45 protein-coding genes and 4 tRNA genes are annotated in these 51,466 nt (G+C 61.6%); 18 read left to right on the top strand and 31 right to left on the bottom strand.

What is annotated here, in order from left to right; genetic code table 11:
- Positions 1 to 81 precede the first annotated feature (81 nt).
- Positions 82 to 1,533: a cardiolipin synthase gene (gene cls / locus JP75_RS09175; RefSeq protein ID WP_244446280.1), complete on the top strand. Its 1,452-nt coding sequence runs from the start codon at positions 82 to 84 to the stop codon at positions 1,531 to 1,533.
- Here the strand turns inward: cls and JP75_RS09170 are convergent.
- The 5 genes from JP75_RS09170 to JP75_RS09150 all read right to left on the bottom strand — a co-directional run bounded on the left by JP75_RS09170 (position 1,530) and on the right by JP75_RS09150 (position 6,984).
- Positions 1,530 to 2,561: an amino acid ABC transporter substrate-binding protein gene (locus JP75_RS09170; protein ID WP_035081825.1), complete on the bottom strand. Its 1,032-nt coding sequence runs from the start codon at positions 2,559 to 2,561 to the stop codon at positions 1,530 to 1,532. The genes cls and JP75_RS09170 overlap by 4 nt on opposite strands.
- A 161-nt stretch (positions 2,562 to 2,722) precedes the next feature.
- Complete coding sequence (locus tag JP75_RS09165) at positions 2,723 to 3,523, bottom strand: amino acid ABC transporter ATP-binding protein (protein WP_035081823.1); 801 nt, start codon at positions 3,521 to 3,523, stop codon at positions 2,723 to 2,725.
- Positions 3,524 to 3,527: 4 nt separating this feature from the next.
- Entirely contained in the window at positions 3,528 to 4,655 is a 1,128-nt protein-coding gene (locus tag JP75_RS09160; protein ID WP_035081821.1) for an amino acid ABC transporter permease, read from the bottom strand.
- Positions 4,656 to 4,664: 9 nt separating this feature from the next.
- Positions 4,665 to 5,855 (bottom strand): amino acid ABC transporter permease, encoded by a 1,191-nt coding sequence (locus JP75_RS09155; RefSeq protein ID WP_035081817.1) that lies wholly within the window; start codon positions 5,853 to 5,855, stop codon positions 4,665 to 4,667.
- Positions 5,856 to 5,967: 112 nt separating this feature from the next.
- Positions 5,968 to 6,984: an amino acid ABC transporter substrate-binding protein gene (locus JP75_RS09150; RefSeq protein ID WP_035081814.1), complete on the bottom strand. Its 1,017-nt coding sequence runs from the start codon at positions 6,982 to 6,984 to the stop codon at positions 5,968 to 5,970.
- Between the two features lie 226 nt (positions 6,985 to 7,210).
- On the opposite strand from JP75_RS09150, the gene metC reads away from it, so the two are divergent.
- On the top strand, positions 7,211 to 8,386 hold the full coding sequence (metC, locus tag JP75_RS09145; protein ID WP_035081811.1) for a cystathionine beta-lyase: 1,176 nt from the start codon (positions 7,211 to 7,213) through the stop codon (positions 8,384 to 8,386).
- Here the strand turns inward: metC and JP75_RS25240 are convergent.
- On the bottom strand, positions 8,368 to 9,111 hold the full coding sequence (locus tag JP75_RS25240; RefSeq protein ID WP_051960525.1) for a phosphatase PAP2 family protein: 744 nt from the start codon (positions 9,109 to 9,111) through the stop codon (positions 8,368 to 8,370). The two genes, metC and JP75_RS25240, sit on opposite strands and share 19 nt — an antisense overlap.
- Positions 9,112 to 9,214: 103 nt before the next feature.
- Here JP75_RS25240 and JP75_RS09135 point away from each other — a divergent pair.
- The 3 genes from JP75_RS09135 to JP75_RS09125 all read left to right on the top strand — a co-directional run bounded on the left by JP75_RS09135 (position 9,215) and on the right by JP75_RS09125 (position 10,613).
- Positions 9,215 to 9,291 (top strand) — tRNA-Pro (locus tag JP75_RS09135).
- A gap of 28 nt (positions 9,292 to 9,319) precedes the next feature.
- On the top strand, positions 9,320 to 9,625 hold the full coding sequence (locus JP75_RS09130; RefSeq protein WP_035081809.1) for an ETC complex I subunit: 306 nt from the start codon (positions 9,320 to 9,322) through the stop codon (positions 9,623 to 9,625).
- 121 nt (positions 9,626 to 9,746) lie between these two features.
- Positions 9,747 to 10,613 carry a TraB/GumN family protein gene (locus tag JP75_RS09125; RefSeq protein WP_035081806.1) on the top strand — a complete coding sequence of 289 codons (867 nt, stop codon included), beginning with the start codon at positions 9,747 to 9,749 and terminating at the stop codon, positions 10,611 to 10,613.
- A gap of 35 nt (positions 10,614 to 10,648) precedes the next feature.
- Here JP75_RS09125 and JP75_RS09120 read toward each other — a convergent pair whose 3' ends face one another.
- From JP75_RS09120 to JP75_RS09085, 8 genes are all read right to left on the bottom strand, one after another.
- Entirely contained in the window at positions 10,649 to 11,800 is a 1,152-nt protein-coding gene (locus tag JP75_RS09120) for a Gfo/Idh/MocA family protein (RefSeq protein WP_035081803.1), read from the bottom strand.
- Positions 11,801 to 11,880: 80 nt separating this feature from the next.
- Entirely contained in the window at positions 11,881 to 12,939 is a 1,059-nt protein-coding gene (locus tag JP75_RS09115; RefSeq protein ID WP_035081800.1) for a sugar phosphate isomerase/epimerase family protein, read from the bottom strand.
- Positions 12,940 to 13,227: 288 nt separating this feature from the next.
- Positions 13,228 to 14,370, bottom strand: coding sequence for a Gfo/Idh/MocA family protein (locus JP75_RS09110; protein WP_035081797.1), 1,143 nt, complete (start codon positions 14,368 to 14,370; stop codon positions 13,228 to 13,230).
- A gap of 6 nt (positions 14,371 to 14,376) precedes the next feature.
- Positions 14,377 to 15,126, bottom strand: coding sequence for a sugar phosphate isomerase/epimerase family protein (locus JP75_RS09105; RefSeq protein ID WP_035081795.1), 750 nt, complete (start codon positions 15,124 to 15,126; stop codon positions 14,377 to 14,379).
- Between the two features lie 178 nt (positions 15,127 to 15,304).
- On the bottom strand, positions 15,305 to 16,387 hold the full coding sequence (locus tag JP75_RS09100; protein WP_035081792.1) for an ABC transporter ATP-binding protein: 1,083 nt from the start codon (positions 16,385 to 16,387) through the stop codon (positions 15,305 to 15,307).
- 4 nt (positions 16,388 to 16,391) lie between these two features.
- Entirely contained in the window at positions 16,392 to 17,306 is a 915-nt protein-coding gene (locus tag JP75_RS09095) for a carbohydrate ABC transporter permease (protein ID WP_051960534.1), read from the bottom strand.
- Between the two features lie 14 nt (positions 17,307 to 17,320).
- Positions 17,321 to 18,262, bottom strand: a complete 942-nt coding sequence (locus JP75_RS09090; protein ID WP_084587563.1) for a carbohydrate ABC transporter permease — start codon at positions 18,260 to 18,262, stop codon at positions 17,321 to 17,323.
- A 94-nt stretch (positions 18,263 to 18,356) separates the two neighbouring features.
- On the bottom strand, positions 18,357 to 19,598 hold the full coding sequence (locus JP75_RS09085; RefSeq protein WP_035081786.1) for an ABC transporter substrate-binding protein: 1,242 nt from the start codon (positions 19,596 to 19,598) through the stop codon (positions 18,357 to 18,359).
- A gap of 234 nt (positions 19,599 to 19,832) precedes the next feature.
- Between JP75_RS09085 and JP75_RS09080 the strand changes: the two genes are divergently transcribed.
- The 4 genes from JP75_RS09080 (at position 19,833) to JP75_RS09065 (ending at position 22,510) form a co-directional block, all read left to right on the top strand.
- Entirely contained in the window at positions 19,833 to 20,900 is a 1,068-nt protein-coding gene (locus JP75_RS09080) for a LacI family DNA-binding transcriptional regulator (RefSeq protein ID WP_051960524.1), read from the top strand.
- Positions 20,901 to 20,950: 50 nt separating this feature from the next.
- Positions 20,951 to 21,027, top strand: a tRNA-Arg gene (locus tag JP75_RS09075).
- A gap of 194 nt (positions 21,028 to 21,221) precedes the next feature.
- The gene (locus JP75_RS09070; protein WP_035081782.1) at positions 21,222 to 21,548 is read left to right on the top strand and encodes a hypothetical protein; all 327 of its coding nucleotides are present in this window, start codon (positions 21,222 to 21,224) and stop codon (positions 21,546 to 21,548) included.
- A 176-nt stretch (positions 21,549 to 21,724) separates the two neighbouring features.
- Positions 21,725 to 22,510 carry an HAD hydrolase-like protein gene (locus JP75_RS09065; protein ID WP_051960523.1) on the top strand — a complete coding sequence of 262 codons (786 nt, stop codon included), beginning with the start codon at positions 21,725 to 21,727 and terminating at the stop codon, positions 22,508 to 22,510.
- A gap of 150 nt (positions 22,511 to 22,660) precedes the next feature.
- Here the strand turns inward: JP75_RS09065 and JP75_RS25235 are convergent, their stop codons facing one another.
- On the bottom strand, positions 22,661 to 23,125 hold the full coding sequence (locus tag JP75_RS25235; RefSeq protein WP_051960522.1) for an ArsR/SmtB family transcription factor: 465 nt from the start codon (positions 23,123 to 23,125) through the stop codon (positions 22,661 to 22,663).
- Between the two features lie 160 nt (positions 23,126 to 23,285).
- Here JP75_RS25235 and trhA point away from each other — a divergent pair, with 160 nt between their 5' ends.
- Positions 23,286 to 23,975 carry a PAQR family membrane homeostasis protein TrhA gene (gene trhA, locus JP75_RS09055; protein ID WP_035081780.1) on the top strand — a complete coding sequence of 230 codons (690 nt, stop codon included), beginning with the start codon at positions 23,286 to 23,288 and terminating at the stop codon, positions 23,973 to 23,975.
- 3 nt (positions 23,976 to 23,978) lie between these two features.
- On the opposite strand, the gene JP75_RS09050 is transcribed toward trhA, so the two are convergent.
- Together JP75_RS09050 and JP75_RS09045 are read right to left on the bottom strand one after the other, a co-directional pair.
- Positions 23,979 to 24,437 (bottom strand): DUF192 domain-containing protein, encoded by a 459-nt coding sequence (locus JP75_RS09050; protein ID WP_035081775.1) that lies wholly within the window; start codon positions 24,435 to 24,437, stop codon positions 23,979 to 23,981.
- A gap of 45 nt (positions 24,438 to 24,482) precedes the next feature.
- Positions 24,483 to 25,106, bottom strand: a complete 624-nt coding sequence (locus JP75_RS09045; RefSeq protein ID WP_084587561.1) for a cold-shock protein — start codon at positions 25,104 to 25,106, stop codon at positions 24,483 to 24,485.
- A 187-nt stretch (positions 25,107 to 25,293) separates the two neighbouring features.
- On the opposite strand from JP75_RS09045, the gene JP75_RS09040 reads away from it, so the two are divergent.
- The 6 genes from JP75_RS09040 to JP75_RS09020 all read left to right on the top strand — a co-directional run bounded on the left by JP75_RS09040 (position 25,294) and on the right by JP75_RS09020 (position 27,419).
- Entirely contained in the window at positions 25,294 to 25,710 is a 417-nt protein-coding gene (locus tag JP75_RS09040; protein WP_035081773.1) for a VOC family protein, read from the top strand.
- Between the two features lie 270 nt (positions 25,711 to 25,980).
- Positions 25,981 to 26,457 (top strand): YcbK family protein, encoded by a 477-nt coding sequence (locus tag JP75_RS09035; protein WP_035081771.1) that lies wholly within the window; start codon positions 25,981 to 25,983, stop codon positions 26,455 to 26,457.
- A 91-nt stretch (positions 26,458 to 26,548) separates the two neighbouring features.
- Positions 26,549 to 26,623 (top strand) — tRNA-Glu (locus tag JP75_RS09030).
- A gap of 58 nt (positions 26,624 to 26,681) precedes the next feature.
- Positions 26,682 to 26,756, top strand: a tRNA-Glu gene (locus tag JP75_RS09025).
- Between the two features lie 133 nt (positions 26,757 to 26,889).
- Positions 26,890 to 27,066 carry a hypothetical protein gene (locus tag JP75_RS26525; protein WP_160194662.1) on the top strand — a complete coding sequence of 59 codons (177 nt, stop codon included), beginning with the start codon at positions 26,890 to 26,892 and terminating at the stop codon, positions 27,064 to 27,066.
- Between the two features lie 53 nt (positions 27,067 to 27,119).
- Complete coding sequence (locus tag JP75_RS09020) at positions 27,120 to 27,419, top strand: hypothetical protein (RefSeq protein ID WP_035081768.1); 300 nt, start codon at positions 27,120 to 27,122, stop codon at positions 27,417 to 27,419.
- A 21-nt stretch (positions 27,420 to 27,440) separates the two neighbouring features.
- On the opposite strand, the gene JP75_RS09015 is transcribed toward JP75_RS09020, so the two are convergent.
- The 7 genes from JP75_RS09015 to JP75_RS27205 all read right to left on the bottom strand — a co-directional run bounded on the left by JP75_RS09015 (position 27,441) and on the right by JP75_RS27205 (position 41,925).
- Positions 27,441 to 28,109, bottom strand: a complete 669-nt coding sequence (locus JP75_RS09015) for a response regulator (RefSeq protein ID WP_035081766.1) — start codon at positions 28,107 to 28,109, stop codon at positions 27,441 to 27,443.
- Positions 28,109 to 29,458 (bottom strand): HlyD family type I secretion periplasmic adaptor subunit, encoded by a 1,350-nt coding sequence (locus JP75_RS09010; protein WP_035081763.1) that lies wholly within the window; start codon positions 29,456 to 29,458, stop codon positions 28,109 to 28,111. Before JP75_RS09010 ends, JP75_RS09015 begins: the two co-directional genes overlap by 1 nt.
- 23 nt (positions 29,459 to 29,481) lie before the next feature.
- Positions 29,482 to 30,183 (bottom strand): calcium-binding protein, encoded by a 702-nt coding sequence (locus tag JP75_RS27345; protein WP_425277273.1) that lies wholly within the window; start codon positions 30,181 to 30,183, stop codon positions 29,482 to 29,484.
- Complete coding sequence (locus tag JP75_RS26515; RefSeq protein WP_035081756.1) at positions 30,075 to 31,064, bottom strand: cadherin-like domain-containing protein; 990 nt, start codon at positions 31,062 to 31,064, stop codon at positions 30,075 to 30,077. The genes JP75_RS27345 and JP75_RS26515 overlap by 109 nt, the downstream gene beginning before the upstream one ends.
- Positions 31,061 to 32,803 carry a type I secretion system permease/ATPase gene (locus JP75_RS08990; RefSeq protein ID WP_425277272.1) on the bottom strand — a complete coding sequence of 581 codons (1,743 nt, stop codon included), beginning with the start codon at positions 32,801 to 32,803 and terminating at the stop codon, positions 31,061 to 31,063. Before JP75_RS08990 ends, JP75_RS26515 begins: the two co-directional genes overlap by 4 nt.
- 99 nt (positions 32,804 to 32,902) lie before the next feature.
- Positions 32,903 to 33,742 (bottom strand): calcium-binding protein, encoded by an 840-nt coding sequence (locus tag JP75_RS08985; RefSeq protein WP_035081753.1) that lies wholly within the window; start codon positions 33,740 to 33,742, stop codon positions 32,903 to 32,905.
- Positions 33,694 to 41,925: a peroxidase family protein gene (locus JP75_RS27205; protein WP_051960519.1), complete on the bottom strand. Its 8,232-nt coding sequence runs from the start codon at positions 41,923 to 41,925 to the stop codon at positions 33,694 to 33,696. Before JP75_RS27205 ends, JP75_RS08985 begins: the two co-directional genes overlap by 49 nt.
- A 365-nt stretch (positions 41,926 to 42,290) precedes the next feature.
- Here JP75_RS27205 and JP75_RS08975 point away from each other — a divergent pair, with 365 nt between their 5' ends.
- The gene (locus JP75_RS08975) at positions 42,291 to 43,670 is read left to right on the top strand and encodes a sensor histidine kinase (RefSeq protein ID WP_035081751.1); all 1,380 of its coding nucleotides are present in this window, start codon (positions 42,291 to 42,293) and stop codon (positions 43,668 to 43,670) included.
- Entirely contained in the window at positions 43,663 to 44,319 is a 657-nt protein-coding gene (locus tag JP75_RS08970; protein ID WP_035081749.1) for a response regulator, read from the top strand. Before JP75_RS08975 ends, JP75_RS08970 begins: the two co-directional genes overlap by 8 nt.
- A 1-nt stretch (position 44,320) precedes the next feature.
- Here the strand turns inward: JP75_RS08970 and JP75_RS08965 are convergent, their stop codons facing one another.
- The 7 genes from JP75_RS08965 to JP75_RS25230 form a co-directional block, all read right to left on the bottom strand.
- Positions 44,321 to 45,310, bottom strand: coding sequence for a GlxA family transcriptional regulator (locus tag JP75_RS08965; protein ID WP_035081747.1), 990 nt, complete (start codon positions 45,308 to 45,310; stop codon positions 44,321 to 44,323).
- Positions 45,307 to 45,870: a cysteine hydrolase family protein gene (locus JP75_RS08960; protein WP_035081745.1), complete on the bottom strand. Its 564-nt coding sequence runs from the start codon at positions 45,868 to 45,870 to the stop codon at positions 45,307 to 45,309. The genes JP75_RS08965 and JP75_RS08960 overlap by 4 nt, the downstream gene beginning before the upstream one ends.
- A gap of 107 nt (positions 45,871 to 45,977) precedes the next feature.
- On the bottom strand, positions 45,978 to 47,234 hold the full coding sequence (dinB, locus tag JP75_RS08955; RefSeq protein ID WP_035081742.1) for a DNA polymerase IV: 1,257 nt from the start codon (positions 47,232 to 47,234) through the stop codon (positions 45,978 to 45,980).
- Positions 47,235 to 47,472: 238 nt separating this feature from the next.
- The gene (locus JP75_RS08950) at positions 47,473 to 48,285 is read right to left on the bottom strand and encodes an ABC transporter ATP-binding protein (RefSeq protein WP_051960518.1); all 813 of its coding nucleotides are present in this window, start codon (positions 48,283 to 48,285) and stop codon (positions 47,473 to 47,475) included.
- 11 nt (positions 48,286 to 48,296) lie between these two features.
- Complete coding sequence (locus JP75_RS08945) at positions 48,297 to 49,346, bottom strand: FecCD family ABC transporter permease (protein ID WP_051960517.1); 1,050 nt, start codon at positions 49,344 to 49,346, stop codon at positions 48,297 to 48,299.
- Positions 49,346 to 50,377 (bottom strand): FecCD family ABC transporter permease, encoded by a 1,032-nt coding sequence (locus JP75_RS08940; RefSeq protein WP_035081737.1) that lies wholly within the window; start codon positions 50,375 to 50,377, stop codon positions 49,346 to 49,348. The genes JP75_RS08945 and JP75_RS08940 overlap by 1 nt, the downstream gene beginning before the upstream one ends.
- A complete protein-coding gene (locus tag JP75_RS25230; RefSeq protein WP_051960516.1) occupies positions 50,377 to 51,330 on the bottom strand; it encodes an ABC transporter substrate-binding protein in 954 nt (317 codons plus the stop codon). The genes JP75_RS08940 and JP75_RS25230 overlap by 1 nt, the downstream gene beginning before the upstream one ends.
- Positions 51,331 to 51,466: the final 136 nt, after the last annotated feature.

The raw sequence follows: 51,466 nt of genomic DNA, 5'->3' as shown, positions 1-51,466 counted from the left end.
TGAGGGTCGGACAACTAGACGCGGGATTGTCGAACGGCCATCGGCTGATACAGTGCCCTCTCACTAGGTGAGAGGATCACCGTGTTCGGCATTGACGATATCCTAAGGGCCATAGTCGCTGATCTGCATCTGGTCGCGGCGATCATGGCGGCGATCTATTTGTTGGCGTTTGTTTGCGCGGTGCGGGAGATATTCAATTCCCGGACATCGCAGGGCTCGATCGCCTGGCTGATTTCGCTGGCGCTGCTGCCGTTCCCGACTGCCTTTCTCTATATGATTTTCGGCTGGAAGTTCTTCGACGACTACGCCACCGACCGGATCAAGAATGGCCGCGCAGACCGGCCGCTCCGCGCCAAGGATCTGGCACTGATCGACCGGGAAACGGATGCGAAATGGCCTGTTCAGGTGCAGGTTTCCGAGCTGCCGTTTCTCAAGGGCAATGACGTCGAGCTGCTGATAGACGGAACCGCAACATTCGACTCCATCTTTGCCGGTATAGAAGCGGCAGAGCACTATCTGCTGGTGCAGTTCTACATCATTCGCGACGACAAGCTTGGTCAACAATTGGCTGAACGGCTGATTGCCAAGGCGAGGGCCGGTGTCGAAGTTCGACTGCTCTATGACGACATCGGCAGCACCGGCATGCCCAAGCGGTTTCGGGCGCAGATGCGCGAGGCCGGGGTGAAGGTTGCAGGCTTCAACCAGCGCCACAAGTTCCTGCGGGTCTATGGACCGACGCGGATCAACTACCGCAATCATCGCAAGATCGTGGTGGCCGATGGCAAGCATGCCTGGGTCGGCGGGCACAATGTGGGCGTCGAATATCTCGGCGAGAATGCAAAATTCGGGCGCTGGCGCGATACGCATGTGCGCGTTTCGGGGCCCGCTGCGCTCGGCTGTGCGCTGCTGTTCCGCGAGGATTGGGAATGGGCGACCGGTGAGCGCCTGCCTGCAACGCCCCCCAAGGAGCTTGATACGCCGGGCGATCAATCCGTGCTGGTCATGGGCAGCGGCCCTGCTGACAAGCTCGAGGAATGCGCCATTGCCTATGTCGATCTGATCGGGCGGGCACGAAAGCGGCTGTGGATCGTCAGCCCTTATTTCGTGCCGGATACCGATATCAGGACAGCGCTTTTTGCTGCGCGGCTGCGCGGAGTGGATGTGCGGATCATGTTGCCGGACAATCCGGACCATGCGCTGGTGTGGCTGGCGAGCATGGCCCATGCCGATGCCATGGTGGAACACGATATCTCGGTCTATCGCTATACCGATGGCTTCCTGCACCAGAAGGTGGTGCTGATGGACGACGACATCGCCACGGTGGGCAGCGTCAATTTCGACAACCGGTCCTTTGCCATCAATTTCGAGATCACGCTTTGGTTCACCGATGATCGGACCCTGGCAGCGGTCGAGGCCATGTTGGACGAGGATTTCAAATCCTGCCGGCAGGTCAGCCTGGCGGAGGTTTCGACGCGGCCGGTGACGCTCTACTTCATGACCCAGGCGGCGCGCCTGCTTTCGCCGCTGCTTTAGCGGATCGGCGGGGCGTAGAGCAGGCCACCATTGCTCCAGAGGGCGTTCTGGCCACGCAACATCGCGGCGCCGGTCTGTGGGCCGAAATGGCGGTCGTAGAGTTCGCCATAGTTGCCGACGGCGCGGATGGCGTCGGTCATGAAGCTGGCGCGCAGGCCGAGAGAGGTACCGAAGTCGCCTTCGACGCCGAGCAGGCGGCGGACATCGGCCGAGCGGGCGGCGGTCAGGGAGTCGATGTTAAGGCTCGTGACGCCCACTTCTTCGGCGGTGATCAGGGCAAAAATGGTCCAGCGAACAATCTCGAACCACTGATCGTCGCCGCCGGGAACGACGGGGCCCAGCGTTTCCTTGGAGATGCGCTCGGGCAGGATGCGGTGTTGCGACGGGTCCGTGAGTTCGCGGCGGATGGCCTGCAACTGGCGGCCCGAGGCGGAGATGACATCGCACATGCCGGCACGATAGGCGACGATGAGATCGGCGATGTCTTCGTAAACGACGTCGGTATAGCTGGTCTGATTGGAGAAGAAGAAGTCATCGAGGGCTTCGACGGCGTCCGATGTGTCGACGACGCAGACGCTCACATTGTTCAGCTCATAGGCCGAGACGACGCTGAGGGACTGGGGGACGAGAAACCCCTGCCCGTCAAAGAAGCTGGGGGTCACGTAGCGCGCGCCATAACGGAGATCGCGGCCGGCGGTCCAGGCGCCATTGCGCATGAGGACGTCCACTGCCCCCGTCTGCAGCGGCGCGAAACGGGCTTCGCCGCGGAAAGCGCGGAATTCGATGAGGTCGGGATTGCCGAAAACGGCAGCGGCCAGCGCCCGGCAGAGGTCTACGTCAAAGCCGGACCAGCGGCCATTGGCGTCCTGCTGGGCGAAGCCGGCCAGGGGATTGCTGGAGCCGCAAACGAGGAAGCCACGCTCGCGCACCGCATCAAGCGTCTGCGCGCTGACGGCGGTCACGGCAAGCGAAAGGGCGCAGGCAAGGCCCGCCGCCAGCGGCAGCAATCGCTTGAAAACTGAGGTCAATCCGCGGCTTCCCTTTGTGCCACCGCATATTGGCAGGGCAAGGCGTCGGGTCAAGGCGGCGATTGCTGCGAGGCGAGCAATTCCACCGGACAATGAGAGCGGTTGCCAAATCTCAGGCAGCTCTCCTCCCGCGAAGGGAGAAGAGCCGGTGTGTCAGATCTTTAATGCAGGATCTGGCTGAGGAACAGTTTTGTGCGTTCGTGCTGCGGGTTGGAGAAGAACTCTTCGGGTTCGTTCTGCTCGATGATCTGGCCCTGATCCATGAAGATGACGCGATTGGCCACCTGACGGGCGAAGCCCATTTCGTGGGTGACGCAAATCATCGTCATGCCTTCTTCTGCAAGGCTGATCATCACTTCGAGCACTTCCTTGACCATTTCGGGATCGAGCGCCGAGGTCGGCTCGTCGAAGAGCATGATCCGGGGCTGCATGCAGAGCGAACGCGCAATGGCGACGCGCTGCTGCTGACCGCCCGAGAGCTGACCAGGGAATTTATTGGCCTGCTCGGGGATTTTCACGCGCTCGAGATAGTGCATGGCGGTCGCCTCGGCCTCGGCCTTGGGAATGCCGCGCACCCAGATCGGGGCGAGGGTCAGGTTTTGCAAAATGGTCAGGTGCGGGAAGAGATTGAAGTGCTGGAACACCATGCCGACTTCGCGGCGCACTTCGTCGATGCGCTTGAGGTCGGCCGTGAGTTCCGTACCATTGACGATGATCTGGCCTTCCTGATGCTCTTCCAGGCGATTGATGCAGCGGATGAGCGTCGACTTGCCTGAGCCCGAGGGGCCGGCAATGACGATACGCTCGCCCTTCATCACACGCAGGTTGATGTCGCGCAGCACGTGAAAATCGCCATACCACTTGTGCATGTTGACGACGTCGATGGCGACTTCGGTCTTGGATACCTGCATCTGGCTGGTGTCGATTTCCCGTTCGACAGTCGTTTCGGAGACTTGGGACATTGAGCTACCTCTTGTAGCCAGTGTTAAGACGTCGCTCCATGTACATGGAGTAGCGAGACATGCCGAAGCAGAACACCCAGAAGACCATGGCGGCGAAGATATAGCCGGTGGTCGCGGTGTTGGCGGATTGCCATTCGAGCGCGGTGTCGTTCTTGGTCTTTACCGCTTCGAGCAGATCCTTCATGCCGACAATGTAGACGAGGGATGTATCCTTGAACAACGAGATGAAGTTGTTCACGATACCCGGGATCACGTGCTTGAGCGCCTGTGGCAGGATGATAAACCACATGCGTTTCCAATATCCCAGCCCCAAGGCTGATGCCGCTTCGTATTGGCCGCGGGGAATGGCCTGGAGGCCACCGCGGACCACTTCGGCCATGTAGGCCGAGGTGAAGAGCGTCACACCCACGATCGCGCGGAGGAACTTATCCACCGTCATGCCCTGCGGCATGAAGAGCGGCAGCATGATCGAGGCCATGAACAGAATGGTGATCAGCGGCACGGCGCGGATGAGTTCGATGAACCCGACGCAAACGGTCTTGATGATCGGCAGTTGCGACTGTCGGCCAAGCGCCAGGATGACACCCAGCGGGAAGGACAGCGTTATGCCGATCACCGAAATGATCAGCGTGACTAGAAGGCCGCCCCACTTTTCGGTCGGGATGACCTTGAGACCGAACACGCCGCCGGCGAGCAGGAAGTAGCTAAGGATCGGATAGACCACGATGAAGAGGACGGCATTTGTCCGCTTGAACGGGGCTTTTGGGATCAGGAGCGGCACCAGCAGGATGGCGCCCAGCGCAAAGACGATGTTCGGGCGCCATTGCTCGGGGATGTCGTAGAAGCCGTAAATGAAGAATTCCATTTCGGCCGCGATATAGGCCCAGCAGGCGCCGGCATTTTCCATGCGGCACTGTTCCACGGTGCCATTCGGCCCCACGGCATTGCCGAAGAAGAAGCCGTATAGCGGTGGGATAATCCAGGCGAGGAACAGAAGACCAAGTATGGTCAGCACCGTATCCAGCGGCGTCGCGAAGAGATTTTTCTGGGCCCAGGCGATTGCGCCCGTGGTGCGCACGGGAGCCGGTCGGGCGGTTACGAGTTCAGAGCGGACGAATCCAATATCGGTCATCAGATCCTCCTACCGTTCCACCAGCTTCACGCGGGCGTTGTACCAATTCATGATCGCCGAGGTGAGCAGGGAGAAGCAGAGATAGACCAACATGGTAATGGCGATACATTCGATCGCGCGGCCGGTCTGGTTGAGGGCGGTGCCCGCAAAGACGTTCACAAGCTCGGGGTAGCCAATGGCGGCGCCAAGCGAGGAATTCTTTGTCAGGTTGAGATATTGGCTCGTTAGCGGGGGAATGATGACCCGCATGGCCTGGGGAACGATGACGAGGCGAAGCCGGTCATTTTCCTTGAGGCCAAGCGACTGCGCCGCTTCGGTCTGTCCGCGATTGACCGACTGTATGCCGCCACGCACCGTCTCGGCGATAAAGGCCGCCGTATAGATGGTGAGGCCGAAGGCCAGCGCGACGAATTCGGGCGGCAGGGCGAGGCCACCCTTGAAGTTGAAGCGCTCGAGAACAGGCGGTTCAAAGGTAACGCTGGCGCCGCTGACGACGAAGAAGAGCCCGGTCACACCGAACAGGATCGCCAGCGAGGTCAGAAAGACCGGAAACCGCTGGCCGGTGGCCTCAAGGCGCTTCTTGGCCCAATGGCGAAGCGCCACGACGCCGAGAATGGCCAGGGCGAGACCAATCCAGACGAAGCCGAACTGCTCGTCGGGTATGGGCCTTGGTACGAAAATGCCACGCTGATTGATGAAGGAATCGAGCGGCAGGGCTATCGATTCCCTGACTGCCGGCATCGCCTTGAGCACGGCGAAGTACCAGAAGAACAATTGCAGCAGCAGCGGGATGTTGCGGATGATTTCGACATAGACGGTCGCAAGCCGCGAGACGATGAAGTTGCTGCTGAGGCGGGCGATGCCGATGGTGAAGCCCAGAACCGTGGCGCAGACGATGCCGATAAAGGCAACGAGCAGCGTGTTGAGCAGGCCGACGAGGAAGGCTTCCCAATAGTAGGAGCCGCGCGACCACGGCAGGAGCGAGAAGCTGATGTCGAAGCCGGCCGTCTTCCAGAGGAAATCGAAGCCGGTCGTCTTGTTTTGCGCCGCGAGATTGGCGGCGGTGTTGCCCACGATCCAAACGATGAAGCCGACGAGTATGACGGCAACGACGATCTGGTAGATGATCCCTCGGATCACCGGATCATTGAAAAAGCTGACGCGGGGGGCAGCGTCGTGCCCCATTTCGCGAGTGGTCATATGATGCTGTCCCTTGGCCGCAAATAACCGCTATGCGCCCTTTTGAGGCGCCATAGGTGACAGAACAAAGAGACCGGCGCCCACTTTGGGGCGCCGGCACAATTCGTTCAGATTAGCGGATCGGCGGGGCGTACTGGATGCCGCCGTCTTTCCAAAGGGCATTCAGGCCGCGTTCGAGCCCAATCGGGGTCGCGGGGCCAACGTTGCGATCATAGGATTCGGCATAGTTACCGACATGCTTGATGATCTGGTAGGCCCAGTCCTTGGTCACGCCGAGCGGGGTGCCGAAGTCGCCTTCAACGCCGAGGAGGCGCTTGATGGCCGGGTTATCGGAGCCGAGCATTTCGTCGACATTGGCCGAGGTCACGCCGAGTTCTTCGGCTTCGAGCAGCGCGAAATAGGTCCAGCGAGCGAGGTTGAACCACTGGGTGTCGCCAGCGCGAACCACAGGGCCAAGCGGCTCCTTGGAGATGATTTCGGGCAGGATGATGTGGTCATCCGGATTGGCGAACTTGGAACGTTCGGCGGCGAGAGCCGACGAGTCAGTGGTGTAGACGTCGCAGCGGCCGTCTTCATAGGCCTTCACGACTTCGTCCTGGTCGACGAAGACCACGGTGTTGAATTCGAGGCCATTGGCAGCGAAGTAGTCGGCTGCGTTCAATTCGGTGGTGGTGCCGGATTCGATGCAGATGGCGGCGCCGCTGAGGTCGAGAGCGGATTCGATGCCGTCGGCCTTGCGGACCATGAAGCCCTGGCCGTCATAGAACATGGTGCCGACAAAGCTGATGCCGAGCTGCGTGTCGCGGCTCATGGTCCAGGTCGTGGTGCGCGAGAGCACATCGACTTCACCGGCGGAAAGAGCCGTGAAGCGTTCCTGGCTGGTCAGCGACGTGTAGCGGACAGCTTCGGCATCGTTGAAGACGGCTGCGGCCATGGCGCGGCAGAAATCGACTTCGATGCCGGTCCACACATTGTTGGAATCAGGAGCGGAAAAGCCCGGCACACCGCCGGTCACGCCGCACTGCACATATCCCTTTGCCTTGACGTCATCCAAAATGGCGGCCTGAGCCGAGACCGCCGTAAGACCCAGTATCGCCGTTGCTGTAAGCGTTACGAGCTTTTTTTGCATTTGTTTGCCTTTTGTTTCCTGACCCTCTTATCCCGGAGTTTCTTTCCTAACTTTCGTTTCGGCGTCTCCGGCGGCACCCGCCGCCTTTGAGCGGCGAATAGATGCTGTTAAGCATGCAAGCGCCTATCGACGGCAACGTCAAGGGTAGAAGGTGCATTGGGACAGCAATTCTGTCTCTTTTTTAGCCAGACCATGAAACTGATCCGATTTTGAGCACAGAGCAGGCATGACTTCTTTTTCGAACCCGCCCTCCATCGAAACCATCCTGACTCACGCCGGGCGCGACCCCGATAGCCAGTTTGGCTTCGTCAATACGCCGGTTTATCGCGGCTCGACCGTGCTCTTCAAAACCCTGGCTGATCTCGATGCCCAGAAGCAGCGCTTCCTTTATGGCCGCGCGGGCAATCCGACGACGGAGGGCGTCGAGGAGGTCGTGACGGCGCTCGAGGGCGCCTATCGCACCAAGCTGGTGCCATCGGGTCTGGCCGCCATTACCATTGCCATGCTGTCCTGCCTGAAGACCGGCGACGATATCCTGATTACCGACAGCGCCTATGAGCCTGGGCGCAAGTTCGCCGACGGCTATCTGACCCATATGGGAATCACCGCGCGCTACTACGATCCGCGCATCGGCGCCGGGATCGCGGACCTTATGCAGCCCAATACGCGGGCAGTGCTGGCCGAAAGCCCGGGCTCGCTGACGTTCGAGGTGCAGGATATCCCGGCAATCGCCAAGGCGGCACACGCCAATGGTGCGCGGCTGATCGTCGACAATAGCTGGGCGAGCCCGATCTATCACAAGCCGCTGGAGCTGGGCGCCGACATCGTCGTGCATGCCGGCACCAAGATGTTCGTGGGGCATTCCGATGCTTTTGCAGGCACCATCTCGACAACCGAGGCGGCCTGGGCCGACGTATCGCGGGTGCGCACGCTGCTCGGCTTCTTTACCTCCGGCGACGATGCCTATCTCGTCTCGCGCGGCCTAAAAACCCTGGCGATCCGCATGGCCGCCCATCAGGAGCGGGCGCTGGAAATCGCGCATTGGCTAGAGCAGCAGCCTGAGGTCACCGCAGTGATCCACCCTGCCCTGCCGAGCCATCCGGACCATGCGCTTTGGAAGCGCGACTTTACCGGCTCGGGGAGCCTCTTTTCCTTCGTGTTGCAGCCCGGCTCCCGCGAGGCCCTGGCGGCATTCGTCGATCAGATGAAGATATTCTCGATGGGCTATTCGTGGGGCGGCTTCGAAAGCCTCTGCCTGCCCGTCGCGATCAAGGGCGCACGCTCGGCCCTGCCGTGGACTGACGAAGGACATCTCATGCGGCTTCACATCGGCTTTGAGGATACGGAAGACCTCAAGGCCGACCTTCGTGCGGGCTTTGACCGCTACGCCAAGGCGCGCTGAGCCAGCCGGCGCAAGGCCGGAACACCACGGAAACGTACGCGCCCGTCGGGCATGGCTTTGAACAGCCAGCGCCGGCGGGCGAAATAGTTTCGCACCGCATAGGTGCCGACGGCACCGATTACGAAGCCGGCGAGCACGTCCGTCGGATAATGATCCCCAACCACGACGCGCGACACGCCCGTGACCAGCGCTATGATCAGGAACAACCGGAAGAAGCGCGGGGCGAGAAAGCCGACAACGATGGCGGTTGCCATTGCCGTGGTCGAATGGCCCGATGGAAAACTCTGAAACGTCCAATCGTTGAGCAGATACTGGAAATCGAAGGCGCCAAACTCTTCGAATACGGCTGGCCGGCCGCGACCGAAGAGGCGCTTGAGCAGATTGACGAGAAGTCCCGTGCCGGCAACTGCCGCGAAGATGAAGCCCGAGAGCAGTGCCAGCTCATAAAGGGCAAGCCGCCAGCGCGACGTCCGTTTCCAGAGGCGATAAGTCGCAAAACTCAGGAGAAAGATGATGCCGCTGGGAATCAGCACCCAATCGGACAGGCCGAAATGGGTGACGAACTGGAATGGCTGGCGCCATTCGACTGCCCAGGCGATGGCGCTGCGCGAGGCATAGGCGTCGAAGAAAAGCAGAATGAACAGGGCCAGGATGAAAAAGGCCAGATAATCCGGCCAGTTCCGGCGATCGAGCCCCAAAGGCCAGCGTTTGCTCAGGTCAACCATGGCGCCTATTTGGTCGGATGCAGCGATGCCGTCAATAGCGTGCAGTGCCGCATTGCCGCCCTTGCCCTTTGGTGCCGAACAGGCTAACGGAAGGGCGCGACGTCGGAGTGTAGCTCAGCCTGGTAGAGCACCGGTTTTGGGAACCGGGGGTCCAAAGTTCGAATCTTTGTACTCCGACCATTCGCACGCATCGTGTTGAGGACTTTGCATGACCGCCCGTATCTACCGCCCTGCCCGTAACGCCATGCAGTCCGGCAAGGGGAAGTCCAAGCAGTGGGTTCTGGTTCACGAGCCGGCTGAGGCCCGCAAGATCGAGCCGCTGATGGGCTATACCAGCAGCTCCGATATGCGCCAGCAGATCAAGCTCTCGTTCCCGACGCTGGAAGAAGCAGAAGCCTATGCCCAGCGCAACGGCATCGAATACACCGTGCAGCCGGCGCATGACGCCACGCCCAAGCGCGTGAGCTATCCGGACAATTTCAAGTCTGACCGCAAGACGCCCTGGACGCACTGACCTCAGCGTCAGGCCGAGATTCCGCTAAGCGCCACAAGCGATTGTGGCGCTTTTGTTTTTGGTCGCCCGAACGCATCTTTCTCTCTATCGTTAGGTGAGTCCGACCGACAGGAGAGTCCGCATGTTTGTTCGCCGCAGCCTCGCCGTTCTGGCCACCACACTGACCCTTGCCGGCGGCGTTAATGCCGCGCCCGCCATCTGGAAAGTCAGCGACGGGAACAGTTCCGTCTGGCTCTTCGGCTCGATTCACATGTTGCCGGACGGCATGGAATGGCGGACTGAAATCTTCGACAACCTGCTCGACGAGGCGGACCGAATCTATTTCGAAACCGATCTCGGCATGGAAGCGCAGACCCGCATCCTGGCGTTGACCATGGAGCGTGGCTTTGCGCGGGACGGCGTTTTGCTCAACCATCGGATCGATGCCAAGCTGATGAGCAAGGTGCGCTCGGCCGCCGAGACTTATGCCGTGCCCATCCCTACTCTCCTTGCGATGCAGCCGTGGATGGCGGCGAGCACCATATCCGTGGCGGCGCTGACGGCAGCCGGGTACGATCCGACCAAGGGGGTGGAAACCACGTTGGTCAGCGAAATTCCTGTGAAGCGGCAAGGGTTTCTGGAAACCGCAGAGCAACAGATCGAGGCCATAGCGGGCGGCAGCGAGGCGGATCAGATCCAGATGCTGGTGGCTACGCTGGCGGAGACCGATGGGCTGGCCGCGATGGTCGACACCATGGTTGTAGGCTGGCTTGACGGGACGCCGGACGTGGTCGCCGATATTTTCTTGGCCGACCTTGGTGCCTATGGCGAGGCGTTTGTGGACCGGCTGATCACGCAGCGGAACGAGAATTGGGTCAAGCAGATCGTGACCATGCTGGAAACCGACGAGGAAGCGTTTCTCGTCGTCGGGGCCGGACACCTGGTGGGGCCGGATAGCGTGGTTACGCTATTGGAAAATAAGGGCTTTTCGAGCGAACGCGTGCAGTAGGAGGTCGCCCGGCACGAGGCCGGGCGACCTAGGGATCAGACGTCGCTGAGGCGCGTCCACTTGCTTTCGTTCTGGCTGGATTTCACCGAAGCGGTGATGAACTGCATGCCTTCGACGCCGTCAGCGAGCGAGGGCAAGAGGTCTTCATAGGCAGCGCCATCGCCGCGGATCACCGAAGCGAACTGGCTGTAGAGCGTGGCAAAAGCTTCGAGATAGCCTTCCGGGTGACCCGAGGGGATGCGGACATTCATCGAGGCGGCCGGCGGCAGGGAGATCGAGCCACCGCGCGTGAGAAGCTGCTTGGGTTTGCCGAATTCGGTGAACCACATGTAGTTTGGATTGTCCTGGCGCCATTCGATGCCGCCCTTATCGCCATACACACGGAGCTGCAGGCCATTTTCACAGCCGACGGCAACTTGGCTCGCCCAGAGCATGCCTTTTGCCCCTCCCTCAAAGCGCAACATGATGTGCACATTATCATCAAGCTGACGGCCGGGGACAAATGCGGTTAAGTCTGCTGAAACTGCTTCGGTTTTGAGGCCAGTAACAAAGCGGGCGAGGTTGTAGGCGTGGGTGCCGATATCGCCGATGGCGCCGCCGGCGCCGGAGCGGGCGGGGTCGGTGCGCCAGGAAGCCTGCTTGTTGTCGTCGGTCGTGGCTTCGGTCAGCCAGTCCTGCGGGTACTCGGCCTGGACGACACGGATCTTGCCGAGGGCGCCGGAAGCGACGAGTTCGCGGGCCTGGCGGATCAGCGGATAGCCGGTGTAATTGTGCGTGAGGAGGAATTTCGCGCCGTTTTTCGGCTTGATTTCCAAGAGCTTACGCGCGTCGTCGAGGGTGGACGTGATCGGCTTGTCGCAGATGACGTGGATGCCGGCTTCGAGGAAGGCCTTGGCCGGACCGTAGTGCATATGGTTGGGCGTGACGATGGAAACCGCCTCGATGCCATCCGGACGGGCGGCTTCGGCTTTGGCCATTTCCTCGTAGGAGGTGTAGATGCGGTCTTCGGCGAGGCCGAGGTTTTTGCCGGATTCCTTGGCGACTTCGGGGCGCGAGGAGAGTGCGCCGGCTACGAGGTCATAGTCGCCGTCGATGCGGGCGGCGACGCGATGGACGTAGCCGATGAAGGCTCCCGTGCCGCCGCCGACCATGCCGAGACGAATGCGCTTTGCGCCGTTTTCAGCCATTTTTGGCTCCTTGAACGTTAGCAGACTGTTGGCGTCGAGAGGGTCATTGGCGCGAATGCGTCAATGACCCGCTGTTCGGCTCAGGAGAGGCCAAGCATCTTGCGGTTGGCAGCCTTGTCGGTACCGCCCGAGGCGAAATCGTCGAAGGCATGTTCCGTCACGCGGATGATGTAGCTCTTGATGAGCTCGGCGCCTTCACGGGCACCGTCTTCCGGATGCTTGAGGGCGCATTCCCATTCGAGCACGGCCCAGCCCTTGAAATCATTGGCAGCCATCTTGGCGAAGATCGCCGGGAAGTCGACCTGGCCATCGCCGATGGAACGGAAGCGCCCTGCCCGCTCGACCCAGGACTGAAAACCACCATAAACGCCCTGACGACCGGTCGGGTTGAACTCGGCGTCCTTCACGTGGAAGGCCTTGATGCGATCCTTGTAGATGTCGATGTAGTCGAGATAGTCGAGCTGCTGCAGGACGAAGTGGCTCGGATCATAGAGCAGGTTGGCGCGCGGGTGGTTCTTCACGCGCTCAAGGAACATCTCGTAGGAGACGCCGTCGTGCAGGTCTTCGCCGGGATGGATTTCGTAGCAGACGTCGACGCCGGCTTCATCGAAGGCGTTGAGGATGGGAGTCCAGCGGCGGGCGAGCTCGTCGAAGGCTTCTTCGACGAGACCGGCGGGGCGCTGCGGCCAGGGATAGATATAAGGCCAGGCGAGCGAGCCGGAGAAAGTGGCGTGGGCGCTGAGGCCGAGGTTCTTCGACGCCTTGGCGGCGTTGAGCATGGTCTGCACGGCCCATTCCTGACGGGCCTTGGGGTTACCGTGGACGGAAGCCGGGGCAAAGCCGTCGAAGGCCGTGTCGTAAGCCGGGTGGACGGCAACGAGCTGGCCTTGGAGATGGGTCGAGAGCTCGGTGATCTCGAGGCCGTGGCTGTTGACGATGCCCTTGATCTCATCGGCATAAGTCTTGGAATTGGCAGCCTTCTCGAGATCGATGAAGCTCGACACCCAGGTCGGGATCTGCACGCCCTTGTAGCCAAGGCCGGCAGCCCAGCGGCAGATATTGTCGAGATTGTCGAAGGGTGCCTTGTCGCCGGCGAACTGGGCGAGAAAGATTGCGGGGCCCTTGATGGTGGTGGCCATGAGAATTCTCCTCTTGTGGCCCCGTAAAACCGCCTCCCGGGGCTCCTCTTGATGATCAGGGCGACGATTGCTCGCCGCCCTGACATGTTAGATCGCAGTTTCGACTGGCGCATGGCGCCTGTCAATGAAGTACGTTCGTCAGGACAGAGACACGATCGCACGCGCTTCCATTTACCTGTCGTCACCCTCGGGCTCTCCACTTGCGACATCGGCGTTAAGTGAAATGTCCTCGGGTCAAGCCCGAGGATGACGGTCGGTGGTGGGCGGAGGACGTGCGCGGCCTCCCTATCAGACCTTGAGCAGGGCCTTGGCTTCCTCGATGCCGAGGGCCAGGGGGCGCTCGCAGGTGGTCTGCAGCGTCAGGACCTGGCCGGTTTCACCGGCCTTGAGGAGACCCGTCATGACTTCGACGACGTGGAGAGCGACGTCGAGGCCGCAGCGGGCGTTCTGGCCGTTCTCGATCGAGAGCATCATGTCGGCAAGGCCGGCGCAACGGTAGTTGGCGCGCGGCACTTCCTTGTCGAGGTCCTGGTTCGGCTTGCCGAAGGGGTGATCCCAGGGCGAGACCGGGGTGCGGATGCCTTCGATGCCGGTGGTGACAAGGTCACCGCCGAAGAAGTTCGGATCGGGCACGAAGATCGAACCGTCGGTGCCGTAGAGCTCGATATTGTGGTGGCCGTGAGCCGCCACGTCCCAGCTTGCGCCGATGGTGATGATGGCGCCGGAGTGGAACTCGAGCACGCCGTGGATCGTGGTCGGGGTGCCGACCTTGATCGTGGTGCCCTTATAGGGGCCTTCGGCGCTGACGATACGTTCGGCACGAGCGCTGCCGGTGAAGGCCGAGAGGCGCTTCACGGGGCCGAGCAGGTGCACGAGGTCGGTGATGTAATAGGGGCCGAGATCGAGGATCGGGCCGCCGCCCGGCTGGAAGAAGAAGTCCGGGTTCGGATGCCAGTGTTCCATGCCGCGGCTCATGACGTGGGTCGTGCCGCTCATGATCTTGCCGAGCTTGCCACTGTCGATGATTTCGCGGGCCTGCTGGTGGGCGCCGCCGAGGAAGGTATCGGGAGCCGAACCAACCTTGAGACCGCGCTCATCGGCTGCCTTCTTGAGGGCCAGGCCCTCTTCGACGGTCAGAACGAAGGGCTTTTCGGAATAGGCATGCTTGCCGGCCGAGATGATGTCGGACGATACCTTGTAGTGGGTCGCCGGGATCGTGAGGTTCACGATCACGTCGACTTCGCTGTTCTTCAGCAATTCGTCCGGAGTCTGGGCGGCAACGCCGAACTCATCAGCACGCTTCTTGGCGGCTTCGGGCAGGATGTCGGCCACAGCGCGCACTTCGAGCCCCTTGAAGAGGGGCGCGAGGCGGAGATAGGCGGCCGAGATATTGCCGGCACCCATGATGCCGACGCCATAGGTCTTTGCCATTTTGACTTACTTCCAGTTCTTGGCGGCTGCGATCGAATTGGTGGCGAAACGCTCGGGATCGGACGGCTTGTCGTGTTCCGCGACGAAATACTGCGCCTTGGTCTTGCTGGTCACCTTGCCGATCAGGTCGTTCCAGCCGACAACGCCGGTACCAACGTCGGCCCAGCCGTCTTCGTCGGCCTTTTCACCGGCCGGAGCGATGTCCTTGACGTGCACGGCGGTGATGCGGGCGCCGTACTTATCGAACCAGGCAACCGGATCGGCCTTGCCACGGATGACCCAGGCAACGTCGCATTCCCATTCGATCTTGGGAGCGGTTTCAAGGATGATGTCCATCGGCAGGCGGCCGGAGGTGGTCGGCACGAATTCAAAATCGTGGTTGTGCCAGCCGAAGCCGTAACCGGCGGCAGTGACCTTTTCGCCGATGCCGGCCAGCGTTTCGGCCAGTTCGATCCACTTGGAATCGTCGGCGCTACGCTGCTCGACCGGGATATAGGGGCAATAGAGGCGCTTCATACCGATGGTTTCGGCTGTCTTCAGCGCGGTCGCAGTGTCCTTGAGCTGATCGAGGCCGAAGTGGCCGGTCGGCATGGTGAGACCGTTCTTCTTGAGATCGGCAGCCAGCGCGGGGGCATCGGCATAGAGCCCGCCGTAACCTTCGACCTGGCTGTAGCCGAGAGCGGCAAGCTTGCTCAGAAATTCGGACTGATTGGGGTAATTGCGGGCGCTATAAAGCTGGAAGGACAGCTCGGTCATCTTAGCCTCTTGGTCAAATTGGAAGCGGGGTCGCGTCGTGGGAAGGGAATTAGCTGGAACAAAGGCCCGGCGTCACCGCGCCCGGACAGATCGACTGCCGCGAAAGTAATGTCGAATACCGGCCTGGCCGGCAAAACGGCGCCCCATGGGGCGCCGTCAATCTTGGAGCCATCTCTTTTCAGAGACGGTTTTCGGTTTCAGCGTTGAACAGCGAGCCGCGGGCAATGTCGAAGCCGACGGTCACCTTATCGCCGACGGCCAGCGGGATATCGCTGCTGCAGCGGAAGGTAACCGGCACACCGGCAACCTTGGTCCAGGCCAGGGTTTCGGAACCCATAGGTTCGACAATTTCGATCTCGGCCGTGGTCTTGAACGGCATGCCCTGAGCGGCGTCGCCCAGGAGAATGTGTTCGGGACGGACGCCGAGGACCGCCTTGAGCGAGCCAGCGGGCGAGGCCGCGAAATCATAGGCACCGACCGGAATCTTGGTGCCATCGGCAGCGGTGAAGGTGGTGCCGTCGACCGACCCGGTGATGAAGTTCATCGAGGGCGAGCCGATGAAGCCAGCCACATAGAGATTGACCGGCTTGTTGTAGATGGTGTGGGGATCAGCAAGCTGCTGGATCACACCATTCTTCATGATGGCAATGCGGTCGGCCAGCGTCAGGGCTTCGATCTGATCGTGGGTCACGTAGATCATGGTGTTCTTCAGGCGCTGATGCAGGCGCTTGATTTCGACGCGCAGGTCCGAACGCAGCTTTGCGTCGAGATTGGACAGCGGCTCGTCGAAGAGGAACACGTCCACGTCGCGCACCAGCGCACGGCCGATGGCGACGCGCTGGCGCTGACCACCGGACAGATTGGCCGGCTTGCGATTCAGCAGCGGCTGGATCTGCAGGATTTCGGCGGCGCGTGCGACGCGACGCTCGATCTCGTCCTTGGGCATGCCGGCGACGCGGAGGCCGAAGGAAAGGTTCCGCTCGACCGACATCTGCGGATAGAGCGCATAGGACTGGAACACCATGCCGATGCCGCGGTCCTTGGGCTCAAGCCAGGTGACGTTCTTGCCGGAGATGAATATCTGGCCGTCGGAAACGTCGAGAAGACCGGCAATGCAGTTGAGCAGGGTCGACTTGCCGCAGCCCGAAGGCCCGAGCAGCACGATGAACTCGCCCTGGGCAATGTCGAGATTGAGGTGCTCAAGCACCTTCACATTGCCGAAGTTGAGGGAGAGATCGCGAATGGAAACGCTGTGTTGCATTGGGTTATCCCTTCACCGCACCGGCGGCAACGCCGCGGACGAACCACTTGCCGGATACGAAGTAAACAGTGAGCGGCACGAGACCGGTCAGCACGGTGGCGGCCATGTTCACGCTATAATCTGGCGTGCCCTGGACCGAGTTGACGATATTGTTGAGCTGGACGGTCATCGGATAGTTCTGCGTGCCGGCGAAGACGACGCCGAACAGGAAGTCGTTCCAGATGCCGGTGACCTGCAGGATGAGCGCCACCACGAAGATCGGCAGCGACATGGGCAGCATGATCTCGAAGAAGATGCGCCAGAACCCTGCCCCGTCGACACGCGCGGCCTTGAACAGTTCCTGCGGCAGCGAGGCGAAGTAGTTGCGGAACAGCAGGGTCAGGATCGGCATGCCGAAAACAGTGTGGATGAGAATGACGGCCTGAAGCGAACCGAAAATACCCATTTCACGGGTGATCATCACCAGCGGATAGAGCATCACCTGATAGGGGATGAACGAGCCGAAGATGAGGATGGCGAAGAAGATTTCCGAACCCCTGAAGCGCCAGTTGACGAGCGCATAGCCATTCACCGCAGCGATGAAGATCGAAACGATGGTGGACGGGATGGTGATCTTCACCGAGTTCCAGAAACCGGGCGACAGACCCTGACAATTCAGGCCCGTGCAGGCGCTGGTCCAGGCCTTGATCCAGGCGTCAAAAGTCGGAGCCTGTGGCAGCGCAAAGATATTGCCAAAGCGGATTTCCGGCATGGTCTTGAGCGAGGTCATGACCATGACGTACAGCGGGAAGAGATAGTAGAGCGAGAAGAACACCAGCACCGAATAGATGATGATCTTGCGCGGGGTGAAGAAGGGCTTGGGCTTGGGGCCCCGCGCCTCGACGACGGTGCCGGCGGTTGCAGGCGTCGAGCCGGCCATGGTTGCGGTCTGGCTCATGTGCGTTTCCCCTTGCCACCATATTCGAGATAAGCCCACGGGATCATGATGATGAGCACGGTCAGCAGCATCATGGTAGCGCCGGCCAGGCCCTGGCCGATATTGCCGCCCGAGAACATGTAGTTGAAGACGTATTTGGCGGGGACTTCGGACGAAATGCCCGGACCGCCGTTCGTAAGCGCGACGACGAGATCGTAGAGGCGAACGATGCCCGAACCGATGATGACAACGGCCGTGACGAGCACGCCGCGCATCATGGGCAGCACGATCGAGATATAAGTGCGCCAGGTGGGAATGCCGTCAACGCGCGCGGCCTTCCAGATTTCTTCATCGACGCCGCGCAGACCGGCGAGCATGAGCACCATGCAGAAGCCCGTACCGTGCCACAGCCCGGCAATGAGCAACGCAAAAAGCACCATGCGCGGATTGGCGATCCAGTCGAACGTGAAGTTGGTCCAGCCCAGATTGCGCAGGGTTCCCTGCAGGCCGAGGGTGGGGTTCATGATCCACTGCCACACAAGGCCCGTCACGATGAACGAGAGGGCGAAGGGGTAGAGCATGACCGTGCGGAAGGCACTTTCGAAGCGGATCTTCTGATCGATCAAAACCGCAAGGACAAAGCCGATCACCAGCGTGAACACCAGCGACATCACGCCATAAGCGATGAGGTTGGTGACCGACACGTTCCAGCGCGAGGTCGCAAACAGGCGCTCATACTGATCGAAGCCGATGAACTTGCCGGTGGGCAAGAGCTTCGAATTGGTCATCGAGTAGTAGATCGTCCAGATGGTACAGCCCACAAAGACCACCAGCACCGTAAGCATCATCGGCACGGCCGCGATCTTGGCTGGAAGGTTGTGAAGCAGGATTCTTTTCAGCAGGCCGGGTCGGTTGACCGTTTCAGTACCCGCCTCCAAGGGAACGGCAGTATCCGCCATGTGTCTCTCCAAGAGGACGTGGCCGACCTTGCCGAACAAGGCCGACCACTTGTTTCAAAGACGGGAGCGAACTCCCGTCAGCGTAGACAGAGGCTTATTCAGCCGACTCGATGATCGAGGCATAGCGCTCGACATAGTCATCGACAGTGATGCCGTCGTCGTCGAGGAACTCGGTGTTGAGGTCCTGGAGCTGCTGCTGGATGTCGCTCGAGAGCGAGAAGTCACCAGAGGGCAGCAGACCGTTGCCGAGCATGCCAAGGGCCTTCTGCATACATGCATTGGCACCGGACAGGTCGATATCGGTACGGATCGGCATCGAACCCTTCTTCAGGTTGAAGGCGAGCTGAGCCTCAGGCGAGATCAGGGTCTTGGCCAGAGCAGTCTGGGCATCGAGCACAGCCTGGTCGGTGCCTTCCGGCAGGACCGGGAAGTAGAACGAGTCGCCGCCACCGCTCAGCTGATCGCCGAGACCGAGAGCCGGGAGACATTCGTAGTCTTCGCCCGGGACGCCGCCGGCCACCTGCAGGTCACCCTGCAGCCAGTCGCCGTGGATGTTACCAGCAGCAGTACCTTCGAGCAGCTGAGTGCCGACGTCGGCAAAGGCAGGAACCATCATGTCCGGGGACAGAACGCCACGCAGGGCGTCGAGAGCTTCGGCAACCTTGCGGAATTCCGGTCCGCGAACGGCGTCGACGCTCTTGTCACGGTTGACGGCGAGGACGAGGTCCGAACCACCGAGACCGGCCATCAGCACGCCCGGGATGCCCGAGAAGGGCCAGCCGGTTGCCAGACCGAAGGGCAGGATGCCTGCTTCCTGCAGGGCCGGCCACGAAGCGACATACTCGTTCCAGTCCTTGGGAACCGGCTGACCGATCTTTTCGTAAGCGGCGGTCGAGAGCCACAGCCAGTCCCACGAGTGGATGTTGACGGGGAAGCAGTAGATCTTGCCGTCATAACGGCAACCATCGAGCAGGGACTGGTCGACGTAGAAATCGAGGCCGCCCATTTCTTCCACGATCGGCGTCAGATCGCGCATCAGGCCAGCCTGGATGAGCTCTTCGGCGTCGCGACCGGTGTTCATCATGGTGGCGCCCATCGGGTCACCACCGATGATGCGGCTGATGATGACGGGGTTGGCACCGCTACCCGAGCCGGCCAGGGCGCTATCTACCCAGTGATTGCCGGTCGTCTCTTCGAAGACGCGGGCGAATTCGGCCACGGCGGCCGCTTCACCGGCGGACGTCCACCAGTGGGTTACTTCAAGATCGGCCGCAATTGCAGACGCGGAACCGAGCAGCGCGGTTGCCATAGCGGCAACCACTGCAAACTTCTTCATAGGAATGTCCTCCCAACGAACACGAGGGGCTATGTACCCCATTCATGCTGCCGACCTGCGGGTCCCCGTTTCCTCCAGACACCCCGACCGGCCGCGTGTAATCGATTGCATAACTAATCGAAACTGGTTGTGCAATCGATTTCAGGAGTTTCATACACGTCTTGCGGACCTGTCAAGATCGATTTAGACAGAATGCAAGCCTGACAGCGAGAGGGGGCGCTGCCGGACGTGAATATGGAAAGAAAAACACCGACAATTCAAGACGTTGCGCGTTTCGCCAACGTCTCGACCGCCACGGTCAGCCGTGCCCTCTCCTCGCCCGAAAAGGTGAGCGAGGGGACTCGTGCCCGTGTTTCGGAGGCGGTTCGTGTAACCGGTTACACGCTTAACCAGGCCGGCCGCTCATTGCGGCAACGCTCGGCCAAGACCATCCTTGTCGCCCTGCCTGACATTAGGAATCCTTTCTTCTCCTCCATCCTCGATGCGATCGAACGGGAGGCGGCGGCGCGGGGCTATGGCGTGCTCGTGCTGAACCTTTATTTCGGCCACGAAACCATTCGCCGGTTGCAGGATTTTCTGCTCTCGAACCGCGCCGACGGGCTGCTGTTGCTGGATGGGTCGGTGGATACAAACCTGCTTCAGGCGCTTGCTGGACAGGCCGATGCCATTCCTATTGTCGTCGCCTGTGAGGAAATTCCGAATTCGGGGTTCCACACGGTGCTGACCGACAATGTTGACGCCGCCGAGCGGGCGACGCAGCACCTGATCGATCTTGGCCACCGCCGGATCGGGCATCTCCTGGGGCCGGACCATAATGTCGTTTCGCGCGAACGCTTTACGGGGTTTGCGAGGGCGCTCGCGGCTTCAGGCCTGGCACCGGTTCCGGAATGGAGTTTTCGCGGCAATTTCGACATGGAGAGCGGCTTTTCCGCTGCGGCGCGCTTTCTCTCGATGACGGAACGCCCCACCGCCATTTTTGCGGCCAATGACGAATCGGCCATCGGCTTTCTCTCGGGGCTGCGGCAGCACGGAATCATTTGCCCGCGCGATATCTCTGTTGTGGGTTTCGACGATCTCGGGGTGGCGCCGCATTATGTGCCGCCGCTGACGACGATGCGCCAGCCGCGCGAAGCGCTCGGCCGCATGGCGGCGGAGGCGCTGATCGATATTGTGGAAGACCCGGACGCCCTGGGTATTCCGCTCAGGATCGTGCTGCGTTCCGAACTCGTCGTGCGCGAAAGCACGGCCAGAATTGCCCGCGGCGGAACCAACAAAGCTGGCGCCGATACCCCTTCTTCTTGACGCCGCAGGCATTTCTTTTTTCGCCAGATCAGCTAAAGGAAGGCGCGTGCGGTCCCGTAGCTCAGCTGGATAGAGCAGCAGCCTTCTAAGCTGAAGGTCACAGGTTCGAGTCCTGTCGGGATCGCCAGACTTTTCCGACCACAGAAATCTGATGGTTTTTCAGTCACTTAGACGGAACTGCATTCGCGCAACTGGCGAGTTGCTGTCGACCTGTTACGGGGATGGCGAGCAGAGAAGTAGACGCGATTCCGGCGTCTTGCGCTTACATGAGCTTACCAAATAAAGTTCCCCTGCGGTGGGCACCGCATTTAGGGGACAATCATGCATAAAGCTTTGGCAGGCGCCGTGCTTGCTTTGACCGTCGCAGGCGTCGTGGACGCTGCGGCGCTGGATCGCCGTGTACGCATCAATAACGAGACTTCCTACGACATCGTGCGATTTTATGCCTCGAACACGGGCACCAATTCGTGGGAGGAGGATATTCTGGGCAATGATATTTTGCCGGCCGGCTACAGCGTCATGATCAATATCGACGATGGCAGCGGCTATTGCAAATATGACTTCCTGGCGGTGTTCGAGGATGGCGACCAGGTGCAGGCCTCCAACAAGAATGTCTGCGAACTGAGCGAATTCAGCTTCACCGATTAGACTCGGCGCAAGAATAGCGTGGCGAGAGGCGGGGAGCCCATGAGGTTTCCCGCAACTCCCGGCACATGGCTAAAAGCCAGGAAATCCGGCATATGCAGGGCTTCCGGATCAGCCCTCACACGTCCCAATCTCCCTTGTTGAGCACAAGCAATTGACACCCCAAATCGCTGCCGGGGTTGTGCGCTTGGTTAAAATACGGCAAATTTGGGATCAATTCGGGGGATGCGACGCTGGATTCAAATCTGACGGCACCGACCATCGTACTGTTCGATCTCGATGGAACATTGGTTCATCACGTTAATCCGCGCGTCCTGCAGACGCTGGAATTTCTTGATGATTGTTCGCACCGGGCTGCGCGACTGGTGGCACGTTTCCGGCTGATGCGCCGGAAATGCGTGGCCGCGCCCCACAAGACTCCAAAACTGCTTGTGCATCGCGCCATTCATCGCGTACGGCGGAAATCGGTCGAGGAAATGCTGGTGCCCTGCGAGACCCTGCGGTCTGTGCTGGAACGGCTGCGCGCCAATGGCGTGCTCCTCGCAGTGGTGAGCAACGGGCTTGGCCGGGGCTATGGCCACGATGTGCTCGAAGCCTTCGACCTCAAGAAATATTTCTCGGCCTGCGTGTTTCGCGAAGACGTCAGCCGGGGCAAGCCCTGGCCGGATTCTATCTTGGCAGCGCTGGCCGGTCTTGGCCGCGATGTTAGGGCGCGGGACGTCATCTGGTATGTTGGCGACCAGCGCAAGGATATCGATGCGGCGATGGCGGCTGCGGATAGCCTGGCTCGTCCGATCGTTCCAATTGCCCTCGGGCCGCGTGCGGCACTGCGGGCTGTAGATGGCGATTGCCCGAACCTGCAGATCGCGTGGTCGGCCCATGAGCTTGAGCGGATCACGGCAGAGATCTTCGAGGCGCGGGAAGAGAGCGCGATGCTCGTCCCCTACCCCGTCGTTTCGATCTGAGCCATTTCACGTAGTGCCAAGGGCCTTCGCCGCCCCGCCGGCTGTCATCTTGATGTAGGCCGGAATCTATCCCGAAATCTCAAGATGGGTCCCGGCCTGCGCCGGGATGACAATCGAGATTGGGATGGGCCCAGTGCAGTGGGAAAAGCTTTAGAAATCAAAACCCATCTGGCTCGTTGAAGGTGCCGCTGGGGCCGGTGCCGGCGCTGTTTCCTTGAGAGGCTTTACGGCGCTGGCGTCGGGCTTTTTCTTCGGCGCGCGAGCGGGCTTGGGGGCGACAGGAGCTCCCGCGACCACTGTGGCGGGCGCTTCCTCGACCACTTCCTCCGCCAAAACTTCGGAAGAGCGAATGGTTTCGAGCCAGGTTCGCGCTGCATCGAGTTTAGCCGGGCGGAAGGCATAGACGTTTTCGCGCCCCTTCTTCACCTCCGCGACGAGGCCGGCGGATTTCAAGACCCGCAAGTGGCGCGAAATGGCCGGGCGGCTGATGGAGAAAGCCTCGGTCAGGACGTGGACCGGCGTGGGGGCCACTTTCAGGATTTCCAGAATCCGGCACCTGGTTGTGTCGGCGAGGGCCGAATAGAGGGCAATCGGGGGTTTGGACTTTCTGCTCATGATGTGAGGCCTACGTAACGGAGGCGTTACAGGTCAAGCGAGCGAACCCTTTCTTCACCAGAAACGTTGGTGTCGCGTTGAGGATGACATCGGAATGCCGCGTAGAGGCAATAGATTGGTCACATCCTTCGCCGCAGTCTGGCGTCCAGGAGGAGTTGTCATGAGCTACGCAGCAGGTCCCAAATCCTATTCCTGGTGGAGCCGTGAGCAGCGGCCGTTCACGCCGGCAGAGCTGATCGTCGATGCCGCCGTGCATATCCTGGGCCTCATTATCGCGATTGCTGCGGGGTCAATCCTCCTGGCCATGACCGCGATGCACACGGCACCCGAGGCTTTTCCGGCGCCCACCGTTTATGTCGCGACGCTGGTGGTCGTTCTCGGCGTGTCCCTAGCTTACAATATGTGGCCGATTTCGCCGATCAAGCGGCATCTGGCCCGCTTCGACCAGGCGGCGATTTTCCTTTTCATTGCGGGATCCTATACGCCCTTCCTCGCGGTGATCGGCGGCACGCAGGCCGGCGCGATCATGATGAGCCTCATCTGGGGCGCCTCGCTGATCGGGGTGGCGTTGAAGCTGATCGTGCCGCAGCGTTTTGGGCGGCTGGCAATCCTGCTCTATCTCGCCATCGGCTGGAGCGGCATTGTCGTGTTCCAGGCCCTCGCGCAGGAATTGCCGAGTTCGACGCTGTGGCTCCTACTGGCCGGCGGCGTCACCTATTCGGCCGGGATCGTTTTCCACCTGTGGGAAAAGCTCAAATTCCAGAATGCCTTGTGGCATGTCTTCGTGGTGGTGGGCGCCAGCCTGCACCTTTGGGCGGTGCTGGACTGCATGGTCATACACCGCCTCTGAGGCTCATTCGGCGGCGGTGATGCGGGGATGGGTGACGGTGTCGCCCGCCTCGATGCCGAGTTCGACGCTGCGGCCGCCGGGGATTTCCAACACGAACTGCACCGGACCATCCGATGGAATGCCCGTTGGATCGTGGGGCCGTGCGTTGACGTGAATGTTTTTCACGACGCCATCGGCGGTGATGAACAGCATGTCGAGCGGAATGAACGTGTTGCGCATCCAGAACGACACTTCCTGCTCGCCGAGGAAATCGAAGAGCATGCCGGCGTCATCGGCCAGTTCCTGGCGGTACATCAGGCCCTGCGCCCGGCTTGCGGCGGTGTCGACGACCTCGATGTTGAAGGTGTGATCGCCGCTGGCGCTGTGGATGGTCAGCTTGGATTCGTCGCTGCAAGCGGCAAGAGGCAGGCTGACGACAGCGATGGCTGCGGCGGCCGCAAGTGCCCGAAACTGGTGCAACATCGATGATGCCTTTGATTGCAGTGAGCGCGGCCTATTGGGCCGGACTCAATGAGAGGAAGGTGCGTCGCCCCAACCGTCGGGCCGAATTTCGGCGACCATAAGGCCCTTTGGACCATTGCCATAGCGCACGAGCACGAACTGGCCGGGGCGCAATTCGGTGATGCCGAAGCGGCGCAGGGTTTCCATATGCACGAAAACGTCGGGCGTGCCCTCGCCGGCCGACAGGAAGCCGAAGCCGCGAATGCGGTTGAACCACTTTACCTCGAGGCGGACCATGCCAGAGCTCGGCTCGACCACGACATGGGTGCGCGGGCTCGGCATCTGGGCCGGGTGGCGGGCGGTCGATTCGTCCATGGAGACGATACGGAAAGCCTGCAGGCCGCCGGGGCGATTGAGCGCTTCCACGACGATGCGCGCGCCTTCATAGGCGGTCTGATAGCCATCGCGGCGGAGGCAGGTGACGTGGAGCAGGATGTCGGCCAGGCCATTGTCCGGCACGATGAAACCAAAGCCCTTGCCGGCATCGAACCATTTGATGGTTCCGGCGACTTCGATGGTGTCAACGGCAGCCCCGTCCTGTCGCGCAGACAGGTTTTCGCGCTCACCGGCTTCGGTGTCGTGAGACGGATTCGTGGGATTTCCACTATCGCCGTTAATATTGGCCCCCATGCCGCAACGCCCTTTTGCAACTCCCGTGACCACGGGTACTCGACAATACCAGCTCACTCTGTCCGATTCAGTCTCAAAAGTTAAGAAGGTGTTGCGAAATAGTTGTAGGAGCCGCGTCCGGTTGTCGTTGCGGCTAGCTTCTGCGCTTGTTAGGCCAACATCACGATCCCGCGAAAAGGAGGCAGGAATGAAATATCTGCACACGATGGTGCGCGTCACCGATGTCGAGGCGAGCCTCAAATTCTACTGCGAGGGTCTTGGCCTTCAGGAAGTGCGCCGCACGGACAATGAAAAGGGGCGCTTTACCCTGATCTTCCTGCGGGCGCCGGGCGACGAAGGCGGCGAGGTCGAACTGACCTATAACTGGGATCCGGAAGTTTATACGGGCGGCCGGAATTTCGGACACCTAGCCTATCGTGTCGCGGATATTTACGCGCTGTGCCAGCATCTGCAGGATTTGGGCGTCGTCATCAACCGTCCGCCGCGCGATGGACACATGGCCTTTGTGCGTTCGCCGGATGGGATTTCGGTGGAGCTCATCCAGGATGGCACCCTGCCCCCGCAGGAACCCTGGGCTTCGATGCCGAACACCGGTAGCTGGTAAAAGTCCTTCTGCAAACTCTACTATGGCGGCCACCTGACCCGGTTTTCTGCGCTTCCGGTGCTCACGTACCAACGTACGCTGCGCTCCGGTTCTCGAAAACCGCGCCAGTTGTCTCGCCCTAGCGAGTTTGCATTCGGACTTTGCCTTCACGATTCGCTAACCGTGCTGCTTAGCGCGCGGTTAGCGAAACCCTTCTAATTTTAGCGACTGAACCGTTCGGCCCATTGTGTGTGGCGCTTCTGCCACAGCGGGCAAATCGGGAAAGTTGCCATGCCCCATTTTATCCGTTCCGTCCTCGCTATTGGTGCCGTCGTAACCACGCTGGCCGCCTGCGTGCCCATGGCCATGTTCGCCAATGGCAGCGGGGCGGGCTATTCGGGACTGCGGGCCGATTGGGGCACCTATGTCTCCTCGCGCGAGGTCAATGCCTTCTGTCTCTCGCCGCAATTGCGATTCCTGATCTGGGAATTCGAAGGGCATTTCGGCAAGAAGGTGGTGATGCAGTCGGGCTATCGCGACAACTATCACAATAATGCCGCGGGCGGCGCCGACAACTCCTATCACACCAAATGCATGGCCGCGGATTTCTACATTCCCGGCGTCGACAAAAGCCGGCTGATCGAGTTCGCCATGCGCACTTCGGCCGTGGGCGGGCTCGGCTGCTATCCGGGCCGCAACTTCATCCATGTCGACGTTCGCGACCGTCCACGCGGCTACAATCGCCCCGTCACGTTCTCAGGCTGTTGATAACTTTCGGCTTTTTGAAAAAAGTGCGAAATCTCCACCGAGGGGGTTGCGCATCAGAAAAGCTCCCTCTATACGACACCCAGCGTTGAGCGCGCCCTTCGTCTATCGGTTAGGACGGCACCCTTTCACGGTGCAGAGAGGGGTTCGATTCCCCTAGGGCGTACCACGCTTCCCCCACTCATTGTTGGGAAAGCGAGTTGGCTCAGGCGCTCAATACGGCTTAGGCGCCCATCGTCTAGCGGTCAGGACGACGCCCTCTCACGGCGTAAACAGGGGTTCGATTCCCCTTGGGCGTACCAGCATTTTCAACGATTTAGCACCGACCAGTGCGCTTCCCCACAAATATCGGTATAGACGTGGCCAGCAATGATGCCAGTGCTTGAGCATGGCATAAAACCGGGCTGCGCTTTCGCATGCGAACAGGAGAGGCAGATGTCCAGCGACAAACGTCACGATGAGCAGGTGCGCCTGACTGGATGGACCGCCGGCGCGACCGAAAAAGACAAGAATACCAATCCGCATCGCGGCAAGAAGAACGACGACGAAGCCAACTGGGACGAAGCCTGGGAAAAGGGCTTTGCCGGCGAGGACTACACTGTCTGGTCGTAGCTGCGTAGCCCTTGGGGCCGTTGACATGACCCGTTGCTAATCAGGAGAGCGCCTTGGCCCTTTTTGCCGTGAGTTTTATGCTCGAGGACGGAAGCGACTATAATGATCGCTACGCCGCGCTGACCAAGGCGATCGAAGCGGCTGCCGATGGGGATGTCTGGTCCGAGACGTCGTCTTTCTATCTTGTGACCTCGACCAGGAATTCGGTTGGGCTGAAGGATGAAATCACGTCCGCGGTCGCCCTGCAGGACGGCGATGTGCTGCTGGTGATCAACCTGAGCAAGACCAAGGGTCACGCGACGAGTGGCGTCACGAGGAAAACGCTGTTCAAGAAGCTGATCGACCAGCGCTAAGGCGCTCTGTGGACGCTATCGCTACGCGCGCTGTACATCGGCAAGAGCCGATTGCGACTTCTTGACCGCGACAACCACTTCGACCCGGCTCCTGACTTTCATCTTGTGCATCAGGCTGGTCATGTAGTGCTTAATGGTCTGCTCGGTCAGATCGAGCGTTCTCGCGATTTCCCTATTGGTCTGGCCGAGCAGTAACTGTCCAACGATCTGCTTTTCGCGGCGGCTGAGGCTGAAAAGGGCGGCAGGAGGCGCCGTCGACAGCCGGGCGCGCATGGCGGTCAGGACTTCGGCCGAGAATTTTTTCGAGATGACCAATTCGCTGCGCGCCCGGATCGCGTCGAGCAACTCTTCGATCGGGTCGCTTTTGAGCACGAAGCCGGTTGCGCCTGCTTCGAGCGCCTTGACCGCGGAATCGACGCTGCAATAGGCGGTGTAGACGATGGCGCGGGTCTGGCTATTGGTGCGGGTGGTTTGGGAAATGGTCTGGAAAATGTCGCCGGGCATCGAGAGATCGAGGATCGCCACATCCGGTCTATGCTCATTGATGAGATCCAGGCTCGATTGGGAGCAGTTCGCCTGCCCGACTACGTCGAAATCTCCTTGCCTTGCCAAGATGTCCTTTATGCCCTCGAGGAAAACCGGGTGGTCGTCGGAAATGGTGACGGTTCTTACGTGAGATTGACTGGGCATCATTCTTCGCGGAAGGCGCGACTGATCTGGTCGGTGAAGGGCTTCACGAAGTAGGCGATGGCCACCTGTTCTTCGGTTTGCACGAAGACTTCCACGGGCATGCCGGGTACGAGACCGGTGGGGCCGAGTTGGTCGAGGTCGTCGGTGGGATCGGCTTCGGCGAGATAAAAACTCTGGCCGCTCTGCGGATCGGTGGTGGCAGCGGCAGAGATGCGCGTGACGATGCCACCGATTTCGGGCGTCGTGCGCTGGTTGAAGGCGGAGAAGCGGAGTTTCACCGGCTGGCCCAGGCGTAATTGGTCGATGTCGTTGGTGGCGACGCGGAACTCGATCTTGAGATCGGCATCGGCAGGCACGATGGTCATGAGCTTTTCGGCGGGCGTGATGACACCGCCCAGAGTGGTCACGGCGACCTCGTTGACCGTACCGCTGACCGGAGAGCGGATCACAGTGCGGGCCTGGCGGGCGTCGACTTCGGTCAGGCGATCGCGCAGTTCGGCGAGACGGGCGTCCACTGTGCGTAGTTCGCGCAGGGCCTCCATGCCGCCGGTCTGGTCGATGGCAAGGATTTGCAGTTCGATTTCGCTGATGCGGGCATTGGCCCGGGCGATACTCGCGGCGATCTCGCCTTCAGAGCCCATCATGCGGGCGAGTTCGCGATCGGTAGCATTGAGGCGGGTGGTTTCGATGAGGCCTTTTCCGGCGAGTTCGTTCATCCGCGTGCGTTCTTCGCGGACCAGGGCCAGCTCTTCCTGCAAGGCGTCGTCCTGATAGGCGAGACCGGCGATCTCCTCGCGCAACTGGGCGACCTGCAGTTCCAACTGGGAGCGCAGCGACTGCTGGTTGAGCATGGTGCTATCGAACAATTGCTGCTCGCCGGCGAGGATAGAGGCCGAGCCGGGATATTGGGACAAGTATTGGTCGGGGAAGGCGATTTCGCCCGCCTGCCCCGCCTGGGCCTGGAGGCGGGCCTGCCTGGCGACGAGCTCGGCGAGTTGGCCGACGAGGATCGAGCGTTCGGTGCGAATCTGGACGTCGTCGAGCCGCAGCAGGATGGAGTCTTTTTCGATGACATCACCCTCGCGCACTTCGATGGCGCGGACGACGCCGCCGTCGAGATGCTGGATGGCTTTCACCTCATCGTCGACCAGCACGGTGCCAAGGGAGATGACGGCGCCCGAGAGTTTTGCCGTTGCCGACCAGCCGCCGATGCCGGCGACCAGCAGGATGGCGAAGATACTGCCGGCGATGACGCGGCCGGTCAGGGCAAAGCTGTCCTGTTCGGCTCTGCCTCGGCGCTGGGAGGTCGGCTTTGCGGTGAAGGCGGCGTAGGTGTCGATCGTGGTCATCACTCAGAACTCCGGAACGCAGGTCAGACGATGGTGTGTTCGATGTTGAAGGGCAGTTGGACGCCGTCGACGCGGATGGCGATTTCGTAGAAGTCGTCGCCGTCGGCATCGGCCTCGATGATGGAGTGGTCGATGTCGTCATAGCGCTCGTAGCGCACGCGAATGGGCAGGTCCTCGCGGTCGCCATCATCGAGGTCGTCATAAAAATCTTCGAAGCGCTCTTCCTCGGTGCGGGCGGCGCGGCGGGAGATGTCGTAGTCGGCCACGCGGATGCGATCGCCGACCACGAAGTCGAGGATTTCGTGGACGAGCTGGCGGCTCAGCAAGGGAGTTTCGTCGATCACCGTGAAGATGAAGAGATCGTCGCCGCGGCCGCCCGTGATGACCGTAGCAGTAGTGCCGATGAAGAAGGTGTCGTTGCCGCTGCCGCCGATGGCGGCTTCGATGTTGCGGAAAGTGTCGGTGCCGATGGTGTCGCCGGTCGCAAGGCTCGCGACGAAATCGACGACGATGCCTTCTTCGCTTTCGGAATAGTCGAGCGTGTCGAAACCCTCGCCGCCATCGACATGGTCGTCGCCGGAACCGGGGGAGACGACATCATCGCCTTCACCGCCATTTATGATGTCATTGCCGTCATTGCCCGAGAGAGTGTCGTTTCCGTCGTTTCCATAGATGACGTCGTCGTCCTGGCCTCCTGAGACGGTGTCGTCGCCTTGCCCGGCGATGATGGTGTCATTGCCCCGTCGCTGATCTCATAGGTGAAGGTGACGAGACCGAGCATGCCCGGCACGGTGATGAAGGACCAGCCGTGATTGGTTTGCACCAGGGGGCCGCCGGTGGCGGTGAGGTCGTTGATGGTCAGGATGTCATTGTCGGGATCGGTTGCGCCGAAGAGCAGTTGGGAGAGGCCGATCAGGACCACCTGGCCGGCAAAGATGTCGTTGAGGCGGACGGGACCGAGCACGGTCGGGGCGCGGTTGGTGTTTTGGTCCTGATCCTCGTCGTCATCCTCGTCTTCCGCGTCATTGTCGTTGTCATTGCCGCCCTCATCCTCAGTGGGGTTTTGGGCATCGGCGTCATGATGGGGTCTGGGGGCCGCAGGAGCAGTGGAGAGGTTCGGTTCGGCGCGTTCTATAAGCGCGGCATTGTCGTTCTGCGGCCGATAGTGGACGGCAGCGGGGAAGAAGGGCGCGACATTGGGACCGAGGAAGTCGAAGGAGGCCGCGGTATAGTGGAAGGCGATGGGATCGGGCATGGTGAAGGGCTCGTCCCAGTCCCCGGCCGCATGGCGCACCGCGCTTCTGGGATGTTGCTCCTCCTCGATGGAGCCGGTGGTCATGAGATCGACCCCGGGACCGCCCGGCTCCTGGCGGGTGCCGCGCGGGGCGCCGCTATTGGCGGCAGGATTGGGCTCGGCGCCGGGCACATGGTCCTGGGCTCCGGCGGGAAAGGCGCTTTTTATGTAGGCGGCAATGCCGGTGAAGAAGAGGGCGAGATAGACCGGCAGGCGCGAGGCTTTTTCGGGGACGTTGAACTCGAGCTTTTTCCTGAGGTCGGCCGGATCGGTCTTTTGTTGCTGCTGGCTGGATTTGGCCTCGATGATCATGCCATGCCTCCCGTTTCCGTACGCGGCTCGACCACCTTCAAGCCATTGGCATTGGTATTGAGGTTTGCCTGGCGCTGGCCGGCGACGATCTCTTCCTTGGGTCCGAAGGCGGTAAGCCGGCCATTCTGGATGACGGCGACCATGTCGACTTCGGCCAGGATCGAGGGGCGATGGGCAACGACCACGGCAATGCCGCCGCGGGCGCGGATCTGGCGAATGGCGAGGTTCAGCGCCGCTTCGCCCTCGGCATCGAGGAAGGCATTGGGCTCGTCCATGATGACGACGAAGGGATCGCCATAAAGGGCACGGGCAAGGCCGATGCGCTGGCGCTGGCCGGCCGAGAGGGCGGTGCCCATGGGACCGAGCTGGGTATCATAGCCATCGGGAAGGCGCACGATCATCTCGTGGACGCCGGCGGCTCTTGTGGCCGCGACAATGGCGCGGGCATCGCGCTGGGGCGAGAGGCGGGTGATGTTTTCCACGATCGTGCCATCGAGCAGCGCCACGTCCTGGGGGAGATAGCCGATATATTGACCGAGTTTTTCCTCATCCCACTGGGTGAGGTCAGCCTCGTCGAGCCTTATGGCGCCGCGCAGGGACGGCCAGATGCCGGTGAGGGCACGAACGAGCGTGGTCTTGCCGCCGCCGCTGGGGCCGATCACCCCAAGACCCTGGCCGGCATTGAGCTCGAAGCCGACTTCAGTCAACAACACGCGGCCCGAGGCGGGGGCGGCCACCGAGATCTTGTCGACCTTGAGCGACTTGGTCGGGGCCGGCAGGTCGATCGGTTTGGTCATGTTGGAGAGAGCGACCATGGTATCGCGCAGGCGTTTAAAAGCCTGGCGGGCGGCGACGACGCCCTTCCAATTGCCGATGGCCATGTCGATGGGGGCGAGGGCGCGGGACGAGGCGACCGAGACGGCGATGATGGCGCCGGCAGACATCTGGCCCTGGATCGTCAGGTAAGCACCGACCCCGAGCAAAGCCGATTGCAGCACCATGCGCAGGATACGCGAGAAGGCGCCGAAGGTGCCGATGACATCGCTGGCGCGGGTTTGCAGGGTCAGGTGATCCTGATTGACCTCGTTGAAGCGGCTGACCGCCCTTCCGGCAAAGCCCATGGCCTTGAGGATATCGGCATTGCGGGCATTGGAATCGGCCACGGCATTGCGGGAGAGGAAAGCCTGCTGGGCGGCGGCGGCCAATTTGCGCGACTTGAGTTCGGTCCAGATGGTGAGGAGGGTCAGGACGAAGGCGCCGCCCAGGGTCAGGGCGCCGAGCACGGGGTGGAGGAAGTAGACGAACAGAATATAGAGCGGCACCCAGGGCAGGTCGAACAGGGCCACCGGACCCTGGCTGCCCATGAAGGTGCGGATGGTGTCGACATCGCGGCCGCGTTCCAGGGCCTCGCCGGTGGAAAAGCCGAAGCGGGGCATGTCGACGCTGACGCGATGGGCAATGGGGGCCAGCATGCGATCAAAGCGCGCGCCGATACGGACGAGGAGCTGGCTGCGCACGATGTCAAAAACGCCCTGGAAGAGATAGAGGCCGATGACGAGGATGGAGAGGGCCGCAAGGGTCGGGATGGAGCCGCTGGTCAGGGCCCGGTCATAGATCTGCAGCATGTAGAACGAGCCGGTCAAAGCCAGCACATTGATGATGCCGGAGATCCAGAACAGGAAGACCGCGACGCCCTTGAACTCCTTGCGCAGCATCTCGTCGCCGCGATGTTCGGCCATTGCCTTTGTCGTCGATGCCATGATCGGCCCCCGAAGAATGGATGGATTTCTTTTGGAAGAAAAAGCCCGGCCGGTGGGTCCCGGCCGGGCAGTTGGAGGCTAGAGGTTGAAGTCCGAGCCGGTCAGGGTGTGATTGCCGGCAATGCTGATGCGGAACTCCGGCGCATTGTCCCCGGCGGTATTGCCCGAGATGACGGTATATTCCCCATCCTCGCGCGTCTCATGGGTGACCACGATCTGGCCCGGGGCGGTTGTTGCCTGGCCGCTTTCGAGGGTGAAGCTATTGTTCCCCGCCAGTCCGGCATTGGCATCGATCCCCGAGAGATCGATCTTGTCGCCGGCCTCAAAGCCGCGGATCGTGTCGCCATGGGCGGCGGCAGTGGAACCGAAGACGAAGATGTCCTCGCCCGCCCCGCCATCCACCACATTGACGGCATTGGACATGGTGATCGTGTCATTGCCCGAGCCGGTGGTGACGTTTTCGACGCCATAGAGCGTGTCCACCCCGCTCTCGGTCGAGACCGCGCTGCCGCGGCCGCCGACACCAGTGCCGAGATCGACAACCGCATCGCTGGTGAGGAAGGCCATGTCGAGCGTGTCATTGCCACTGTCGCCCGAGAGCTCGCCACCATAATAGGTGTCGTTGCCATCGTTGAGCGAGGCGACGAAGAGGTCGTTGCCGGCCCCGCCGAAGACGGTGTCATTGCCGTCACCGGCATCGACGAGGTCATTGCCTGATCCACCGAAGAGGCGATCGTGGCCACCTTCGCCATAGATCAGGTCGTCATCATCGCCGCCGAAGACATCGTCATCGCCATCATCGGCAAAGATGATATCGCGGCCCGAGCCGGCATCGACGAAGTCATCACCGGCGCCGGCGCGGATCACGTCTACCCCGGCATTGGCGATGATGTAGTCCGTGCCGGCAAAGCCGAACACCAGGTCGCCACCCGAAGTCCCGAGCAGGACATCATCCTGCGGCGTCCCAAGTACCGGACCACCGACATCAGGCGCATCATCGTCGTCGTCGTCTTCGTCGTCCCAGTCGTCGTCATCGTCGCCTGGGCCGTGATCGTCTTCGTCGCCGTCATCCTCATCATCGTCTTCGTCATCGATGATCGGCGGGCCGCCATGGGAGACGTAGCGGATATGTCGATCGTGTCGTCGCCCGCATCGCCATCGATGGTGATGGTGTTGAGGCGGAGGCTCGTGGCCGAGAAATCGCCGATGATCTCGACCGTATCGCCGCTGGCAGTGGTGTTGTCGGCAGGGTCGACGCCGTTGATGCGGATTTCTTCGATCTCGCGCAATTCGGCAATGACCACCGCCGCGGCCAGGCCGACGTGGCGGGTGATGACGATTTCCGTCAGGGCTGCCGAGGCAAAGCCTGCGGCGGCTGCCGCGGCCTTGGTGTAGATGCGGTAGGTTTCGACGGCGCCATTGCCATTGACGACGAAGGTGTCGCCGGCCGTGCCTTCGGTGCCGCCATCGACGATGTCGAAGCCATCGGTCGGACCCGTATTGTTGGCGTTCCAGATGATGGTGTCATCCCCGGCATTGCCGTTGATGGTGTCGACGCCGCTGTTTGGACCGAGGGCCACGACCACATTGTCGATGTGGAAGGATTCTCCGGTCTCAAACCCGCCGGTGGCGACGAAGCGGATCGCCGAATGGGCGGGATTGAGGGGCGAAGAGAAGCTGGATGTTGCGTTTCCGCCCAGCGTGCCCAGCGTGTCCCAGGTGCTACCATTGAGCGCCTGAACCACTACGGTTTCACCCGTATCGAGGCCGACCGCCTGGTAGTCGAAGGACAGCGTGGGAGCCGTTGCGCCCGTCAGATTGATGGCGCGCTGGATGGAGTCGTTATTGTCGGTGCCCGACGCAAAGGTCAGCCGGCCACCGGTTATCAGGATGTCGCCCCCGGTCGCTCCGCCATTGTCGGAGTTTTCGGACCAGTTGCCGGCAAAATTGACGTTGCCGTTGTTGTTTGAGTAGGAGGCAGAAAGGAAATTGTCGACCATGGTGCCGTTTGCCATGCCCAGGCCGCCCGAGAGCGTGTCGTTGCCGTCACCGCCGTTGAGCGTATCGGCACCCTCCCCGCCGAAGACGACATCATTGCCGCCATTGGCGTTGACCGTGTCATTGCCGCCATTCGCATAGATGGTTTCGGCGCTATTGCCGGCATTGGTGGTCTGACCGGCATCTGTGCCGTTGATGACCAGGGCCGGAGGGGCAGAAGCCAGGATGAAATCGGTAGCATCGATATTGGCGTTGCTCACTCCGGCGATGCGAATGGTGCCGAGGATGGTCGAGGCCGGTCCGTTTTCGCGGATGGTCAGGATGGTATCGGCGCCCGAAGCACTTTCGAATACGCGGCTATTGAAATTGGCGGCCGTGACGCCAAGAGCGCTGAGATCGATCTGGTCCTGTCCGCCATTGGCATTCGCGTCGAAGCCGTGGATCGTGTCATCGCCGAAGTTGGCCGCTGTGTAGCGGATGATGTCGTTGCCATCATTGGTGATGCCGGAATTGGTGTTGAGATAGATCGTGTCGTTGCCTTCGCCACCGATCAGGATGTCGGTGTCGTTGCCAGCGCCGCCATGCAGGATATCGTTGCCGCTGCCGCCATCGATGAAATCAGCGTCGTCACCGCCATTTATGGTGTCATTGCCCGCGCCGCCGAAGAGCTGATTGGTGCCGCCATTGCCGGTGAGGACATTGTCGAGGGCGTTGCCGGTGCCGTTGATGCCGTCGGCATTGCCGGTCAGCGAGAGATTTTCGAGATTGGCTCCCAGCACATAGGAGGCCGCGGACACGATAGTGTCAGTGCCACCGTTTTCGGCTTCCACCACCACATCGCCAGCGGTGACGAGATAGGTATCGTTGCCGCCGAGACCGGTCAGGGTATCGACCCCTGCCCCGCCCTCGATGACGTTGTCGAGCGCGTTGCCTGTACCAGTGAAGGTGCCCGCGCCGGTATAGGTGAGGTCTTCGACATTGGCGGAAAGGGTATAGGCGGCAAGGTCGGTTTGTACTTCATCGATACCACCGCCTCCCGCTTCGACGACTACGTCGCCGGCATCGTCGACGATGTAGATGTCATTGCCTGCGCCACCCACCATGGTATCGGCGCCGGCCTCGCCGTCGAGTTCGTCATCGCCGCTGCCGCCGACCAGCAGGTCGTCGCCGGTTCCGCCGAGGAGCGTGTCATTGCCGTCATGGCCAAAGAGCAGATCGCCGCCGTCGGCGCCGATCAGCTCATTGCTGCCGGTGGAGCCGGCGAGGAGCGTGTTGACCCCGGCGGCTGCTTCGCGGTCACCATTGTCGTCGGTGCTGAGGGCGTAATCGCCGTCGAAAGCATAGCCTTCGTAGGTTGTGCCATCGAGATTGATGGTTTCGACCACTTCACCGGCGCTGTCATAGTGGTCGTTGACGGTCACCTGCTGACCATTGAACTGGAGAACCAGATCGTTGCTGGCGCCGCTGAAGGCGGTCAGCCCGGTGAGCACCCCGGCACCGATCACAATCCTGTCTGTGCCGCTGGATTCGGTGATGACGTCGCTGCCGTCACCGAGGTTGATCACATAGGTGTCGTCGCCATTGCCACCATTGAGCAGGTCGCCGGCAGTATTGGTTGTGCTGGTCGTGAAGCTGATGGATAGGTTGTCGATAGCGACGCTGTCGGTGCCCTCATAGCTCGATGCGACGAAGCGGATGGCGGCGTTGGCCGTAAACTCTCCCGAACCAAAGAGATTCAGGTTGATGGAGCGGTTCACGGTATTGGTCGAGTTATTGATCAGATCGACCTGCACGAAATCGGCTTCGAGGCCTGTCCTTGAGAAGTACACGGTGAGGCTGTCGTCATTCTCATCGAGACCGGACTCGACGATGGAATAGCTCAAGGTGGCCGAGGTAGCGCCTGCCAGGTTTACGGTACGTTGGATTTGCGCGCCGTTGCCTGCCACGAAGCCGAGGGCGTTATTAATAGCTTCGTCGATCTGAATCTGACCGCTGTCATCACTGTTGTCGTCACCGGTTTCTACCCAATCGGGGCCCCAGTTGGTTCCACCGGTAGAATTGCCGAAGCTTGTGGTGTTGAAATTGTCTGCGTAGGTCGACGTGGTGGTTGTCGTGGTCGTGCCGTCCTTGCCGCCGATCAGGATATCGTTGCCGTCGCCGCCGTTGAGGGTATCGGCACCGTCGCCACCGAGCAGCACGTCGTCGCCGACGCCGCCATTGAGGGTGTCATTGCCGTCCCGGCCGGAGATCAGATCGTCGCGGCCGAAGCCGATATCGGTGATGGTGCCGGTGAGCGTCTCGTTGGCGCTGGTGCCCTCGATGACGTTGAGGAAGCGGTTTTCGCTGAAGGACAGCAGTTCGATATTGCGGAAAGTGTCCTTGCCGTCCGAACGCAGGTTCGGGGTCCCCTCCTCCTGTTCGGGCAAGTCATCGTCGTTCTGAGGCTGTACGAAGCCTGAGTGATCGATGAAAAGGCTGTCGTCGGAATTGAGACCGAAGCTGTAATTGGTCCGGATGTCGGTATAAACGGCGCGATCGAAATCACCAGTGACATTGCCATTGACGATTTCGCGCACGATGCTGAGGGCGCCGGGATTGATCGCGCCTTCCAGCATCCAGGTCGTCAGCGGTTTGGTCACCGCAATGGCGTTTGGCGTGCTGGCCGGGACCAGTTGGCCCTGAGTGTTCCTGTAGAGCGTGACCGGGCTTTCCATGTAGTCGGCCGAGAAGCTCGTTCCCAGCTTCGAGGTGCCGATGATGCGGACGTTGAGCCACATGTCGCCGTCGATGACGTCGTTACCGGCGAGACCCTTGATGGTATCGCTGCCGCCACCACCGAGCAGGATGTCGGAAGCATCGGCCGTTTCAAGCACGACGGATTCGACGACGCCATTGGCGCCGGTCTGGTTGGTCCGGGTGATATGGGCGACGAGCGCCCGCAGGCCGGTGATCAGATCGACGTTCTTTTCGAGGAGCGCGTTGGAATAGCTGTCGAGTGCGGAGCCTGCATTGGGGATGGCTGCCGTGCCCTCCGCTTCGGCGCGGGTGTTTACCGCGACGTTACGGCCGGTCAGGGTATCGTTCTTGTCCCAGCCGGAAAGGCCTTCGACGAGGTCGAAGCGGTCGCGCAGGATGAAGGCTTCCTGGGTTTCGAAGATGGGAATGCCGAGGTCGGAATTGGCGGCCTGGCTGTCGCCCTTGTGGATGGCCCAGTCAAAACCAGCCATGCCGTTGGAGCGCTGAATGCCCTCGCTATTCTGGGACATGATGTCGTCGCCGGATTCGGCGTCATAATCGGTGTCGCCACCGCCGCCGAGCAGCACGTCGTGTCCGACAATGGAGGAGTTGAAGAACAGTTCGGAGTTTTCGCCGGCCAGCGTATCGAAGCGATCGCCGCCTTCGATCCAGTCGTTACCCTCGTTGCCGAGCAGGAAATCGCCGCCCGTGCCGCCGAGGATGAAGTCATTGCCGGTGCCGCCGAAGATTTCCTTGCCGTCGGGGCCGGCGATCAGGAAGTCATTGCCCTGGTTGCCGAAAATCAGCGACAGGCCGGAGCCGCCGTGGATGACGTCATTGCCCTCGTTGCCATGCAGGAAATCGGCCTCGCCGATATCGGTGCCGGCATTGGTGATGATGTCGTCGCCCTCGCCGCCGAAAACCTTGTCGACGCCGTAGCCGGCCTCGATGCGGTCATCGCCGCCCTTGCCCCAGATGGCGTCGTCGCCACCGCCGGAAACGATGGTGTCATTGCCCTCGGTGCCGCCGATGGTGAAATGCTCATTGCTGTTGACGCGGATATAGGCGGCGACGGTGGTGGTATCGCCCGCAGCAATCAGGTTGCCGGCTGCGTCGCGCCGCTCCACGATATTGGCAAAGGGCAGATAGGGATTGTCCTGGGTCGGATCCTCGTCGAGCTGCTTGCTCGGATCCATTTCCAGGGTCGGCATTTCGAAGGCCGAAAAGAGATTGCCCGGCAATGCGGTCGAATGGTCGTCGCCGAGGTCGGTATTGCGCATGACCAGTTCGGCAAAGGTGTTGTTTTCCAGCTCGTTGAGGAGGTTAAGGCCTTGGGTGCGCGACAGGTAGTAGAACCGGTCGGCGTCCTGCAGGTTTTCCATGGTCATCTGGAAGACGAAGGCGAAGGTCGAGCCCAGCATGCCGCCGAAGGCCATTTTCTTTTCGGCGAGGCCACCGATCCAGAAATCGACGTCGTTGAGGCCGCCGAGCTTGCCGCCGGCATAGGCGCCGGTGGCATTGAGGAAATCAAGTCGGTCGGCTGGCGCGCCATCCCCGCCGAGCACCAGCAAGGTCGCTGCTTCGCGCAGTTGCTCGATGGTCTTGGGATTGGCCTCGTTATTGATCAACGTCTCATGGGTGCCATAGGCCGCGATGAAATTGATGATCGAGGCCGGGTTCATGAGATTGAGGGCGAAATCGGCCCAGCTCGTATAGGGCTTGAGCAGGGTATCGCCGGTCTCGTCGTAGAATTTCTGGCGGCCGACATTGAGCGGCGGGGTGCCGACATCGCGACCACGCGCGAGGTTGATGGTGGCGAGATCGAGCGGAATGCCGAGCAACTGGTTGCGCAGCACGTCAGTGACGAATTCGTCGATGGCGCTGCCGACCTGGCGGCTCATGCCACGGATGATGGCGCCCGAGGCTTCTTCGGCCGAGCCCAGGGAGTCGTATTTGATCGGGTTGAGGAAGCCTTCGAAGAGGGTGATGTCGTTCTGGATGGGCCTGCCGTCTTCATCCATCTGGATGACGGCAATGTCCTGACGCAGCATCGAGTGGCCGAAGCGATAGACCACGTGGGCGAATTCGGCGGCGATGCTGGGATTGATATCGGCTGAAGGCTCGAACACGAAGGCATCGATATCGGGCTGCATCATGCGGCCGAATTCCTCGAACACCAGGTGCTGATACTCCATTTCATTGGTGAAGCGGCCGACCTGGAAGAGACGTTCGCCATCCCAGACGAGGGCATTGATTTCCGCCTGCGTTGTCGGGATCGCTGCGACGTCGACGAGGAGCCATTGGTTGAGGAAGTTCAGGTCGCCGCTATCGAGCGCGATCTGCTTGGTCATTTCCACGATGCGGTTGTGCTCGGAGTGGAAGACCTGGTGGACGGCGGTCAGGGCGATGTTCTCGTTGACGCGGCCATCGCCGGCGATGAAGTGGCGATCGAGCAGTTCGTTGTCGTAAAATGTCTGTCCGCCCCGGCCATTATCCAGGCTGCGAACCATGATAGGATCCCCGTTCACGTCAAACTGCAGGACGGGAGGGGAGCCGATAGCAAGTTGGACCATGCCACCCGAATAGCCCAGCGCTGCGTCATCATCAGGCCGAAGCGCGCCACCGGAAATGACCGGCACGGCCGCGTGGGCAATATCGTCAAGGAAGGCATGGCCGGTGACGGCGACGCCTTGTGCGCTGACGGGCGAAGCGGGATTGCCTTCACGCAACACGTCATCGGCTGTCCCAAGGATGCCGTCGGGTCCCAGGTTCACCACAAGTTGCGGATAGCCATTGGCGCCGGGAATGAAGTTGCCGTATTCGTCAGAGGCGACCAGCGGGATATTGCCGACATTGAGGTCGGTCAGTTTAATGCCGAGGACGTCGGCAGCCTGCTTCTTGATATCGGCCCAGGTGGCGAGACCGCCATTGGTGCCTTCGAGCAGGAGGCCACTGGCGATGGGCTTGCCGTCCGGACCCGCAATGTATTCGCGCATAAAGACCTGCTTGGAGGCGGTCGATGCGTAGGTCTGGTTCTGGTCCACCCAGGGCGTCGTCAGGTTCTTGGGGCCGGCACCGTCATCGGCCGTGCCGAGAATGCCATCGGCGCCGGGATTGACCGTGACGCGGGTGAGCGGGATGTAGTTCTGACCGCCGGGCACATACATCGGGTCATCCGGGGAGAGCGGCACATAGACAGTGCCATTGCCGCCCTTGGCCACAAGGTCGAGGCCGTGATCGAAGAACTGGCCGAAGATCGTCATCCAGCCATTGAACGGCGAGGACAGGCCTTCGTCGGGCGAAACATTGGGCAGGAAGATGGTGTTGTCATCCATCTCGACACCATAGGCACCGAGAAGAGCCGTGAGGTGAGACTGGGCGACGTCGAGATCGGACGTGGTCTCCAATGCAGCATCCAGATCCGCCTGCGCATCAGCGAGGGCATTGGTGGCTGGGCCGACGACATCGGCCAAAGCCTGCGCGGATGCAGCGGCATTGGTGGAGGCAGACGTCACATTGGCTTGGGCCGTAACAAGCGCAGCCTGCATGAGATCGGAATGCGCAATGGCGTCAGCAAAGGCGGTGCCCTGATCGGCATTGGGAATGTTGTCGGTGAGGAGCGCGGCGACTGCGGCAACAGCCTGAGTGGCAGCGGTTTGAGCGGTCGCAAGAGCGCCTTCCGCGGCGGTCAGCAGGGCCTGATCGTCGGCCGCTGCGGCAATCAGGGCCACCGCGCCAGCGCTGGCCTGCGCCAAGGCAGCCTCTGCGGCCTCGACGGCGGCCTCGAGGTTTGCGATATCCTGAGGGGTCGCATTGCCCGCCGAGGCGGCGTCGACTGCTCGCTTGGCATCGACGATCTGGCCAAGAATTTCATAGAGCTGTTCGTTGGGAACGCCGGCTAGGGTCAGCGCCGCGGCTATGGCGGCCGGATTGTTCAGGGTCTGATCGACGACGAGATTGGAGATGATACGCGGATCGGCGTCGATGACCGTGCCACTGCCCGGCCCAGGCTGGGAACCGCTGTTCGTCCCGGCATTGGCGTAATCATTGTTGGTGTACCAGGTCTCCATATTCGGGAGCGGGTTGAAGTCGTAGCGGTCGCCGTCGTCATCATCGAGATAGGTCGGGGTGAAAAGCCCCGGAAAGCTCTGATCGGAGGCGCCCCAGTTTTCCCGGCCGGGCAGCAGGTTATTGTAGCTGCCATCGACGGTGCGGAGGCCATAGGGCAGGAGATGAGCCTGCGCGAGGCCATCATTGCCGCCATAGCCGGCGACCAAAGCTGCAAGATCGCCGCCTGCGGCGTGTGCTTCCGCGATCTCGATCTGCTTCAGGATGAATTCCAGATCGTGCTTTACGAGCGTTACCATTCTCATCTCCCAAACAATCGAAAACGCTGCTGGGGCCAAACACTGAGCGCAGGGGTTTTCGTTATGGAGACGCTAAAACGACAATGAGTTGGCCGTAATATCGGTAGGTCTTGAGACTTTTTCCCTTGAGGTCGGAACCGGTCCTATCGGCTTGGTTAGCGTGCGACTAGCCAAGTGGCTAGGGCCTTGGTCGAGCGTTTTTGCCCGCGCCTCAAGAAGTTGCGCAGTTCGGCGTTGTTGAAGTGGAAATATTGGAGGATGGTATTTTCTCCGGTGCATAGTGTTGGCCGGAGAAGACAGGGAGGTCTGAAAGTGCGTTGGGGGAGTCTACTGGCACCATGTTTGCCTGAGGGACGTTTCGAGACATGATTGGGCTCAGGCAGCATGTTCAGGGTGCTGTTCTGCGCTGGCGCGACCTCGAGCTGGCAACGCAATACCTGATCGCCAGCGTGACCGTGGTAGTGCTGGTCAGTGCCGTTTCGGGCATGCTCATCAGCGCGGTGCTCAATCAGAGCGAGATCAATGAGCGAACCCAGCAAACGGCGCTGTTTCTGGACGGCGTGTTTTCCACGATGCTGCAGGACGTGGCGGATGGCGGGGCCATTTCCGAGGATAATATTGCCCGAATGGATACCTTGATGGCCAAGGAGGATTTTCGGGATCGGTTCCCCTATCTCGAAGTTTGGCTGCCAAGCGGCGAGGTCGCCTATTCAAACTCGACATTCCTGATCGGACGCAAGTTTCCGCTGCCCGTAGAGGCCCGCCACGCCTTTGAAGGAAAGGTCAGCTCTACCTTTGCCGACCTGGGGGCCGAGGAGCACACGCTACGCGAGCTCCAGGCGGGGTTGCTCGAGGTCTACGCGCCGGTCCACAGGCTTGGCAGCGAAGAGATCATTGCCGTCGTGGAAATTCACGAGACCACCGAAGCGCTGGAGCACTCGCTGACCAATACAACCCTCGTGGTCTGGTCTTTCGTGGTGGCGGGCGCAGCGGCAGCAATCATCGTCCTTTTTGGCATAGTGCAAAGAGGTAGCAGGACTATTCAAGCACAGCGGCTTGATCTCGCAGAACGATTGAAGGCGTCGCTGCATTTGCGAGCACAGGTCGGCGAGGTGCGCAACGCTGCGGCCCTCGCCGAAAAGCGCCTGAAACTGGCGAGTGCGGACCTGCATGACGGGCCATCCCAGCTCATCAATTTTGCCCTGCTCAAGGCGCAGGAAAGCGCGCTGGCGAAAACGCCGGCCGAGCGGGCGCGGATATTGAACGCGATGCGCACGTCGCTGATTACGGCATTGTCGGAAATCCGCAGCATCAGTTATGGGCTCATCCTGCCCGATATCGCCAACCTCTCGCTCGACGCGATCGTCGACCTGGCGATCGAAGCGCATGAGGCGCGTACCGGGGCGAGCGTCGTTCGCGCGGGACAGTTCGGCGCCGCCAATGCCGGCCTTGAAACGCAGATCGCGCTCTATCGGATCGTGCAGGAGGGATTGAACAACGCGTTCCGACATTCCCAGGATACGATCGTCACCGTGACCTGCGCCATGTCGGGGCAAAGGGCGCGGATAGAACTGCGTAACGCGATATTGGCGGCACGGACGCGCGAGCCGCATGAACTGTCGGGGATGGGGCTCGACGGGCTCAAGGCGCGTGTGGAAATCCTCAATGGTATATTTGCGGCGCGGCGGATCGGCGACGAATTTTCGCTGGAAGTGAGCCTTGATGTGGAGGAGCCAGATGAGTGAGGTCACCACAGTCGTCTTTGTCGACGACCATGCCATTTTTCGCGCCGGGCTGGCCCAGGCGCTCGCGGCATCCGACAGAATCTCGGTCGTGGCGCAAGGTGGCAGCCCCGCCGATGCAATAGAGCTGGCGTCACGGCACCGGCCCGACATTCTGCTTCTCGATCTCTGGATGCAGCGGGCCAGTAGCGTTGGGCACATTCGCTCGATTCTCGAAGTGAGCCCGGGCACGAAGGTCGTCATCTTGACCGCTTCCGAGGAAGGCCAGGACGTTGTGGCGGCGATGAGCGAGGGGGCGGCGGGGTTCGTTACCAAGGAGACGTCTCCGGACGACCTCATCGCCATCATCAACGACGTGCAGAACGGGGAGACCTACCTTTCCTCGCAATCGCTTGCCGGCTGGCTGACGACGCTCAACAACGCCTCCAAGGCGGATGCCGATCGGGTTTCGATCTCGGCTCTCTCCGAGCAGGAACGGGCTGTGTTGCGGGCCATCGCGAAGGGCAGCAGCAACGGGGAAGTGGCGGAGCATCTGGGCATCAGCACGGCGACGGTAAAATACCACCTCGGCCGCATTTTCGTAAAACTCGGGGTGCGCAACCGCGTGGAGGCGGCCGTCTTTGCGCGCAGCATGTTCGAGGGGGAGACCTGATTTAGCTCAAGCGGCGCAGGGCGCTGGGTGGGGTGGGGCTGATGCGGCTCCAGGCGCGGCGGAGCTGGCGGCTGGAATTGAAGCCGGATTTTTCTGCGACGCGTTCGATGTCGAGGCGGGTTTCGGTCAGCAACTGCTGGGCCAAGGCGACGCGGAGCTTGTTGAGATAGTCGGGGATGCTCATGCCCGCGTGGTCGTTGAAGAGGCGGCTCAAATGGCGCGGGCTGGCGAAAGCGATGGGCGCGAGGGATTCGAGGGACCAATCGCGGGTGGGATCGGCCGTGATGGCGTCCTGCACGCGATGGATGGCGGGGTGGATGTGGTTGCGGCCTTCGAGCCAGGGCGATAGCTGCGGATCGGTGCCGGCGCGGCGGAGATAGACGACGAGTTGGCGGGCGACGGCGGCCGAGATCGCGGGGCTCGTGAGGCGGCCAATGATGTGGAGCATCAGGTCGATGCCCGCGGTGATACCGGCGCTGGTATAGCGATTACCATCTTCGACATAGAGGCGGTTTTCCAGCACTTTTGCCGATGGGGCGACGGCGGCGAGTTCGCCGCAATCGGAAAAGTGCGTGGTACAACTGACGCCATCGAGAAGGCCGGCACGGGCGGCGAGTAGTGCGCCGGAGCAGATGGAGACGAGGAGGGTTTCGGGCTCGACCACGCGGCGGAGCCAGGCGACAGCTTCGTCGGCGCCCGCATCGAGCGGGTCCGGGGGAAGACCGGCATGCAGGGGCTCTTCGGTGTGGCCGGAGAGGATGATCATGGCGCCCTGCTCTATCGTTTCGGGCAGCGGCTCGATGCCGGAGATTTTTAGGCCGATCGAAGTTGTGACTTCGCGCAAGGCGCCGACATAGCGGACGTCGAATTGCACCTGATCCTGGGCGCGATTGGCGTAGCGCAGGGCTTCCACCGGCCCCGCGACGTCGAGCAGCAGCGTCCGCGCCGGCAGGACGACATAGGTCGGGATGCGGCGCGGGCTTTCCGTCATGCGGCCTCTGCCTTGGGGGCGCCGGCGAGGGCTTCGGCGATGGTGCAGACGCGGGCGAAGCGGCCATCGAGGACGGCGGCGGTGCGAGCCTTCAGTTCCTCGACGGTCCAGGTTTTGCCGGTGGCGTCGGTGAGCGGCATGGTGTGAGTGGCTTCGGTGACATAATCGACCTGCCAGCCGAGATCAGAGCCGTGGCGGGTGGTGGTTTCGCAGCACTGCTCGGTGCGGATGCCGGAGATGACGAGGCGGCGGATGCCGCTTTCGATGAGAAAAACTTCGAGTGGGGAGCCGACGAAGGCAGAGTGGCGCAGCTTGATGAATTCGAGGTCGGGCTTGTCGAGGGTGAGTTCGCTGAGGGGTTTCACAAAGCCGGAAGCGAGCGAGAAAATGCCTTCGGGCTCGCCATGGAGGACGCGGACGATCTTCCAGCCCTTTGCCAGGGCGCCGTCGATCAGGGCCTGCTGGTTTTTCAGATAGGTGGGGCTGTCCACTTCGTGCCAATTGGCGCGCTGGCGGAAGCTTTCCTGGGCGTCGATAACGAGAAGAGCGGTATCGGTCATTTCTGGACACTCCGTTATGCGGGATATGACGCGATCGTAGGCTTTCTGTCGAGGATTTCGAGGCATAGGCGAGACGCAGAGCGGACAAAAAAGGACATGCATGAACATTAGTTCCGGCCAAGGTCCTTTTCGGCCAGCTCCCGGAAGGCGTCGGGGACGGAATTTTTGCGTTCGAGATGGGCGGCGGCGTAGCCGATGACGTCGCGGCCGAAGCGGGTGCGGGCCTTGTCCATGGCGCGATCGGCCGACCAGCGGGCGGCGCCCTGGCGTGAACCGGGGCGACGCTTTTCGTCATCGAGGCCGAGCGAGAGTTCGAGCTGGATCACGCGTTGCTCTTCGATGTGCGAGACCGAGACGGCGAGCAGCGAGATCGATTTTTCCTTTGGGTGGTCGGCGAGGGCCTGGCGGACCAGTTCTTCGGCGATCTCGGCGACGATCAGGGTGGCCGAGACGGGCGCATCGAGGGTCATAGCGCGGGTGACGGCGCGCATATCGGCGAAGCGGACGTGGACGGTGATGGTGCGGCCCGCAAGGGACTTTGCACGCAGGCGCGAGGTGACGCGATCAGCAAGGTGCTGGAGCACGGGACGGAACACCGCTTCGGTGGCCGGTTGGCGGCCGAGGGCGGATTGGGCGCCGGCCGAGCGGGCGCGATGTTCCCTGACAATGGCGCGGGTGTCGCGGTTCCAGGCAAGATCCGAGAGCTTTTCGCCTGCCGCATCGCCCAGGAGTCCGCGGAGCGAGCGGCCGGGAGCGTTGGCCAATTGGCCGATGGTCAGAATGCCTTCGGCCTTGAGTTTTCCTTCGGTGACCGGGCCGACGCCCCACATGAGGCCGACGGGCAGATCGTGGAGGAAGTCGAGTTCTGTTGCGGGATCGACGACGACAAGGCCATCGGGCTTGGCCACCTGCGATGCAACCTTGGCGAGATGTTTTGTGCGCGCGACGCCCACCGAAATGGGCAGGCCGAGTTCGTCACGCACACGGCGGCGGACGATTTCGGCGATTTCGCGCGGCGAGCCGAAGAGGTGGGTGCAGCCGGCGACGTCGGCAAAGGCTTCGTCGATGGAGATGCGCTCGATGAGGGGTGTGTAGTCTTCGAGGATGGCGATGGCTGCGTCGCCGAGGCGTTGGTACTGATCGAAATTGCCGCGGACGAAGAGCAGGTGCGGGCAGAGTTCGCGCGCCTTGCGGCCGGACATGCCGCCGCGCACGCCAAAGGCCTTGGCTTCGTAGGAGGCGGCGAGGACGACACCACCGCCGACGGCCATGGCCTTGCCGCGCAGGTCGGGGTTCAGCAGTTGCTCGACAGAGGCATAGAAGGAGTCTAGATCGGCGTGGAGGATAGTCGGTTCTTTCGACATGATGCCACCGCTGCCAATTCTGCTTGAATTTTGTTCTCTATTTGTTCACTTGATGAGATTGGAGTCAAGCGGGAGGCTGGGATGCGTGGGACAACCGGCGTGCGAATTTTTTGGAGAAAAATAAGGGCGGCGGGAACCGGCGGGCGGGTCGCGCGTTACCTCTTGGTCGGAAAGCGATTGAAAGATATCGAAGACCGATAAACGGCCCCGAAGGCGAAAGCCTCCGGGGCTTTTGCTTTCAGGCGACAGCCTTTTCGACGTGATGGCGGCCGATGGGGACGATCATCGGCGTATCGGAAATCGGGTCGACGACGATGCGCGAGGTCATGCCGAAGACCTCGCGGACGACCGCTTCGGTCATGACGTCGACGGGAAGGCCTTCGGTGACGATTTTTCCCGCTTTCATGGCGACGATGTGGTCGGCGTAGCGGCAGGCGAGGTTGAGATCGTGGAGAACCACGACGACGGTGCGACCACGCTCCTTCACGAGATCGGTAAGGAGATCAAGGACTTCCACTTGATGGTTGATGTCGAGGAAGGTGGTGGGCTCGTCGAGCAGCAGGAGATCGGTCTGTTGCGCGAGGGCCATGGCGATCCAGACGCGTTGGCGCTGGCCGCCGGAAAGTTCATCGACGGGACGATCGGCGAGTTCACCCATATCCGTGGCGCCGAGGGCTTCGGCGACGGCGGCATCGTCTTCGGGGGTCCAGCGGCGGAACCAGCCCTGGTGCGGATAGCGGCCGCGGCCGACGAGGTCGGAGACGGTGATGGCGTCGGGGGCGATGGGGGACTGCGGGAGGACGCCGAGAAGGGTGGCGACTTCGCGGGTCGGCATCTGGTGGATGGGCTTGCCATCGAGATAGGCGGCGCCCTTGCTGGGGGTCAGCAGGCGCGCCAGGCCGCGCAGCAGGGTGGATTTGCCGCAGGCATTGGCGCCGACGATGACGGTGAGCTTGCCGGCGGGGACGTTGAGATTGAGATCGGAGACGATTTCGCGGTCGGCATAACCAAGGTGCAGGCCGGCGGCCATGAGCTGGTGGTTTTGCGTCATGTTCGTCTCCTTCAATTCACCCGGCCCGAACGGCCGGACACGATGAGCAGCCACAGCAGGAAGACTGCGCCGAAGCCGCCGGTGACGACACCGGTCGGCAGTTGCAGATTTGGCAAGGCGTGTTGCGCCAAAAGGTCCGATACCAGCATGACCAGGGCGCCGACGAGGCCGGCCTGGGGAATGCCGCGCCCTGCCCCGCCCATGAGGCGGCGAGCGATGGGGCCGGAGACGAAGGCGACGAAGCCGACGGGGCCGACTGCGGCCGTGGCGAAGGCGGCGAAGGCAACGCCTGTGACCATGAGGCCGAGGCGGGTTTGTTCGACGCGGGTGCCGAGGGCATGGGCGGTGTCGTCGCCCAATTCCAGACCATCGAGGCCGCGTACGAGGGCGATCAGGAGCGGCAGGGTTAGTACCAGCATGATGGCGAGAACGACGGAATCGCCGGGGCGAGCGGCATTGAGGCTGCCGACGAGCCAGGCCATGGCCTGCTGCACTTCGAAAAGGCGGGCGCGGGTGAAGAGGTAGGAAATGACGGCGCTGAGCATGGCGGCGGCGCCGATGCCGATGAGCACGACGCGATAGGCGGTGACGCCATTGCGCCAGGCGAGGATGTAGATGGCGAAGGCCGTAAGAAGGGCGCCGGCGAAGGAGCCGAGCGAGACGGCGAGGCCGGTCCAGCCGAGGACGATGATGCAAAAGACGGCGGCGGCACTGGCGCCATGGGCGATGCCGATAATATCGGGGCTCGCCAAGGGGTTACGCAGAAGCGTTTGGAAAATGATTCCGGAGAGGCCGAAGGCGGCGCCTGAGAGAAGCGCGAGGAAAAGGCGCGGGGCGCGGACCTGTAGGACGATGAAATCGACGCCTTTGTTGGCAAAACCGGTCAACGGGGAGAAGAGCGAGCGGAGGATTTCTTCGGGCGAGACCGGGAAATCGCCGAGGGTCAGGGCGGCAGCGCTGGCGAGGATCAGAGCCAGGACGAGGCCAAGGGTAACGCGGCGGCCTTTGCTTTCGCGCTGGCGGCGGACCCCTGCAATGTAGCTGGTGTCGATGGCTGTCATCAGAGGGTCGCCAATTTGCGGCGCCGGACCAAGGCGATGAAGAAGGGGGCGCCGATGAAAGCGGTGACGATGCCGACCTGCACTTCGCCGGGCGGGGCGATAATGCGGCCGATGACGTCGGCGCCGAGGAGGAGGATGGGCGCCATCAGCATGGAATAGGGCAGAATCCAACGGTAGCCGGGGCCGGTGATGGCGCGCGCGACGTGGGGAACGGTGAGGCCGACAAAGGCGATGGGGCCCGCCGCAGCGACGGCGGAACCCGCGAGGATGACGGAGGCGAGGCCGGCGAGGCCGCGGGAGAGGCCGATGCGTTGGCCAAGGGAGCGGGCAACGTCGTCGCCCATGCTGAGGCCATCGAGGAGGCGGGCACTGGCGAGGGCGAGCGCGGCGCCGATGAGAATGAACGGGCTGACCTGGAGGGCTATTTCCATGGAACGGCCGGCGAGTGAGCCGACCTGCCAGAAGCGCACTTCATCGAGGGTGCGGGGGCTGGTGAGGAGAACCGCGCTGATGATGGCTTGCATAACCGCCGTCATGGCGGCACCGGCGAGGGCCAGTTTGATCGGCGTTGCGCCTTCGCGGCCGAGCGAGGCGACGGCATAGACGACCAGCATGGCGATGCCGGCGCCGGCAAACGCGAGCCAGACATAGAGGTTGAGCTGGGTGATGCCGAAGGCGGAAACGCCGATGACGACGAAGAGGGCTGCGCCGGAATTGATGCCGAGGATGGAGGGATCGGCCAGGGGGTTGCGCGTGGCGCCCTGGAGGACGGCGCCGGCAAGGCCAAGGGCCGCGCCGACGAGGACACCGACGACGGTGCGCGGCAGGCGCAGGTCCCAGATGATGCGGTGTTCGGTGGAATTGGGATCGTAGGAAACGAGCGCGGACCAGACCATGTCGATGGGGATCGGGCGGGCGCCGGTCGCCATGGAGAGCAGGACGATGGCGAAGAGTGCCGCGCCCAGGAGGGCGAGACCGAGGCCGAGCGTTGCCGCCCGGCCGGTCTTCTTATTCGCCTGGCTCGCCTGCATCAGGGCGTGAGGTCGGCATTGGCCGTCGTGATGGCCGCGGTCAGGTCAGCGAGCGCGGCCGCATAGTGGGTGTAGTTGCGCAGCCAGAAGGCTGGCCATTCGGCGATCTGGCCGGCCTTGGCGCCGGGATTGAGCGTCCAGGTGGGCTGGGCCAATGCCGTTTTCATGGTGGCGGGCGAGCGGTTGTCGACGAGGATCAGATCGGCCGGGTATTTGTCAGCGTTTTCCCAGCTAACAGTCTCAAAATAGTTATTGCCTGCGGCATCGACGCCCTCGGGCTCGATCAGGTCGAGGCCCCAGGACTGCATGTCGAGGAGTTCGGCAGCGCCCGCGGGATCGGCGACATAAAGGGCGTCGTCGCCGGCATAGACGGCGAGCACTTTCAGGCCCGGCTTGGCGGAGATGGCGGCCTTGAAATCGGTCAGGGCGGTTTCGAAGGCGGTCTTTTCGGCAGCAATGGCGGGTTGGGCGAGGTCGGCACCGAGGCTCAAGGCGAGGGTTTCATAATCCTCGATCATGCCCAGGATGGAATCGCCGGCAGAAACGCCGGTGATGGGGGCGAGCTGGGTCAGCAGCGTGACGACATCTTCGCCGCCCGACCAGGTGGCGTTGCGATCCCACCATTCGGCGAGGACCAGATCAGGATTGAGCGCGGCGGCCTTTTCGATATCGACCTCGCCCCAGGCTTGGCCGATGATTTCGATGCCGGTGAGATCGAGACCCTGAAGGGCCTTGGCATCGGCGATCGGGCCATCGGCATAAATGCCGACGGGGCGAATGCCGAGCGGAATGAGGCCGGCGGCGGCGTCCTGGCTGGCGATGATGCGCTGGGGGGCCGCGTCGAGGGTGACCGTCTGGCCCGAGCCATCGATATAGGTCCAGGGTTCGGCATGAGCGGCGGCAGCCAGTGCCAGGGAGGACAGGGCTGCGAGAGCGACGGCGCAAAGGGTCATGGGCTCACCTGGTTGCAAAGTGCGCGTTTTTTGCCTTCGTAAAACTGAATGGTCAAGTCAAGTTTTGGCGGTTGGGGCCGGTTGGCCATTTGGCTCCCCGCACGCCCTACCCCATCAAGGGGACTGTTCAGGTTGG

This window comes from Devosia riboflavina (genome assembly GCF_000743575.1).
Lineage (GTDB): Bacteria > Pseudomonadota > Alphaproteobacteria > Rhizobiales > Devosiaceae > Devosia > Devosia riboflavina.
The sequence above is the reverse complement of the archived record's forward strand: the minus strand, read 5'-3'. Positions and strand labels throughout refer to the sequence as shown.

What these genes read in the sequence shown, in the direction of transcription:
- JP75_RS09105 (WP_035081795.1), bottom strand. Translation starts at nt 15,126, where the DNA reads ATGACCGAGCTGTCCTTCCAGCTTTATAGCGCCCGCAATTACCCCAAT.
- JP75_RS09085 (WP_035081786.1), bottom strand. Translation starts at nt 19,598, where the DNA reads ATGAAGAAGTTTGCAGTGGTTGCCGCTATGGCAACCGCGCTGCTCGGT.
- JP75_RS27205 (WP_051960519.1), bottom strand. Translation starts at nt 41,925, where the DNA reads ATGGTAACGCTCGTAAAGCACGATCTGGAATTCATCCTGAAGCAGATC.
- JP75_RS26525 (WP_160194662.1), top strand. Translation starts at nt 26,890, where the DNA reads ATGTCCAGCGACAAACGTCACGATGAGCAGGTGCGCCTGACTGGATGG.
- JP75_RS09115 (WP_035081800.1), bottom strand. Translation starts at nt 12,939, where the DNA reads ATGGCCACCACCATCAAGGGCCCCGCAATCTTTCTCGCCCAGTTCGCC.
- JP75_RS09150 (WP_035081814.1), bottom strand. Translation starts at nt 6,984, where the DNA reads ATGCAAAAAAAGCTCGTAACGCTTACAGCAACGGCGATACTGGGTCTT.
- JP75_RS09035 (WP_035081771.1), top strand. Translation starts at nt 25,981, where the DNA reads ATGCCCCATTTTATCCGTTCCGTCCTCGCTATTGGTGCCGTCGTAACC.
- JP75_RS09040 (WP_035081773.1), top strand. Translation starts at nt 25,294, where the DNA reads ATGAAATATCTGCACACGATGGTGCGCGTCACCGATGTCGAGGCGAGC.
- JP75_RS08975 (WP_035081751.1), top strand. Translation starts at nt 42,291, where the DNA reads ATGATTGGGCTCAGGCAGCATGTTCAGGGTGCTGTTCTGCGCTGGCGC.
- JP75_RS09165 (WP_035081823.1), bottom strand. Translation starts at nt 3,523, where the DNA reads ATGTCCCAAGTCTCCGAAACGACTGTCGAACGGGAAATCGACACCAGC.
- JP75_RS09095 (WP_051960534.1), bottom strand. Translation starts at nt 17,306, where the DNA reads ATGGCCGGCTCGACGCCTGCAACCGCCGGCACCGTCGTCGAGGCGCGG.
- JP75_RS09130 (WP_035081809.1), top strand. Translation starts at nt 9,320, where the DNA reads ATGACCGCCCGTATCTACCGCCCTGCCCGTAACGCCATGCAGTCCGGC.
- JP75_RS09050 (WP_035081775.1), bottom strand. Translation starts at nt 24,437, where the DNA reads ATGTTGCACCAGTTTCGGGCACTTGCGGCCGCCGCAGCCATCGCTGTC.
- JP75_RS09080 (WP_051960524.1), top strand. Translation starts at nt 19,833, where the DNA reads ATGGAAAGAAAAACACCGACAATTCAAGACGTTGCGCGTTTCGCCAAC.
- JP75_RS25230 (WP_051960516.1), bottom strand. Translation starts at nt 51,330, where the DNA reads ATGACCCTTTGCGCCGTCGCTCTCGCAGCCCTGTCCTCCCTGGCACTG.
- metC (WP_035081811.1), top strand. Translation starts at nt 7,211, where the DNA reads ATGACTTCTTTTTCGAACCCGCCCTCCATCGAAACCATCCTGACTCAC.
- dinB (WP_035081742.1), bottom strand. Translation starts at nt 47,234, where the DNA reads ATGTCGAAAGAACCGACTATCCTCCACGCCGATCTAGACTCCTTCTAT.
- JP75_RS25235 (WP_051960522.1), bottom strand. Translation starts at nt 23,125, where the DNA reads ATGAGCAGAAAGTCCAAACCCCCGATTGCCCTCTATTCGGCCCTCGCC.
- JP75_RS26515 (WP_035081756.1), bottom strand. Translation starts at nt 31,064, where the DNA reads ATGATCATCGAGGCCAAATCCAGCCAGCAGCAACAAAAGACCGATCCG.
- JP75_RS09090 (WP_084587563.1), bottom strand. Translation starts at nt 18,262, where the DNA reads ATGGCGGATACTGCCGTTCCCTTGGAGGCGGGTACTGAAACGGTCAAC.
- JP75_RS08945 (WP_051960517.1), bottom strand. Translation starts at nt 49,346, where the DNA reads ATGACAGCCATCGACACCAGCTACATTGCAGGGGTCCGCCGCCAGCGC.
- JP75_RS09160 (WP_035081821.1), bottom strand. Translation starts at nt 4,655, where the DNA reads ATGACCGATATTGGATTCGTCCGCTCTGAACTCGTAACCGCCCGACCG.
- JP75_RS08965 (WP_035081747.1), bottom strand. Translation starts at nt 45,310, where the DNA reads ATGACGGAAAGCCCGCGCCGCATCCCGACCTATGTCGTCCTGCCGGCG.
- JP75_RS25240 (WP_051960525.1), bottom strand. Translation starts at nt 9,111, where the DNA reads ATGGTTGACCTGAGCAAACGCTGGCCTTTGGGGCTCGATCGCCGGAAC.
- JP75_RS09045 (WP_084587561.1), bottom strand. Translation starts at nt 25,106, where the DNA reads ATGGGGGCCAATATTAACGGCGATAGTGGAAATCCCACGAATCCGTCT.
- JP75_RS09155 (WP_035081817.1), bottom strand. Translation starts at nt 5,855, where the DNA reads ATGACCACTCGCGAAATGGGGCACGACGCTGCCCCCCGCGTCAGCTTT.
- JP75_RS09125 (WP_035081806.1), top strand. Translation starts at nt 9,747, where the DNA reads ATGTTTGTTCGCCGCAGCCTCGCCGTTCTGGCCACCACACTGACCCTT.
- JP75_RS09010 (WP_035081763.1), bottom strand. Translation starts at nt 29,458, where the DNA reads ATGACCACGATCGACACCTACGCCGCCTTCACCGCAAAGCCGACCTCC.
- JP75_RS08960 (WP_035081745.1), bottom strand. Translation starts at nt 45,870, where the DNA reads ATGACCGATACCGCTCTTCTCGTTATCGACGCCCAGGAAAGCTTCCGC.
- trhA (WP_035081780.1), top strand. Translation starts at nt 23,286, where the DNA reads ATGAGCTACGCAGCAGGTCCCAAATCCTATTCCTGGTGGAGCCGTGAG.
- JP75_RS08990 (WP_425277272.1), bottom strand. Translation starts at nt 32,803, where the DNA reads ATGGCCGAACATCGCGGCGACGAGATGCTGCGCAAGGAGTTCAAGGGC.
- JP75_RS09070 (WP_035081782.1), top strand. Translation starts at nt 21,222, where the DNA reads ATGCATAAAGCTTTGGCAGGCGCCGTGCTTGCTTTGACCGTCGCAGGC.
- JP75_RS08940 (WP_035081737.1), bottom strand. Translation starts at nt 50,377, where the DNA reads ATGCAGGCGAGCCAGGCGAATAAGAAGACCGGCCGGGCGGCAACGCTC.
- JP75_RS09015 (WP_035081766.1), bottom strand. Translation starts at nt 28,109, where the DNA reads ATGCCCAGTCAATCTCACGTAAGAACCGTCACCATTTCCGACGACCAC.
- JP75_RS09110 (WP_035081797.1), bottom strand. Translation starts at nt 14,370, where the DNA reads ATGGCAAAGACCTATGGCGTCGGCATCATGGGTGCCGGCAATATCTCG.
- JP75_RS09100 (WP_035081792.1), bottom strand. Translation starts at nt 16,387, where the DNA reads ATGCAACACAGCGTTTCCATTCGCGATCTCTCCCTCAACTTCGGCAAT.
- JP75_RS09120 (WP_035081803.1), bottom strand. Translation starts at nt 11,800, where the DNA reads ATGGCTGAAAACGGCGCAAAGCGCATTCGTCTCGGCATGGTCGGCGGC.
- JP75_RS08970 (WP_035081749.1), top strand. Translation starts at nt 43,663, where the DNA reads ATGAGTGAGGTCACCACAGTCGTCTTTGTCGACGACCATGCCATTTTT.
- JP75_RS08950 (WP_051960518.1), bottom strand. Translation starts at nt 48,285, where the DNA reads ATGACGCAAAACCACCAGCTCATGGCCGCCGGCCTGCACCTTGGTTAT.